The organism is Dyella sp. 2RAB6 (genome assembly GCF_052115385.1).
GTDB lineage: Bacteria > Pseudomonadota > Gammaproteobacteria > Xanthomonadales > Rhodanobacteraceae > Dyella_D.
In genome coordinates, this window is sequence record NZ_JBFRGP010000025.1 from 1 (window position 1) to 44,340 (window position 44,340).

44 protein-coding genes are annotated in these 44,340 nt (G+C 66.5%); 23 read left to right on the forward strand and 21 right to left on the reverse strand.

All coding sequences use genetic code 11. The features are described 5' to 3' along the window. Positions 1-293 precede the first annotated feature (293 nt). Positions 294-515 (forward strand): hypothetical protein, encoded by a 222-nt coding sequence (locus tag AB4083_RS20770; RefSeq protein ID WP_441610415.1) that lies wholly within the window; start codon positions 294-296, stop codon positions 513-515. A gap of 37 nt (positions 516-552) precedes the next feature. Here AB4083_RS20770 and AB4083_RS20775 read toward each other — a convergent pair whose 3' ends face one another. Continuing rightward, on the reverse strand, positions 553-1,167 hold the full coding sequence (locus AB4083_RS20775) for a TetR/AcrR family transcriptional regulator (RefSeq protein WP_441610416.1): 615 nt from the start codon (positions 1,165-1,167) through the stop codon (positions 553-555). Positions 1,168-1,312: 145 nt separating this feature from the next. Between AB4083_RS20775 and AB4083_RS20780 the strand changes: the two genes are divergently transcribed. Further along, positions 1,313-2,392 carry an MBL fold metallo-hydrolase gene (locus tag AB4083_RS20780; RefSeq protein ID WP_441610458.1) on the forward strand — a complete coding sequence of 360 codons (1,080 nt, stop codon included), beginning with the start codon at positions 1,313-1,315 and terminating at the stop codon, positions 2,390-2,392. Between the two features lie 4 nt (positions 2,393-2,396). Here the strand turns inward: AB4083_RS20780 and pgaD are convergent, their stop codons facing one another. From pgaD to pgaA, 4 genes are read right to left on the reverse strand one after another with little or no spacing between them, the layout of a single operon-like run. Then, positions 2,397-2,867, reverse strand: coding sequence for a poly-beta-1,6-N-acetyl-D-glucosamine biosynthesis protein PgaD (gene pgaD / locus AB4083_RS20785; RefSeq protein ID WP_441610417.1), 471 nt, complete (start codon positions 2,865-2,867; stop codon positions 2,397-2,399). Then, the gene (gene pgaC, locus AB4083_RS20790) at positions 2,864-4,111 is read right to left on the reverse strand and encodes a poly-beta-1,6-N-acetyl-D-glucosamine synthase (RefSeq protein ID WP_441610418.1); all 1,248 of its coding nucleotides are present in this window, start codon (positions 4,109-4,111) and stop codon (positions 2,864-2,866) included. Before pgaC ends, pgaD begins: the two co-directional genes overlap by 4 nt. A gap of 6 nt (positions 4,112-4,117) precedes the next feature. Continuing rightward, positions 4,118-6,016, reverse strand: coding sequence for a poly-beta-1,6-N-acetyl-D-glucosamine N-deacetylase PgaB (pgaB, locus tag AB4083_RS20795; RefSeq protein ID WP_441610419.1), 1,899 nt, complete (start codon positions 6,014-6,016; stop codon positions 4,118-4,120). Positions 6,017-6,018: 2 nt separating this feature from the next. Continuing rightward, on the reverse strand, positions 6,019-8,085 hold the full coding sequence (gene pgaA / locus AB4083_RS20800; RefSeq protein WP_441610420.1) for a poly-beta-1,6 N-acetyl-D-glucosamine export porin PgaA: 2,067 nt from the start codon (positions 8,083-8,085) through the stop codon (positions 6,019-6,021). Positions 8,086-8,528: 443 nt separating this feature from the next. Between pgaA and AB4083_RS20805 the strand changes: the two genes are divergently transcribed. Then, positions 8,529-9,209: a response regulator gene (locus AB4083_RS20805; RefSeq protein WP_441610421.1), complete on the forward strand. Its 681-nt coding sequence runs from the start codon at positions 8,529-8,531 to the stop codon at positions 9,207-9,209. 4 nt (positions 9,210-9,213) lie between these two features. Then, the gene (locus AB4083_RS20810; protein WP_441610422.1) at positions 9,214-10,203 is read left to right on the forward strand and encodes an Hpt domain-containing protein; all 990 of its coding nucleotides are present in this window, start codon (positions 9,214-9,216) and stop codon (positions 10,201-10,203) included. 13 nt (positions 10,204-10,216) lie between these two features. On the opposite strand, the gene AB4083_RS20815 is transcribed toward AB4083_RS20810, so the two are convergent. Both AB4083_RS20815 and AB4083_RS20820 read right to left on the reverse strand, forming a co-directional pair. After that, entirely contained in the window at positions 10,217-10,924 is a 708-nt protein-coding gene (locus AB4083_RS20815; RefSeq protein ID WP_441610423.1) for an aspartyl/asparaginyl beta-hydroxylase domain-containing protein, read from the reverse strand. Positions 10,925-11,047: 123 nt separating this feature from the next. After that, positions 11,048-12,382 (reverse strand): carbohydrate-binding protein, encoded by a 1,335-nt coding sequence (locus AB4083_RS20820; RefSeq protein WP_441610424.1) that lies wholly within the window; start codon positions 12,380-12,382, stop codon positions 11,048-11,050. Positions 12,383-12,760: 378 nt separating this feature from the next. Between AB4083_RS20820 and AB4083_RS20825 the strand changes: the two genes are divergently transcribed. Then, complete coding sequence (locus tag AB4083_RS20825) at positions 12,761-13,141, forward strand: YciI family protein (RefSeq protein ID WP_441610425.1); 381 nt, start codon at positions 12,761-12,763, stop codon at positions 13,139-13,141. A gap of 157 nt (positions 13,142-13,298) precedes the next feature. Here AB4083_RS20825 and AB4083_RS20830 read toward each other — a convergent pair whose 3' ends face one another. Then, on the reverse strand, positions 13,299-14,126 hold the full coding sequence (locus AB4083_RS20830; RefSeq protein WP_441610426.1) for a DUF4377 domain-containing protein: 828 nt from the start codon (positions 14,124-14,126) through the stop codon (positions 13,299-13,301). A 198-nt stretch (positions 14,127-14,324) separates the two neighbouring features. Between AB4083_RS20830 and AB4083_RS20835 the strand changes: the two genes are divergently transcribed. Next, positions 14,325-15,014 (forward strand): alpha/beta hydrolase, encoded by a 690-nt coding sequence (locus AB4083_RS20835; RefSeq protein ID WP_441610427.1) that lies wholly within the window; start codon positions 14,325-14,327, stop codon positions 15,012-15,014. Positions 15,015-15,019: 5 nt separating this feature from the next. Here AB4083_RS20835 and AB4083_RS20840 read toward each other — a convergent pair whose 3' ends face one another. Next, positions 15,020-15,949, reverse strand: coding sequence for a sulfotransferase family protein (locus AB4083_RS20840; RefSeq protein ID WP_441610428.1), 930 nt, complete (start codon positions 15,947-15,949; stop codon positions 15,020-15,022). Positions 15,950-16,146: 197 nt separating this feature from the next. Between AB4083_RS20840 and AB4083_RS20845 the strand changes: the two genes are divergently transcribed. Both AB4083_RS20845 and AB4083_RS20850 read left to right on the forward strand, forming a co-directional pair. Further along, the gene (locus AB4083_RS20845; RefSeq protein ID WP_441610429.1) at positions 16,147-16,623 is read left to right on the forward strand and encodes a PIN domain-containing protein; all 477 of its coding nucleotides are present in this window, start codon (positions 16,147-16,149) and stop codon (positions 16,621-16,623) included. 26 nt (positions 16,624-16,649) lie between these two features. After that, on the forward strand, positions 16,650-16,835 hold the full coding sequence (locus AB4083_RS20850; protein ID WP_441610430.1) for a CPXCG motif-containing cysteine-rich protein: 186 nt from the start codon (positions 16,650-16,652) through the stop codon (positions 16,833-16,835). Here AB4083_RS20850 and pncA read toward each other — a convergent pair. Beyond that, positions 16,832-17,482: a bifunctional nicotinamidase/pyrazinamidase gene (pncA, locus tag AB4083_RS20855; RefSeq protein WP_441610431.1), complete on the reverse strand. Its 651-nt coding sequence runs from the start codon at positions 17,480-17,482 to the stop codon at positions 16,832-16,834. The two genes, AB4083_RS20850 and pncA, sit on opposite strands and share 4 nt — an antisense overlap. Positions 17,483-17,686: 204 nt before the next feature. Here pncA and AB4083_RS20860 point away from each other — a divergent pair, with 204 nt between their 5' ends. Next, entirely contained in the window at positions 17,687-18,043 is a 357-nt protein-coding gene (locus AB4083_RS20860) for a hypothetical protein (protein ID WP_441610432.1), read from the forward strand. Here the strand turns inward: AB4083_RS20860 and AB4083_RS20865 are convergent. Continuing rightward, the gene (locus AB4083_RS20865; protein ID WP_441610433.1) at positions 18,040-18,966 is read right to left on the reverse strand and encodes a LysR family transcriptional regulator; all 927 of its coding nucleotides are present in this window, start codon (positions 18,964-18,966) and stop codon (positions 18,040-18,042) included. The genes AB4083_RS20860 and AB4083_RS20865 overlap by 4 nt on opposite strands. Positions 18,967-19,062: 96 nt before the next feature. Here AB4083_RS20865 and AB4083_RS20870 point away from each other — a divergent pair, with 96 nt between their 5' ends. Genes AB4083_RS20870 through AB4083_RS20880 form a run of 3 tightly spaced genes read left to right on the forward strand, consistent with a single transcriptional unit; the run spans position 19,063 to position 22,421 of the window. After that, positions 19,063-20,271 carry an MFS transporter gene (locus AB4083_RS20870; protein ID WP_441610434.1) on the forward strand — a complete coding sequence of 403 codons (1,209 nt, stop codon included), beginning with the start codon at positions 19,063-19,065 and terminating at the stop codon, positions 20,269-20,271. Between the two features lie 36 nt (positions 20,272-20,307). Further along, on the forward strand, positions 20,308-21,366 hold the full coding sequence (locus AB4083_RS20875; RefSeq protein ID WP_441610435.1) for an SDR family oxidoreductase: 1,059 nt from the start codon (positions 20,308-20,310) through the stop codon (positions 21,364-21,366). A 35-nt stretch (positions 21,367-21,401) separates the two neighbouring features. Then, the gene (locus AB4083_RS20880; RefSeq protein WP_441610436.1) at positions 21,402-22,421 is read left to right on the forward strand and encodes a zinc-binding alcohol dehydrogenase family protein; all 1,020 of its coding nucleotides are present in this window, start codon (positions 21,402-21,404) and stop codon (positions 22,419-22,421) included. A 183-nt stretch (positions 22,422-22,604) separates the two neighbouring features. Here AB4083_RS20880 and AB4083_RS20885 read toward each other — a convergent pair whose 3' ends face one another. Both AB4083_RS20885 and AB4083_RS20890 read right to left on the reverse strand, forming a co-directional pair. Next, entirely contained in the window at positions 22,605-23,972 is a 1,368-nt protein-coding gene (locus tag AB4083_RS20885) for an FAD/NAD(P)-binding protein (RefSeq protein WP_441610437.1), read from the reverse strand. Positions 23,973-24,018: 46 nt separating this feature from the next. Further along, positions 24,019-24,585, reverse strand: coding sequence for a cysteine dioxygenase (locus tag AB4083_RS20890; protein WP_441610438.1), 567 nt, complete (start codon positions 24,583-24,585; stop codon positions 24,019-24,021). 197 nt (positions 24,586-24,782) lie between these two features. Here AB4083_RS20890 and AB4083_RS20895 point away from each other — a divergent pair, with 197 nt between their 5' ends. Then, positions 24,783-25,085 carry a hypothetical protein gene (locus tag AB4083_RS20895; RefSeq protein ID WP_441610439.1) on the forward strand — a complete coding sequence of 101 codons (303 nt, stop codon included), beginning with the start codon at positions 24,783-24,785 and terminating at the stop codon, positions 25,083-25,085. An 80-nt stretch (positions 25,086-25,165) separates the two neighbouring features. Here the strand turns inward: AB4083_RS20895 and AB4083_RS20900 are convergent, their stop codons facing one another. Both AB4083_RS20900 and AB4083_RS20905 read right to left on the reverse strand, forming a co-directional pair. Then, complete coding sequence (locus tag AB4083_RS20900) at positions 25,166-25,837, reverse strand: energy transducer TonB (protein WP_441610440.1); 672 nt, start codon at positions 25,835-25,837, stop codon at positions 25,166-25,168. 189 nt (positions 25,838-26,026) lie between these two features. Beyond that, positions 26,027-26,857, reverse strand: a complete 831-nt coding sequence (locus AB4083_RS20905) for a universal stress protein (RefSeq protein WP_441610441.1) — start codon at positions 26,855-26,857, stop codon at positions 26,027-26,029. A 283-nt stretch (positions 26,858-27,140) separates the two neighbouring features. On the opposite strand from AB4083_RS20905, the gene AB4083_RS20910 reads away from it, so the two are divergent. The 3 genes from AB4083_RS20910 (at position 27,141) to AB4083_RS20920 (ending at position 28,717) form a co-directional block, all read left to right on the forward strand. Then, positions 27,141-27,575 (forward strand): hypothetical protein, encoded by a 435-nt coding sequence (locus AB4083_RS20910; protein WP_441610442.1) that lies wholly within the window; start codon positions 27,141-27,143, stop codon positions 27,573-27,575. 114 nt (positions 27,576-27,689) lie between these two features. Continuing rightward, entirely contained in the window at positions 27,690-28,358 is a 669-nt protein-coding gene (gene trhA / locus AB4083_RS20915; RefSeq protein ID WP_441610443.1) for a PAQR family membrane homeostasis protein TrhA, read from the forward strand. Beyond that, positions 28,355-28,717: a TfoX/Sxy family protein gene (locus AB4083_RS20920; protein ID WP_441610444.1), complete on the forward strand. Its 363-nt coding sequence runs from the start codon at positions 28,355-28,357 to the stop codon at positions 28,715-28,717. The genes trhA and AB4083_RS20920 overlap by 4 nt, the downstream gene beginning before the upstream one ends. A 33-nt stretch (positions 28,718-28,750) precedes the next feature. Here AB4083_RS20920 and AB4083_RS20925 read toward each other — a convergent pair whose 3' ends face one another. Then, positions 28,751-30,526 carry a DUF885 domain-containing protein gene (locus AB4083_RS20925; protein ID WP_441610445.1) on the reverse strand — a complete coding sequence of 592 codons (1,776 nt, stop codon included), beginning with the start codon at positions 30,524-30,526 and terminating at the stop codon, positions 28,751-28,753. An 85-nt stretch (positions 30,527-30,611) separates the two neighbouring features. Next, positions 30,612-31,094, reverse strand: a complete 483-nt coding sequence (locus tag AB4083_RS20930) for a DUF456 domain-containing protein (protein ID WP_441610446.1) — start codon at positions 31,092-31,094, stop codon at positions 30,612-30,614. Positions 31,095-31,187: 93 nt separating this feature from the next. On the opposite strand from AB4083_RS20930, the gene AB4083_RS20935 reads away from it, so the two are divergent. After that, the gene (locus tag AB4083_RS20935; protein ID WP_441610447.1) at positions 31,188-31,844 is read left to right on the forward strand and encodes an RIO1 family regulatory kinase/ATPase domain-containing protein; all 657 of its coding nucleotides are present in this window, start codon (positions 31,188-31,190) and stop codon (positions 31,842-31,844) included. A gap of 7 nt (positions 31,845-31,851) precedes the next feature. Here AB4083_RS20935 and AB4083_RS20940 read toward each other — a convergent pair whose 3' ends face one another. Then, positions 31,852-32,628 carry a ferredoxin--NADP reductase gene (locus AB4083_RS20940; protein WP_441610448.1) on the reverse strand — a complete coding sequence of 259 codons (777 nt, stop codon included), beginning with the start codon at positions 32,626-32,628 and terminating at the stop codon, positions 31,852-31,854. 313 nt (positions 32,629-32,941) lie between these two features. Further along, a complete protein-coding gene (locus AB4083_RS20945; RefSeq protein WP_441610449.1) occupies positions 32,942-33,130 on the reverse strand; it encodes a hypothetical protein in 189 nt (62 codons plus the stop codon). 30 nt (positions 33,131-33,160) lie between these two features. Between AB4083_RS20945 and AB4083_RS20950 the strand changes: the two genes are divergently transcribed. Further along, on the forward strand, positions 33,161-33,826 hold the full coding sequence (locus tag AB4083_RS20950; RefSeq protein WP_441610450.1) for a response regulator: 666 nt from the start codon (positions 33,161-33,163) through the stop codon (positions 33,824-33,826). Positions 33,827-34,022: 196 nt separating this feature from the next. Beyond that, positions 34,023-37,934: a transporter substrate-binding domain-containing protein gene (locus AB4083_RS20955; RefSeq protein WP_441610451.1), complete on the forward strand. Its 3,912-nt coding sequence runs from the start codon at positions 34,023-34,025 to the stop codon at positions 37,932-37,934. 308 nt (positions 37,935-38,242) lie between these two features. On the opposite strand, the gene AB4083_RS20960 is transcribed toward AB4083_RS20955, so the two are convergent. Next, complete coding sequence (locus AB4083_RS20960; RefSeq protein WP_441610452.1) at positions 38,243-38,497, reverse strand: hypothetical protein; 255 nt, start codon at positions 38,495-38,497, stop codon at positions 38,243-38,245. Positions 38,498-39,637: 1,140 nt separating this feature from the next. Between AB4083_RS20960 and AB4083_RS20965 the strand changes: the two genes are divergently transcribed. Further along, on the forward strand, positions 39,638-40,957 hold the full coding sequence (locus tag AB4083_RS20965; RefSeq protein WP_441610453.1) for a hypothetical protein: 1,320 nt from the start codon (positions 39,638-39,640) through the stop codon (positions 40,955-40,957). Between the two features lie 398 nt (positions 40,958-41,355). Here AB4083_RS20965 and AB4083_RS20970 read toward each other — a convergent pair whose 3' ends face one another. Beyond that, entirely contained in the window at positions 41,356-42,267 is a 912-nt protein-coding gene (locus AB4083_RS20970) for a LysR family transcriptional regulator (protein WP_441610454.1), read from the reverse strand. A gap of 117 nt (positions 42,268-42,384) precedes the next feature. On the opposite strand from AB4083_RS20970, the gene pcaD reads away from it, so the two are divergent. From pcaD to AB4083_RS20985, 3 genes are all read left to right on the forward strand, one after another. Further along, positions 42,385-43,194 (forward strand): 3-oxoadipate enol-lactonase, encoded by an 810-nt coding sequence (pcaD, locus tag AB4083_RS20975; protein ID WP_441610455.1) that lies wholly within the window; start codon positions 42,385-42,387, stop codon positions 43,192-43,194. A gap of 169 nt (positions 43,195-43,363) precedes the next feature. Further along, complete coding sequence (locus tag AB4083_RS20980) at positions 43,364-43,642, forward strand: hypothetical protein (protein WP_441610456.1); 279 nt, start codon at positions 43,364-43,366, stop codon at positions 43,640-43,642. Beyond that, positions 43,575-44,340, forward strand: a 766-nt coding sequence (locus AB4083_RS20985) for an IS3 family transposase (RefSeq protein WP_441610457.1), incomplete at its 3' end; no start/stop codon positions are given. The genes AB4083_RS20980 and AB4083_RS20985, both read left to right, overlap by 68 nt.

A 44,340-nucleotide genomic window follows, 5' to 3' on the forward strand; every position in this document is an offset into this window, starting at 1 on the left:
TCTACTTAGGGCTGCGCAACATCAGTAAAAAATGGACGCTTCCAATCCATGATTGGAAGGCGGCGCTCAACCGCTTTACCATCCAGTTCGAAGGCCGCATCCCTCAGCTTTAAAGCGATCCCGTTTACACAAAAGTCTGTACAAGCCCGAACATCGCGGAAGTGATCGCCGATATCGACGTCCGCGCTCTCGATCAAGGTCATGTGATACCGAATATGGCGGCCCCATCGAATCGAGGGGTCTGGTTCCCGCTGGTGTAGTCAAGCGCTGAGCGTGACGCGAAGGAGAGGAACATGGTCGGTGATAAACAGGTCGCCAGGCAGCTCAGCGAGCTGATGCTTGAGTACGGCGCGAAGTTGAACGACTCGATCGTTCTCGTGATGGAGAACTGCCCGGAAGCCGAGTTCGAGCGCTATCGCACGGCCGCTGCAAAGGTGCTGGCTGAGATGCTTCTTGAAATCATGAATCCGCTCTATGCGGAGCATCCGGATTTGAAGCCGGTGGGGCTTCATTAGCGGCTGAGCGCGAGGCGAGTCGCACGTCGTCAAAGCATCAAGCGTAATAAGCCAAAAACATATCCACCGCCGACTCCGCCACCCGCTTGCGCTCCTTCATCCGCAGCGCCGGCTGCCCCAAAGTGATCTGCGGCCAGAACGCGAAAGTCTTCACCAGCCCCTGCAGCTGATGCGCGGCAAACACCGGGTCGTCGATCTTCAAGCGCCCGTCCGCGGCCGCAGCACGCAACCACACAGTCAGCCCCTCCTCACGCTCATTCATCCGCGCCACCATCGCTTGCGCACGCTCCGGTGAATGAATCGCTGCGGCGATCGCCACGCGCGCCAGCGAGACAAACGCCTCGCCATGAAGCAGCCGCATCTTCTGGCCCACCAGCTCCAGCAGCTGATCGCGCAAGGGCTGGTCGGCGCGATAGGTGAGCTCTTCGCCCTCGCGGCTGGCCTCCCACAGCTGATGCATGATCTCGATAAACAGCACTTCCTTGCTGGGGAAGTGGTTGTAGACCGTGCGCTTGGAGACTTTGGCGCGGGCGGCGATGCGGTCCATGCTGGTGGCTTCGTAGCCGGCGGAGCGGAACTCGTCGATGGCCGCTTCCAGGATGGCGGCGCGCTTGCGGTCGGTGAGGCGGGAGGGGCGGGGAGCGGTGGGCATGCCCGGATTTTACACTGATGGGTTTACATTTGCCTCGCAAGATAATTACACTGCTCGGTGTAGTTTCCTTCGTCATCCCCTGAACCCGGGAAATCTTATGAAGATCGTGCTGGGCCTAGTTGCCCTCGCTGTCATCCTGGCCTTTATGGCCAGCCGCCGCGCGCGTGCCGCGCTGGGCGGCTATGCGGATTCGCCGCAGCGCGGCGGCGACCGTTTCCGTAACCCGCGGCCGCGCCCACAGGAAGGCCTGGGCAAGACGCTCGGCATTATCTGGGACATGCTGCTGCACAAACCCAAGGACGCGGTGCCCGATGCGCCGCTGCCGGTGCAGCGCGTCACTCGCGCCCAGCTTGAAGCGGCGCCGGATCGCAGCCTGTATCGCCTGGGCCATTCCACCCTGCTGTTGAAACTGCGCGGCCGCTTCTGGCTCACCGATCCGGTGTTCGCCGAACGTGCGTCGCCGTTCTCGTGGATGGGCCCCAAGCGCTTCCACGCGCCGCCGATCGCGCTGCAGGACCTGCCGCCGATCCGCGGCGTGGTGCTGTCGCACGACCACTACGATCATCTGGACCGCGCCACCGTCGAATATCTCGCCGACCGCGTCGATGTGTTCCTCACGCCGCTGGGCGTGGGCGACCGCCTCGCTGCCTGGGGCGTGGATGCGGCCAAGCTGCGCCAGCTCGACTGGTGGCAGGAAACCGAGGTGGACGGACTGCGCTTCGTCGCCACGCCCGCGCAGCATTTCTCGGGGCGCGGCATGTTCGACGGCAACAAGACCTTATGGGCATCGTGGGCGATCATCGATGACGACCTGCGCGTGTTCTTCAGCGGCGACACCGGCTACTTCGATGGCTTCAAGGCGATCGGCGAACGGCTGGGCCCGTTCGACGTGACCTTTATCGAAACCGGCGCCTACGATCCGCATTGGCCGTACGTGCACATGCAGCCGGCCGAATCGGTGCAGGCGCACGTGGATCTGCGCGGGCGCTGGATGATGCCGATCCACAACGGCACCTTCGACCTGGCCATGCATCGCTGGCAGGACCCGTTCGAGCAGGTGAGCGCACTGACCGCCGAGCGTGGCGTGGCGCTGTCGACGCCGCGCATGGGCGAGCGCCTGGATCTGGCCGCGCCGCATAGCGGCGAGCGCTGGTGGCGCCTGTTCGAGGCGCCCGCAGCCCATCGTGCGCCGCTGCTGCCGGCGGCGGGCCACGACGCGCGTTGAGTGTTCAGCCGTTGACGGCGCACGCCAGCGGAGCGTCGTCGTCGCGGTGGATCACGTCGCTGCCGTCCGGAAATTCCAGCACCATCCGCGGCGCGCGCTGCATCCATGCCGCCGTGTCCTGCTGCACACCCAGCGCAACGGCGATGGCGCGGCGCTCCACCGCGCGGCTGCGCCGGCGGCGGTCGAGATGGGCGAAGCGCAGATAGTTATAGGACGACCAGGCCAGCATCACGACGGCGCATAAGCCGGCGAGCAGCAGCAGCTTGGCCAGGTCCTGGCCGCCGTGGCCGTGCTCGCGCACCATCATCTCGACATAGCCCAGGCGTACGCCCAGCGCCCAGGCGATCAGCGTCGCCAGCGGCAGCCACAACGAGACCCACGCCATCCACGCCATCAGCGTGGCAGTGGTGAACAGGAACCGGTGCGCCGGGTGCTGGCGCTCCGGACGGTGGATCACGATCGCTTCGGCTTTCATCGTATGCCTCGGTCGGGGCTGACCCACACCGCGCGCGTGCCCTTGCGCTTGAGCAGCGCCTTCGGTAGCGCCGCCACGGTGGTGGCGGTGCTCAGCAGCCAATAGGTCAGCGGGTACCAGATCATCCAGTAATAGTTGCGGCCCACGCGCGTCTCGTAGCGGCGGTCGATCAGCGTGCTGATGCCGAACTGCAGCAGGCACACGATGCCCAGCACCACGCCATGCCACTGCGGCAGCAGGGTGGCGATATGCAGCGCGGACGGCAGCGTGACGAACTTGCCCAGCAGCCACAGCGCGACGATGCCGGTCACCACATAGGCCCAGGCCAGGCTCAGCAGGTATTCCAGCGCCACCGGCCACATGCGGCGGCGACGCCAGCGCATCAGTTCGGGCAGGTAGCGCAGGGTCACCTCCACGCCGCCCTGCGCCCAGCGCAGGCGCTGCTTCCACAGGCCGCGCAGGGTTTCCGGCATCAGGATCCAGCACAGCGCATTCGGTTCGTAGCGGATGTCCCAGTGGCGCATCTGCAGGCGCCAGCTGATGTCGATGTCCTCGGTGACCATGTCGGTATTCCAGTAGCCGACATCGTGCAGCGCGCTGCGGCGGAAGCAGGCGATCACGCCGGACACGGTGAACACCCGCCCGTATACGCGCTGCGCGCGCTTGATCAGGCCGATGATCGAGGAGAACTCGCCCACCTGCAGCTTGCCCAGCAGGGTGGAGCGGTTGCGGATGCGCGGATTGCCGGTGATCGCGCCCACCCGCGGGCTGCTCACCATATGGCTGACCAGCCAGTGCGTGGCGTAGTCGTCCAGCAGGGCGTCGCCATCCACGCAGACCAGGAAGTCGCCGCGCGCCGCCATCGCCGCCATGCGCAAGCCCATGGCCTTGCCCTGGTTGCTGGCGAAATGGATCACGCGCAGGCGCGGGAATTCCGTCAGCAACTCGTCGAGCTGCGCGCCGGTGTCGTCGGTGGAGCCGTCGTTGACGGCGATGATCTCGAAGTGCGGATAGCGCTGTGCATCGAGATGGGCGATGGTCTCGCGCACCTGCTCGCCTTCGTTGTGGCAGGGCACGATCAGGGTGACGAAGGGAGCGTGCAGCAGTGCCGGCGGTTGCACGCGCGGTGGTTCGTTACGCTCCCAGCGCAGGTAGTAGATCAGTCCGCCGCTGACCCAGATGAAGGACATCAGCAACGGGTAGTAGAAGGCGTAGTCCAGCAGGACGTCCATGATCTCGCGCATGTCGCCTCACGGTTCCCGGTAGGGATGTTCGGCGGCGGAGATGTACGGCCGGATCGCTTCGAGCGCCGGGCGGCCGGCGATGAAGTCGTCCGGGTAATAGCCGAGATGGCGCGCGCCCTGTGCCTGCAGCAGGCGCAGCCGCGCGCCCAGCACCGCGGCGGGAACGGGCTTGCCGCCGGTGCGCCAGTCGGTGCTGGCGAGTTCGAACAAGGTCCGGTCCATGCCATGCGGTTGCGCGGCAACGGCCGCGGCGAGGCGCTTGAACCAGGCGTCGGTGGCCGGCTCCTGGTCGAGCTGTGGCATCGCCATCAGCGCGGTGTAGTCGTAGGCGGCGTTGAAGGCGGCCAGGTTCTGCGCGAACCACGCTTCGGATTCCGGCTGCAGTACCGGGCGCGCATAAAGGTTGCGCGCCGTTTTCAACTGCGCACGCCATTGCCGCGCGCGGTCGGCCAGCTCGCGGGTGAAGTCGATCAGGTATTGCGTGCGCTGCGCCGGCGTGGCGGTGGCGAGCGGGCCGAGTGCGTCCGTGTCGCGCAGGTAGGCATCGTCGGAGAACAGCAGGCCGGTCATGCCGCCGTGCATGGCGAGGTCTTCGTAGACGTCGCCGATCAAGGCACGCACGCGCGGGTCCCAGGGTGCGAGGCGGAAGTGGTCGCCGCCCTTGCCGCGTCCGAGCGCGGGCAGGTCCTTCGCGTCCGCAAAGCGGAACGCGAGCACCGGCATCCACGCATACACCTCCACCTCGCAGCGCGTGCGCAATTGCCACGCCACGCGAGCGAACAGGTCGGCGCGCATCGGCAGGTGGCGGTTGGGGAAATACACGGCATCTGCCACGCCATCGCCATCCGGATCGGCGTAAGCCTGCAGCCACACCTGGCTGGGCTTCAGGCGGCGGATGCGGTCGAGCAGGGCGGAGAGGTTCTTTTCCTGCTGTACCGGATCGGGGTCGTAGACGTAGTCCAGGTCCACCTGCACCACGCGCTGCGCGTCGATGGCGCGCTGGCGGTAGATCAGTGCGGCCAGACCGTCGATGCCGATGTTGTCGGCGATCAGCAGGCGCGGGATGTTGCGCCCCGGCGCCAGTTGCACCGGCTCGTCGTCCAGGCTGAGCGAGACATCCATGCCCAGCGCGGCGGCTTCTGCCTGCGTGATGCGGTTGTAGGCGCCGTATGGCCACACGATGGCGCGCGGACGCTGGCCGGTGTGGTGGGCGATCTCGTCGGCGCTATGTGCGAGGTCGGCACGGATGCGTGCGCGGTATGCCGCGGCGCTTTCGTAGCCGGTCTTGGGGTGGTAGGCGAGGCTGATCGCCGCCGGCATCAGATTGCCCTGCGGATTGGCGAGTACGCCCTGGTGCAGGTCGTCGGTATGCGAGGCGATCTCCACCAGGCCGGAGGCGCGCATCTCCTGCACCTGCTCCCAGTTGACGAAGCATTCGCGCCCGCAGCTTTCGCCGTTGTAATCGAAGCGCTTGCCCGCGGGCAGGTCCATCCATGAATTCTCCACGGCGAACAGCGCCGGATAACCGTAGGCGCGCAGCAGCGGGAAGACGCGGGTGTAGAAGCTGACCAGGCCGTCGTCGAAGGTCAGCAGCACGGCTTTCGGCGGCAGCGCGCGCGCGCCGCGACGCGCGGCAACCACATCGTCCAGGCTCACCATGTGGAAGCCGTTGGCGCGCAGCCATTCGAAGTGGGCGATCAGATGATCGGTGCTGATGGCGGTGCTGTCGCGCCGGCCGGCGTCGCGGATGTCGTCGCGCACGTCGTGGTAGTTGAGCACGATCAGCGGCGGCAGCGGCGCACGCGCAGGCAGCGGATCGGACAGCGCGGCCAGGCGATCGGTGGCGCCGGCGATGGGCGCGGCGAGTACGAGTAGTAGCAGGAGGGCATGGCGCCAGCGTGGCATGGTCATTCGCCCCAATGCAGGGTGAGGTCGAGCATGACGCGGTTGTCGCGCTTGCCGTCGTAGGGCTGGCTGTTCCAGCCGAGGCCCCAGCCGAACGCGAGGCCGCCGCGCGGGGCCCAGCGCTGGCCGTAGTGCGCGCTGGCCATCCAGCCGCTGCCGTAGCGGCATTCGTCATAGCTGCCGAACGACAGATCGAGCTGCTGGCGCCAGCTGCGCTCGTAGCGCTCGTGCAGCAGGTTCTCCAGCCGCCCCGTGACGGCGACCCAGCGTGCGCAGGAAGGGCTGTAGTACGGCACGTCGCTGCGCGAGTTGCGGGTGGCGCCGGCTTGCAGTCCGCCGTCCACGGCAAACCAGGGCGCGGTGTAGGCGCGTTGCGTCCAGGCAGCTTCCCAGCCGTAGCGGCGGTTGCCGTCGCTGTAGCGGGCGGCGTTAGCGTTGAGCTTGATCGTGCTCAGTTCGCTGGCACGCCATTGCACCGAGGTGTCGAGTGCGTGGGCGGTGATGCCGTAGTAGTGCGCGCGCAGCGGCACGTCGGTATCGCCGGTGTTGCTCCAGTCCAGCCCATACGTCCAATGATCGTTCGGCAGCCAGCGCAGGCCGGCTTCGATCGCTGTGCGGCGGGTGGCGCTGCCCACGGCGGGCAAGGCCTGCACGTAGGCTTCCAGTCCGCGCGCATAGCCGCGCAGGCCCAGGCCCAGGCGTTCGCGCTGCGTGTGGCCTTCGGGCAGGTTGGCAGCGGCCAGGCGGGTGATGCCGTAGATGCGCCAGCGATCGTCCAGCAAGGGGCTTTGCAGGGTGGCCTGGGTCTCGTGGTCGGCGTCGCCGAAGTTGGGCGAACCGCCGCGGCCGCGGTCGTGTTCCAGCTCGAACTGCCAGCCGCGCTGGCGCTCCCAGGACTGTCGCGTCAGTTGCACCTGGTTGTCGCGCGGCACCACGGCTTCCACCTCGCGCAGGGCCGGTTCCACGCGCGGGAAGTCGCCGAGTTCGCGCCAGGTATCGATGGCGCCGAGGCGAATCGAGCTGTCGTCGGGATCGAGGCTGGCGGCGCTCATCAGAGTGTCTTCTGCCTGGCGTGGCCAGCCACGGGCGCGTTCGAGTTCGGCCAGCTGGTTCCAGACCGAGGCGTTGGTCGGGCCTTCCGCGCGCAGCGCCTGCAGGCGCTGCGCAGCCTCGCGATACAGCCAGGTCTGCTGGCGCACCTGCGCGGCAGCCAGGTCGGCTTCGAGCTTGTGCGGATTGGCGCGCGGGCGCACCGAGCCGGGCGAGGGCAGCCACGCGGGTTCGCCGGCAGCCACGCCATCGATCCACTGCTGCGCCTGGCGATGGCGGCCGGCTTCCAGGTAGGCATGGGCGAGGCCGATGCGCGGATCGGCTTCTTCCTCGGGATAAGGGCCGGGCCGCGCATGCGACGCCGCTTCGTACAGCGGCACGGCCTGTTCGGGCTGGCGCTGTTGCAGCAGCGCGTCGGCGACCGGTGCATCGGCGTAAGCGGGTAGCGTGCTGCCGCGCCGGCGCAGCGTGCGATACGCAGCCACCGCATCGGCGCTGCGCGAGGCGCGGGCCAGGGCGATCAGGCGGTCGGCGGCGGCGATCGCATCGTCCGCTGGCGCAGCGTTGGGTGCGTCCAGCGCGCGGTCGGCTTCGACGTAGGGATGGCGCGTGTCGGCCGGCATGGCCTGGGCCCAGCGCGTCTGGTGCGCGGCGGCGTCGGCTTCGAGGCGGGCCAGTTCGGCCTCGGGCAGCGGCGTGGGCAACTGCTGCGCCAGTTCGAGCGCACGCCCGGCGGCGCCCAGTTCGGCCAGCAGCGCGACACGCAGGCGCAGCGCATCCGCGTCGGCCGGCCAGCGCAGCAGCAGGTCTTCGCAGGCGGCCAGGGCTTCCAGACGATGGCCGGCTTCGTGCTGCAGCCGGGCCTGGCTGAGCAGCGCGTCGCGCGCGTTGGCCGGGCTTGCGTGCAGCGAGGCGGTGCCGAGCGCCAGCGCGAACGCGGCCAGCGCCGCGCGGCCCGTGCCGCGGCCGGTCTTGGCCGGCGCGCAGGGATCGCGTTGTAGGGGCGGTGCTGAATACATGGCTGCGCTACTGCTGTGGCGCTCATCGGGCAGCGCCGGCCGGGTGGCCTTGGGGACGCATTCGCGTCGCGTGCGCAGAGCGGCATCGAAAAGTTTCCAGACAGGCCGCGCCGGGGTAGAGCGCGACCTGTCTTCGACACGGGGTCGACGCATGACATCCGTGGCATGCGGGAAGGCATCTGGCGAGCCGTGTCAGCTGCCCATGGCCGCTGGTAGCGGTGATGGGCCGGTTGCCGGTGATGCAGAGTTTTCCCGGATCGACCTGCTGCTGGAATCAGAAAAGTCCTAGGCCGCGAAGATCGCCGCCAGGCTTGGACGTGTCGTATTGGGAGGCATTTTCAGAGAAATCTCATGGATGCCGCGATGGCGCGCGTGCTGCAATTTCCTGGCCGCCGCCGATTGCGCCGCGCCCGTTCCGAACGGTCCTCATCACGGTGCCCGCCATGAACTTTCCCAACACATATCAAGTCCCCGCGCTGACCCGCAAGAACCAGCGCAACCTCACCCGCGTCGCCCTGCTGGACGATCACGAATTCATCCTCAAGGGGCTGGTCTCGCACCTGCGCCAGGTGAGCGCGGTGACCGTGGTCGGCAGCCACCAGTGCAGCCGCACGCTGCGCGCCATGCTGGTGGAAACGCCGGTGGATGTGCTGCTGCTCGACTATGCGCTGGCCTCGGACGACCTGGACGGCATGGCCCTGGTCAAGGCGCTGCGCTCGCGCTATCCGGAGCTGCGCATCCTGGTGCTGTCGGGCCACTGCCAGCGCGTCACGGTCAACATGCTGCTGCGCGAAGGCGCCAACGGCTTCTTCGCCAAGCACCAGCAGGCCGCGGACATGGCGGACGCGATCGCCCGGGTGATGGCCGGCGAGATCTACCTGCCGCCGTTCCTGGCCAAGGCCTTGCCGACCCGCCGGCAGTCGCCGCTGTCGCCGCGCGAATGGGAGGTGGTGCGCTGCTTCCTGGACGGCATGTCGGTGAGCCAGATCGCCAACAAGTTCAACCGCAGCCTCAAGACCATCAGCACGCAGAAATCTACCGCCTACAAGAAGCTGGGCATCCTGAGCGACGCGGAGCTGTTCAAGATGCGCGAGCAGGTGCTGCAGGCGCGGAACGCGGCGTAGCGCCATGGCCCTTGCGACGTATGCAATGGGGCGCTGCGACGTCCTGGCGGTGGCGCGCGAATGCGTGCAGGCGCGGGAGCGCAGGCTGCAGGCCATGGGCGTCGATGCCGGCATCGAGCTGCCCTGCGGTGCCCTGCCCTGGGTGAGTCTCGACGAGCACCATCTGCGCCGGCTGCTCGAACAGGCGCTGGACGGCGTCGCCGCGCGAGCGGGCGGGGGCAGCATCCAGCTTGCGCTGTGGCGCGAGGCGACGCCGGGCGGTCCGTTCCGCCTGCGCCTGGAGGCTTATGCGGACGATCCCGCCGCGGGCCTGTCGTTCGAGCTGGCGCTCCTCGGTGGTGAGGTGGCCGAGCCGGCGGTGGCATCGGCGGGCCGGTCGCGCGCGCTGCTGGTCGAAGACCATCCGGCGCGCCGGCGCATCCTGGATGCGCAGTTCGCCCGGCTCGGGGTGGCGAGTGAAACGGTCGATTCCGATGCCCTGGTGTCAGGTGCGTTGATCGCCGGGCGCTATGGGCTGGTATGGCTGGGCGCTTCGGCCACGATCGACCGCGTCGCGCTGGTCGCCTCGCTGCGCCTGCTGGAACGCAAGCTGGGCCATCGGCCGGCGCGTGTCGCCGGTCTGCGCGAAGACGCGCCGTCCGCGGCGGCGCCGGCCGGCATCGATGCCTGGGTCGACTGGCCGCCGTCGCTGGACGAGCTGCGCCGGTTCTGTGCGGACACGCCAGCGCAGGAGGAGGCCGCCGATGCCTTGTTCTTCCGCGAAGGACTGCGCGATACGGCGGCGATCCGCAGCGCGCTGAACACCGCGGACTGGGCGGCGGTGGCGCGCCATGCGCATCGCATCAAGGGTGGCACCATCGTGCTCGGCGAGAACGGCGTCTGCGCGCTGGCCGGGCGCATCGAAGCGGCGGCGCGTCGGCTGGCGCCCGACCGGGGACGGCTGGTGCGCCTGCTGTCGGCGCTGGAAGAGCGCCTGCGCCGCGCGTCGCCCTGAGCGGGAGCGTGCCTCAGCCGTTCCTGCCGCCGGCGATCATCGCCGGCAGGCGCCGGCGCGCCACCGCGCCGATGCCGGCGATCAGCATGCGCGACAGCAAGGCCATGTCCAGCGGCAGCTGGCGCCGCCGCACGTCCAGCAGCAGCGCGATGCGCCATTGCTCGCTGTCGTTCCACACCTCGTGCGGGAAGGTGTCGTCCCACAGCATGGCGTCGCCGTCGCCGATGCGGTAATCGCGATCCGCCAGCCGCAGCACGGCGGCAGGCTGCCCGTCCTCATTCACCGGCACGGACAAGCCGAGCTGGAAGCGCAGCACGCCCTTGAACGGGCCACGGTGCTGCGGGATGTGCTTGTGCGGGGCCAGGAACGACAGCGTGGCGGAGAGCACGTCCGGCGAGGTGCGGATCAGTTCGCCCAGATAAGGGCAGGCGGCCATGTGCTCGTCCACGTCGTTGCCGTAGACCTTGAGCAGGTACATGCGCCAGTCGTGGCCGTCGTTGGCGGAGATGGCGTGCTGTTCGGCCATCAGTTCGTGGAAGCGCGGCACCGCGTGCAGGCGGCTGGTGAGGGCGAGGGCTTCGTCGCGCAATGCGGTCCACGCTTCGGCGAAGCGCTGGCCGTCGGGAAAGCGTTCGGCCAGGTCGAGCACGGGTGGGGTGGGGACGCGGGCGTCGTAGAGCGTGCGCAGCGCTTGCGACGAAAAGTCGTACAGGCGGCTCATGGTGGCGATCCGTTCCAGTGCCCTTGGATGGTGCAGCAATACTCGTCCAAAGATGACTGCATCGTAACGCCGTGGCGCAGCAGGAAAATGCGGGGCGGCATGGGCCGCCCCGCGGCAAAGAGCCTAGCGGCCCAGGTCGGACAGGAAGCGCTTGGTGTACTGCAGCGGCGACGTGCTCGGCACCGAATTGCAGGTCGGCGAGGCATAGCCGCCGTTGGCGCACGGGGTGTCGCGGTCCAGCGACCAGAAGTGCAGGCCGGCCAGGCCGTTGCTCACCGCGTAGCTCACTACGGTGTCGGTATTGGCCAGGGTGAAGGTCTCGGCGCTGTTGTCGTTCAAGCCGATCATCGGCGTCAGCTCGATCTTGCCCAACGGGATGCCGTAGGTGTGCTGCAGGTTCTTGGCGGCCTGGATCGCCGACTGGCCCATATCGCACACGCCGTTGCTGACCACGCAGATCGACGGGCCCGCGGCGCCGTAGTCCATCACCATCAGGTTGATGGTGTAGTTGGTCAGCGCCGGATTCGCCTTGACCGCCTTCACCACCATGTCGCCCAGGCTGTTGACGCCGCCGTAGCTGCCGTCGGAGGCAGCCAGCGTGGCCAGGGTGAAGGAGAAGCGCAGGCTCGGATGCAGCGATTGGCCATAGGCCGCCGCCGCGACCAGCGCATTGATCTGCGCCTGCGACTGTCCGCCCTCGATATCGAAATCCACGCCCAGCATCTGCGGCGTGTAATAGCGCGACAGGAAGCTCGCCATGCCGGACGTGCTGCCGCAGGTGAAGCTGCCCGCAGCGCCGCCGGTGGAAACCACATACGCCAGGCCCGCATTGGACAGCGCCGTGACGTTGACGCTGGCGAAAGTGGCGCCGGGAATGCCGCCCCAGCTTTCGCTGCCGCATTCGCCGGTGGCAAAGGCCAGGGTGATCGCGCTGAGGTTATGCACGTAGTTGGAGTACAGGCTGCCGCTGCCGACCACCGGGATCGACGAACCGGTCGCCGCCGCCGTCTGCATGGTGTTGGTATTCCAGTTCAAGTTGATGGTGACGTCCTTGTACGGGCTGTACAGCAGGTTGGCGCCGGTGCCGGGCGGCGGGGGAGGCGTGCCGCCACCGCCACCACCACCACCGCCTCCGCCACCACCGCCGCCTCCACCCGACCCGCTGCAGGCGCCCTGTGAGGTCCATGGCTGGCCGCTGCCGGCGCCGCCGCTGCTGGTGGCCGGGTCGTTGCCCTGCGTCCACCAGTTGGCTTTGTAGTTGACGCCGTTCTCGCTGGCGCTATCGCCGCCGACGTAGACGGTGCCGGCGCTCCACGCCGCCGCACAGGCGGGCAGCGATTGCGCGATGGCCGTCGAGATCGGTGCGGCGCTTAGCAGGCAGGCGTAAGCGACGGCGCTGGCGGTGCTTCCGAGCATCGCCGACAACGTGCGCGATCCCACGTGTTGCTTGGCATGCATAAGACGTTCTCCTCTCTTTGATGGTGCGGCGTAGTGATTGGCCAGGGCGCTGCCGGGCGGGTGCCTCTGAGGGAAGGACACGCGCCGTGCCTCGTCGCCGGTGGGCCGCTACACCGATGAAGGGCAAGCGGCATGCGCACTGGTACTGACAACGTTGTCTTCTGTTGTCCCGGCAAACTGTGAACCTGGGCGGGAAAAGCGCTTCTGCGGCGCAGCACGCGAAATCCTGCGCATGCTCAGCATCGCTTGCACTACGCAGCTGGCGTGAGGATCAAGTGAAAATTGACAACGTTATCAGCCGCTGCCGCGGGAGGCCGCAAGAACCGGCGAGGGGATGTACTACCATCGCGGCTCTCCCCCCGACGCGAGCGGATGACCATGAAGTTCCTGGTAATGATCTATTGCGACGACAACATGCTCGCCGAGCTGCCGGCCGGGCAGTTCGACACGATGATGCGTGGTTGCCTGGACAAGGCCGACGACTTGAAGCGCAAGGGCATCCTGCTCGACAGCCAGAAGCTGGAAGCACCCAGGCAGTCGCGCACCATGCGCATCCGCCAGGGCAGCACGACGATTGTCGATGGCCCGTTTGCCGAGACCAAGGAATACCTCGGCGGCTTCAACCTGATCGAGGCGAAGGACATGGACGAGGCGCTGGAAATCGCCAAGTCCTTCCCCTGGGCCAGCATCGGCAGCATCGAAGTGCGCCCGGTGGCCAGCCTGGAAGCGGAACGCGAGCGCGTCAGCGTCGCCGCCTGATAGCTGGTGACCAACGCCCGCCCGCCGTCATACGCCGGGCGGGCGTTTGCGTTTCAGGGGGGGCGTAGGTTGGGGTGAGCGCGAGCGAACCCCAACAGTGCGATGCGTATGCGCCGTGGCGTGTCGGGGTTCGCCTGCGGCTCACCCCAACCTGCGTCTACTTCGCGACTTCCGATTCCACCACCATGTCCAGCACGTACGCGGTCGAGGGTGCATCGGCCGGCGGATTCTTCACGGTGAAGCGCTTCACGCGCAGCACGTTGCGTATGCCCGGCTCGTGTGTGTAGCCCTCGATGTCCTGATACAGCGGCTGCCATTCGCCATTGCTTTCGACCACGCCGTTCTGGCCGTACTTGCGCTCGCGCACCTGCAGGCATTGCTTGTTGGGAATCAGCGGATGGCTGCATGGCTTGGTGCCGGCGGCCACTTCGAGGAAGACCGTGGCGCCCTCGCCGCCGTAGCGCGTTTCCGCGGTGGGCTCGCCGGTGAACACCAGGGTGTCGCCGTTGTCCGCGGCCAGGCTCAGCTTCGGCGCGTCGCCTTCGCTCTGCACGCTCAGGCGCGGCTGGTCCTGCAGGCGGTGCGAGATGGCGCTGTCGAGATCGGCCAGCGCCTTGTCCTGGCATGCCATCAAGGTCTGCGCCAGCGGGCCGGGTTTCAGCCGGCCGCCGTCTACCTTGAAGTTGCCGCCGATGCGGTTGCATGCATTGCTGACGCTGAGCCGGTCACGCACGAAATCCAGTTGCAGCGGCCGGTCGGGGCGTGGGAACAGCGCATCGATGCGCTTGCCGTCGGCTGCGCTGGCGGCGCTCAGGCGCCAGTGGTAGCGGGCCAGGATGCTGGTGTCGAAAGCCGGCGCGGCGATCGCAGCAGTGGGCGCAGGTGCGGATGCCGCAGCGGCAGGGCCGGCGTGGTTGGACGGCGTCTGCGAGCAGGCGGCCAGGGCCAGCGGAAGCAGGGCGAGCAGCAGGGGACGGTGGTTCATGGCTTCTCCTTATCAACCGTCGTTCAACGCGGGCGGCGGCGTGCCGGGGTTACCGCTGCGCAGCGGCCGGCGTCTCCGTGTCCGGCGCATATGCCATAGCCGGCGTTGTGCTTTCGTCATGACGGAGGCTTCACGCCGCCTGCGCTCCCTTGGCGCGGCTGGCCGACGCGCCATCCATCCCACCGCAAAGGAATCCGCATGAGCAAGAAACCGAGCATCGTCCTGGTGCATGGCGCCTGGGGCGACGGATCGCACTGGAGCAAGCTGATCCCGGTGCTGCATGCGAAGGGTTATCGCGTCAGCGCGGTGCAGAATCCGCTGACCTCCCTGGCCGACGATATCGAGCGCACCCGCCGCCTGGTCGAGATGCAGGACGGCCCGGTGCTGCTGGTTGGACATTCCTACGGCGGTGCGGTGATTTCAGGCGCGGGCCACGCGCCGCAGGTGGTGGGGCTGGTGTATGTCGCGGCGTTCGCGCCGGACGAAGGCGAAGCGGTCGGTGCCTTGCTCGGCCGCGATGAGCAACCCTCAGGCGCCAAGGCGATCCGCCCCGACCCCTATGGTTTCCTGTGGCTGGATCGCAAGCTCTACAAGGAAAGCTTCTGCCAGGACCTGGGCGACGATGCGGCCCTGATCATGGCTGCCGCGCAGAAGCCCACCGCGGTGCGCTGCTTCGAGGACACGGCCGGCGCGCCGGCATGGAAGCAGCTGCCGAGCTGGTACCAGGTGTCGCTGGAGGACCACATGATTCCGCCGCAGACCCAGCAATGGATGGCGCAGCGCATGCAGGCGAAGAAGACGGTGGAGCTGGCCTCCAGCCATGCCTCGCTGGCGGCGTATCCGCACGAGCTGACAGCCTTGATCGAGGAAGCGGTGACGCAGCTCTAGCCCGCTCAGGCGCTGCCGGAACTGAGCGCCACCACATTGCGCGGCACCGCATGCGGCTCGTGCGTGCCGCGCTCTTGCAGCCATTGCGCACGCAGCTCGTCATAGGAGGCGAGCTTGGCCTGCAGCCAGCGCTGCACCTTGGGACCGAACAGGCTGTCCACCTTGCTCTCCGGCGCGTGCAGGCGGCCGTTGAACGCGCGGCGCTTCCACGGTTCCTGCTCGAGGTCGGCGATCACCTGCGTGCAGTCGTCGTCCAGCGACTGCGCCGGATCGAGTTCGAGGAAGCGGCACAGGCGCTTCCATTCCTGCTGCGGCTGGGCGACCAGGTCTTCCAGGAACAACAGGTAATGCCGTGGATGGCTCATATAGCTGCGGTGGATCTGCACCGCGCGATTCCAGCGCCGCGCCCAATGCACGGTGCCGCCGCCGAAGGCATCGTCGCTGCCTTCGAACAGCAGGCTGGCGTCGATCAGCGAGGCGATCACTTCGGCGCCGGGACGGATCACGTGCACGAAGCGCGCGTCCGGCACCAGGCTTTCGATCTCCGGCAGGTAGAGCAGATGGTTGGGTGTCTTCTCCAGCCACATCTCGCGTTCGGCAGCCAGCGCGAGTTCGTCGAGCAGGCGGACAAAGCGACGCTGCAAGGTGTGCATGCGCAACGAAGGCCGCGGCAAGCTGTCGGGCGCGGCGGTGGTGATGCGTTGCAGGGAGAGGAACAGCTCGCGCTGGTGCTTGCGCGTGAAACCCAGGCGCTGGCGCAGGCGTGGCGCGCGTTGCTTGGCATGCGCATCGCCCCAGCGCCAGGCCAGGTTGCCGTGCACGTGCGCGAAGAAGCCGGTCTCCGGTAGCGAGAACACTGCAGGATGCCGGGCCAGCATGGCCTGGACGACGGTGGTGCCGGAGCGGGGGCAGCCGACCACAAAAGTTCGATTCATCGCGATGGGCTTCCCCGGGGGACGCGTGGCCACGGACGTCATGGCCATGAGTAGCGACCAACGCAGGATTCCACGATGCGTTGACAGAAACCAGCAGCAACGTGCGCCTGCGATCGCCTCGCGCGCGCCGCATCCGGGTTCGACAGCATGCGCAATCCCGGCTACCGTGCCGGCGTTTCTCCGGCTGGCCACGCTCGATGTCCGTTTCTGCGCCCGGTACGCGCGGCGCCGCATGCCGCGTGGTGCTGGACACCAATGTCTGTCTCGACCTGTTCGTGTTCCGCGATCCCGCGGTGGCACGCCTGGCGCGCGCGCTGGCCGACGGTGGCGCGGAAGCGGTGACCGACAGCGCATGCCGGGAAGAGTGGTGCCGCGTGCTGACCTACTCGCAACTGGCGCTGGATGAGGCCGCGCAACAGGCGGCCATGGCCGAGCACGACCGCTGGGTTCGCTGCCCGCAGCAGGCCTGGGCCGCGCCAGCGGGCATCCGCCTGCCGCGCTGTGCCGATCCGGACGATCAGAAATTCCTGGAGCTGGCGCTCGCCGCGGGCGCGGGCTGGCTGCTCAGCAAGGACAAGGAAGTGCTGCGGCTGGGCCGGCGTACCGTGCGCGACGGGCTGTTCGCGATCATGACGCCGGCGGACTGGCTGCGTGCGCAGGCCGGCGACGCCTGAGCCCCGGCTGCGCTAAGGTCGCCGCCATGGAACCGGTACTGATCTATTGCCCCTACTGCGGCGAACCGATCGAGATCTATGTGGACGATTCGGTCGAAGGGCAGTCCTACGTGGAGGACTGCCAGGTCTGCTGCCGTCCGATCGTGCTCAACGTGGCGGTGGACGAAGACGGCCTGCCCAGCGTGCGCGCATCGCGCGAGGACGATGCTTAAGCGGCGATCGGCAGGGTCTCGACCACGTCCACGCCCATCTGGTCGAATTTCGTGCGCGTGGCGAGATCGCTTTGCGGCGTGACCGGGCGGGTCAGTTCCCACAGCACGCGGGACTTGAAGCCGAGCGAGGCGGCGTCCTGCGCCGTCCACAGCACGCACACGTCGCGGGCCAGGCCGCAGACGTAGACCTCGTCGATGCTGTGCGAGCGCAGCCAGTCGGCCAGTTCGGTGCTGGGGCGCGTGCCGTTGGGGCCGAAGTTCTCGCGGAAGCCGCTGTAGGAATCGACCTTGGGGTCGCAGCCCTTGCGTATCACCTTGTCCAGCCTGGACCAGTCGATCGCCGGATGCAGCGCGGCGCCGGGCGTGTCCTGCACGCAGTGCTCGGGCCACAGCGTCTGCGCGTGGCCGTAGAGCGGAATGCGCTCGAACGGTGCGCGGCCGGGATGGCTGCTGGCGAAGGACACATGCCCGCGCGGATGCCAGTCCTGCGTGGCGACCACGTGGCGGAAAGCGCGGCTTTCCAGCAGGCGGCGGATGCCCGGCACGATGGCGTCGCCTTCGTGGCAGGCAAGACTGCCACCGGGCATGAAATCCGGCTGCACGTCCACAACGATGAGGGCGGCGCGTTGGCTGATGGGGTATCGCATGGAGGTGTCGCGGCAGGGTGTCTCGGTGACTGAGTCTAGCCCCACCGCCGCGGCTGGAGGTGTGACGCGGTGGGCGTCGGGCCGACGGTTGCGGGCCGCCGAGCGGCACTGCGTCACATCCGGAGGAAATTCCCGGGTTGCAGGCATAATGCGCAAACGGGTACGTGGAACAGCGGGCTACCGATGCATTACGACAAATCTTGGATGGGCTACGGAATCATCGGTGGCCTGGAGGCCGGCGCCATCTCGGCGGTGGCCGGTTTCCTGCTGTACGCGCTGTTCAACTGGATCGGCAACCGCAATCAGTGGGCGCATGGCCTGCGCACCGGCTGGTCCAGCCTGTTGGCCTTTCTGCTGACCGCCAGCGGCGACCTGTGGGACATGGTCTATTTCAATTACGGCCGCGTGGAATCGATCCAATTCCTCAAGGTGAAGCTGGCCGAAGTGCACGACTTCGACGGCCTGGGCACGCGCGTGCTGTTCGAATTCCTCGGGGTAGGGGCCGGCGTGTTTCTGTCGCGCCTGCTGCTGCGGCGCAAGCACGAGGACGGCGACGCTTAAGTCCGCCGCTGGATCAAGCCCAGCACCTCGTTTTCCTGCGCCTGCATGGCCGCCTGCAGGTGGTCGACGAATAGCCGGATGCGTGCGGGCAGATAGTCGCGGCTGGGATAGATCGCATAGATATGCGCTTCCTGGATCGCGCAATCGGTCAGCACCGGCAGCAGCCGTCCGGCGCGCACGTCAGTGGCGATATCCCAGATCGATTTGAAGGCCAGGCCGTGGCCGGCGATGGCCAGCTCGCGCATCAGGTCGCCGCTGTCGGTGGTGAGCGAGGCATCCAGCCGCAGCGGGCGCGGCCCTTCGGGGGTCTGCAGCATCCACGGCAGGATGCCGCGGCCGGGGCGGTGCAGCATCAGGCAGGCGTGCCGGGCCAGGTCGGCGGTGTCCTTGGGGCGGCCGTGCTTCTCCAGGTAGGACGGCGCCGCGCACACCACGCGGTAGTTGAGCGCGACGCGGCGCAGGATCAGCCGCGAATCGGTCATGGCGCCGCTGCGCACGGCCACGTCGACGCCGTGCTCGAACAGGTCCAGCGTGGCGTCCGATGCGCTGATGCGCATGCGCAGTTCCGGATGCAGCGCGGCGAACCCGGCCGCCAGCGGGCCGACATATTGCCGGCCCAGGTCCAGCGCGGTGGACACATGCAGCGCGCCGCGCACTTCCAGCTGGCCCAGCCGCACCGAGGCGTTGGCGTCGTCGATGTCGGCCAGGATGCCGACGCAGCGCTCGTAATAGCAGTTGCCCTCGCCGGTCAGGGCCAGGCGGCGCGAGCTGCGCTGCAGCAGGCGCACGCCCAGCGCCTGTTCCAGCCGGGACAGGCGCTTGCTGGCCACGGCGGGCGACAGGTTCAGCTCGCGCCCGGCAGCGGACAGGCTGCCGGAGCCGACCGCGCGCACGAACAGGCGCATGTCCTCGAGTTCGACCATCTTCAATATTCCGGAAAAGATGATTGCGCAGTTTCGGCAATTCCCATCCATTCCGGCAAGTAGCACAGTGCCGCCTCCCTTCCCCGAGGCCCGCCCATGACTTCGCACGCCCCTTCCGCAGGCGACCCTTCCCGGGCCGCCCTGCTGGCCCTGTCCGTGGCCGCCTTCGCCATCGGCACCACCGAGTTCGTGATCATGGGCCTGCTGCCGGAGGTGGCGGCGGACCTCAAGGTGAGCATTCCTTCCGCCGGCATGCTGGTGTCCGGCTATGCGCTGGGCGTGGCCGCCGGTGCGCCGCTGCTGGCCGCGCTCACCGCGCGGATGGAGCGCCGCAATGCCTTGCTGGCGCTGCTCGGCCTGTTCATTGCCGGCAACGCGCTGTGCGCCATTGCGCCGAATTACGCGGTGCTGATGCTGGCGCGCGTGGTGGCGGCGTTCTGCCATGGCTCGTTCTTCGGCATCGGCGCAGTGGTGGCCGCGCACGTGGTGCCGCGCGGGCAGGGCGCCCGCGCGATTGCGCTGATGTTCACCGGGCTGACCCTGGCCAATGTGCTGGGTGTGCCGTTCGGCACCTTCCTGGGGCAGTGGGCGGGCTGGCGTTCCACCTTCGGCGCGGTGACCGTGCTGGGCGTGATCGCGGCACTCGGCGTATGGCGCCTGGTGCCGCCGCTGCCGGACCTGCACGCGCCGGACATGCGCCGCGAGATGGCCGTGCTTCGCCAGCCGCAGGTGCTGCTGGCGCTGAGCATGACCGTGCTCGGCTTCGGCGGCGTGTTCACCGTGTTCACCTATATCGCGCCGATCCTGCAGAGCCAGGCGCATGTCAGCGTGGGCGCCACCGGCTGGGTGCTGGTGCTGTTCGGTGCCGGCACCACGCTGGGCAACCTGCTCGGCGGGCGCCTGGCCGACTGGCGGCTGATGCCGTCGCTGGTGGCGATCCTGGTGCTGCTGACGCTGATCCTGGTCGCCTTTAGCTGGACCATGCACAGCACCGTCGCCGCCATCGCCACCGTGTTCGTGTGGGGCGTGGCCGCCTTCGCCACGGTGCCGCCGCTGCAGATGCGCGTGGTGCAGCAGGCGGTGGATGGGCCGCATCTGGCGTCCACGCTGAATATCGCGGCGTTCAATCTGGGCAATGCGATCGGTGCGTTTATCGGCGGCGCGGTGATCGATCGCGGCCCGGGCCTGCCGGCGCTGGGCCTGGCCGGCGCGGCGGTCACCGTGCTGGGCCTGCTGGTGACGCTGTGGAGCATGGCGCTTGAACGGCGCCGCGCCGTGTCGACCGCGTGCGCGGTCAACGCCTGATTCTCTAGTGCCTGATTCTCTTTCGAAGGAATGCTCGTGAATACCAAGCTCAAGACCGCGCTGGTCGTCGGCGCGCGGGGCGTCATCGGCCGCAATCTGCTCGATCACCTGCGTACGCTGGACGATTGGCGGGCGATCGGACTCTCGCGCCGCGGCGGTGTCTCGGACCAGCGCGTGCGGCATATCGCGGTGGACCTGCTCGATGCCGCCGACACGCGCGCCAAGCTCGCACCGCTGAGCGAGGTGACACACATGTTCTACGCCGCCTACCAGGACCGCCCGAGCTGGGCCGAGCTGGTGCCGCCGAACGTGGCCATGCTGCGCCACGTGCTCGATGCGATCGAGCCGGCCGCAAAGGACTTGCAGCACGTGAGCCTGATGCAGGGCTATAAGGTCTACGGCGGCCACCTCGGTCCGTTCAAGACACCGGCACGCGAGACCGACGCGCACTTCATGCCGCCGGAATTCATGCACGACCAGCAGCATCTGCTCGAAGCGCGCCAGCAAGGCAAGGCGTGGAGCTGGACGGCGATCCGCCCGTCGGTGGTCGGCGGCTTCGCGTTGGGCAATCCGATGAACCTGGCGCTGGCGATCGCAGTGTATGCGTCGATGTCGAAGGCGCTGGGTATTCCGCTGCGCTTTCCCGGCAAGCCCGGCGCCTACGATCGCCTGCTGGAAATGACCGACGCTGGCCTGCTCGCCCGCGCCACGGTGTGGGCGGCGACCGATGCGCGCTGCGCCAACCAGGCGTTCAACATCAACAACGGCGACCTGTTCCGCTGGAACGAGATGTGGCCGTGGATCGCCGATTATTTCGAACTCGAAACCGCGCCGCCGCTGCCGCTGTCATTGGACAGCGTAATGGCCGACAAGGAGCCGCTGTGGCGCGAGATGCAGGCCAGCCATGCACTGGAGCCGCATCCGTATGCCGACGTATCGTCGTGGCGCTTTGCCGATTTCGTGTTCTCCTGGGATTACGACATGTTCGGCGACGGTTCCAAGGCGCGCCGCTTCGGTTTCCACGACTACGTCGATACGCGCGCAATGTTCAGGGCATTGTTTGACGATTTCCGCCGGCGCAGGATCATCCCTTGAACCGGCCATCCCTTCCCATCGTTTCCGGAGTCGCCATGAAAGCTGTCGCCTATCGCCGCTCGTTGCCTATCACCGATGCCGAAAGCCTGCTCGACGTGAACCTGCCGGAACCCACGCCCGGCGGCCGCGACCTGCTGGTGCGGGTGGAAGCGGTGTCGGTGAATCCGGTGGATACCAAGATCCGCCAGCGCGTCGATCCGCAGGGCGCCGACAAGGTGCTGGGCTGGGACGCCGCCGGCACGGTGGTGGCGGTGGGCGGCGAAGTGACGCTGTTCAAGCCGGGCGACCAGGTGTATTACGCCGGCGCGCTGGATCGCCCGGGCAGCAATGCCGAACTGCACTTGGTGGATGAGCGCATCGTCGGCCGCAAGCCGTCCACGCTGGACATGTTCCAGGCCGCGGCGCTGCCGTTGACCACCATCACCGCGTGGGAACTGCTGTTCGATCGCTTCGCCATTCCACGCGGCAATGCCGCGCGCACCGGTACGGTGCTGATCGTCGGCGCAGCCGGCGGCGTGGGTTCGATGGCGCTGCAGCTGGCGCGGCGGTTGACCAATCTCACGGTGATCGGCACGGCCTCAAGGCCACAGACGCAGGAGTGGGTGCGCGAGCTCGGTGCGCATCACGTGGTCGACCATCGCGGCGACCTCAAGGCGCAGGTGCTGGCGGTGGCGCCGCAGGGCGTGGATTACGTGCTCAGCCTGACGCATACCGAGCAGCACTATCCGGTGCTGGTCGAACTGTTGAAACCGCAGGGCAAGTTCGGCCTGATCGACGATCCGGACGGCGCGCTGGATATCGGCCTGCTCAAGCGCCGCAGTCTGTCGCTGCATTGGGAATTCATGTTCACCCGCTCGCTGTTTCACACCGAGGACATGAAGGCGCAGCACCAGTTGCTCAACGAAGTGGCGGACCTGGTGGATGCGGGGGTGTTGCGCACGACTTTACGCGAGCACGGCGGTCCGATCGATGCGGCGAACCTGCGCCGTGCGCATGAGCGGCTGGAGAGCGGCAGTGCGATCGGCAAGCTGGTATTGGGTGGGTGGGGTTCGTAACCCCACATTCTCGTCATTCCGGCGCAGGCCGGAATCCAGTGGCGATATCGCGCGATTGTCGCGTATTGCCTGGCTGGCGCTCCTTGCATGGGAAAACCAAGGCGAGGTAGCGCGACAATCAAACTACATCGCTACTGGATTCCGGCCTACGCCGGAATGACGATGTTTCTTTGGCGGTCGCAGCTACTTCGCCAGCAGCCGATCCGCCATCTGCCGCGCCTGCTGCCGGATCTCCGGCATCGCGGTGGATTCCCAGAACGTGCCGCGCAGCAGGCTGCCCATCGCGTAGAGATGCGGCCAGGTTTCGCCGTCGTGCTGGAGGCGGCCTTCCGGGGTGGCGTTGCAGCCCAGGCCCAGCGGATCGGGCGTGATATGGCCGTTGGTGGCCAGCTGGCGTACCAGGCTGTGGCCGGTGCGGCGCACGTCGGTGTTGAGGCCGATGGTCTGGATCACCAGGTCGGTGTCCAATGCCTGCGGCGTGCTGCTGCCGGTCGGCGTGATGCTCAGATGCAGATGATCGCCTTCCACGTCCGCGGCATGCAGGCGCGCGCGTTCGCGGCGGAAGCGGCCGGCCTGTTCCAGTACCTGCATCTGCGCCATCACCTGTGGAGCCATGCGATGGCGCGCGCGCTCCCAGGCCCAGCGCGCGTGGCGCAGAAAACGCCCGCGTTCTTCGCGCGGCAGGTTCTGCCACAGCGCCGGCGTATGCGGGCGCATGCTGTCGATCACCACGCGCCAGTCGTCGCTGTGTGCGATCGCATCGCGCAGCAGGCGCAGCCAGCTGCGCAGGTCGGGCGCGGCCTGCATCGCTTCGATCAGGTCGGCGCCGTCGTCGCTGGGCGCGCTGGCCGAGGCCAGGTGCGCTTCCGGCAGCAGGCCGTGGCGCGAGATCGCGGTGAAGGTCGCGTTGGGCCACAGTGCGGCCAGTTCCAGCACCACGTCGACGGCGGTGAGGCCCAGGCCGATCAGCACCACTTTGCGCGGCGCCGGATCGGGCTGCGCCTGTGCGAGGAAGGCCCACGGGTTGACCACGTAGCGTTCGCTGTCGATGGCTGCGTCGCTGACGCCGCTCAGCGGCTGCGGCGGCAGGCCGCCGAGCGCGAGTACGGCGGCGTCCACGCGCGTGGTTTCCTCGCCATGCAGGATGGTGACGCCGTCGTGCTCCGGCACCACGCCGTCGACCTTGAACGGAATCACGTGCACGTCGTGGCCAAGCGCTTTCGCGCGTTCCAGTGCGTGCTCGACTTCCGCTTCGAGGTAATCGCCGTAGAGGCGGCGCGGCAGGAAGTCGGTGCCGGCGATGCTGCGGTCGCCGCGCTGGGCGAAATCGAGGAAGCCGCGCGGCTTGCTGGCGAACATGCTCATCGACGCCGCGCGCACATTCAGCAGATGCCGCTCCGAACGGGTGCCGTAGGCGACGCCGCGACCGGGCGCGCCGCCGCCGGTGAACCAATCCAGGTGCAGGGACTGCGCCGGCTGGCGGTCCAGCAGCTCGCTCAGCAGCGTCGCCGCTGCCGCGCCGCCGCCGATGATGGCGACCCGTCGATACATGCCACTCCTTTGTTGGTGGATACCGGCTGCGGAAAGGCCGAAGCGCTCAGGCGCTCAGCCGGCCGGTGATCGCGGCGTGCTGCGGCCGGGCGAGCCACTGGTCGCCCTCGGCGCTGCGCTCATACGCGAGATACTTTGCCAGATCGCCGCCATAGACGTGAAGCGTGAGCGCGGTGTCGTGCCGCGAAAGATTGCGGCAGCGATGCGCATAGCCGGCATCGGCGTCGAACCAGGTGGCGTCGCCGGGGCCCAGCCAGTCCTGGCCCTTGAGGCTCAGCTCGCCGCTGGCCGCGTCGCGCGACCAGGCCTGTACTTCCAGCGCGCCGTGCAGGGCCAGTTCGAGCCCCCACAGGCCGCCGTGGTCGTGCACCGGCGTGGCGTGATTGGCGGGCCACGCCATCACCAGGATGCTGACGCCCGGCTTGCCGCGCGTGGCCAGCAGCCAGCGCTCGAAACCACGCTCGCGGGTGCGCAGTTCCTGCAGTCCTTGATTCAGTGCCGCACCGTCGCGATGGACCACGCGGCCCAGTTCGCGCGCCATGGCGGCGAGGTCGGGATGCTTGCCGACGCCGAGGTCGAAAGCGATATCACGCAACGCCTTGAGGGTGTGCATGGAATGCTTCATGCGATGGAGCTCGGTTGGAACCGGGCGGCAGTGGACCATGGGCACCGTTAAGGACCTGTAACCCGTCAGCCCCGCTGCAGGCGTGACTTCCGGGGCACATGACTTTCGCGCCATGCATCGCAGGAAGCCGCGGGCGCATGCTGCAAACGTGGCCGGAAGGATGAGCGCCACCAGGAGGAAACGTCATGTTCGTGCTAAGCGTGATCGTGATGGCGGTGCTGGCGCTGTGGCTGGCCGGCGCGCTGATCGGCGTGGTGTTCAAGTTCACCTTCGCCATCGTGGGCGGCGTGTTCAGCGTGCTGGGCACCTTGCTGGGCTTGCTGATCGCCGGCGTGGTGCTGGTGGCGATGGCGCCGATCGTGCTGCTGGCGATGTTGCCGGCGCTGCTGCCGGTGTTGCTGATCGCCGGGCTGGTGTGGCTGGTAGTGCGTGCGGCGCGCCCCGCGCCTTCTTCGACGCCTTCGATAGCCAAACCGGTGCAGCCATAAAGTTGCCGTGAGGGGCCGGCCGGTCGCTGTGCGAACGGAACGGCCGGCCCCTTGTTTCACGCATCTCGCGCTTGAAGCGACTACAGCTCGCGCAGTTCGAAGCTCACCGGCACGCGCGCCCAGGCCGGTACTGCATGTCCTTGCGAGGTCGCCGGCTGGAAACGCCAGTTGGCCAGCACCTGTTCGCGCGCACTCTTGTCGAGCAATTCGGAGCCGCTCGATTTATCGATCACCACCTGGGTGGGCTTGCCTTCCGCGTCGACCAGCACGCGCAGTGTTACCGTGCCGTGCAACTTCCGGCGGATCGCTGCCGACGGGAAGCTGAGCGGCGCGGTGCGATAGGCGAGCGTCGCCTCGATCGGTGCGGGATCGGCGACCAGTGCGGCTTCGACCGCCGGCTGGATGGTCGGCACCACCGGCGGCGCGGCGATGTTGCCTTGGTCGGTGGGCACGGCCACGGGCGGTTGCGGCGCCTTGGGCAGCGCGTGCGGCACGGTGGCCGGCGGTGTCTTCGGCCTGACTTGCAAATCCAGCGGCGGCGGGTCGGGCGGGATCGGCTTGGGTGTGATCCAGGTGAGCACTAGATCCGGCGTAGTACGGATCACAGCGGCGAACTGCGGCGCCATCGGCCGCATGACGACCAGCAATGCGGCGAGATTCAGAGCAATCGCCGCGCTGAGTGCGGCGATACAGACCTTGTCCGGTTGAGCGTGCGACGGACGATAAGCGACAGCCAGGCTTGCGGACGGCATGAGCGACCTCCTGACGAATGCGATGTGTTGGACGCGCCAGTCGCACGCTGCGTGGGGACGCAGAGGGATCGTGCCTGAACGCGTGCTCAGACTATGCCCGTCGCAAACGCTCGCGCAAGTAGGTGTGTGCAGCGCCGCGAGGGGGTACGCTCCCGACGATCCCCTCCGCTGTGCCCCTTCCCGGATTTTTCAGTGCGCCACCAGCATGGGCAGGTCGCCATGCATGAACAGGTGGCGGGTGGTGCCGCCCAGCACCATCTGGGCCAGTCGCGAACGGCTCCAGGCGCCCATCACCAGCAGGTCGGCGCGGAACGCATGGGCCGCATCGAGGATCAGCGTGCCGGCGGCATGGGTGGGGCCGCTGTCCAGGGTCTGGATGCGCGCGCGGATGCCGTGGCGTTCGAGCCAGTCGGCCAGCCCCGGCGGCGGCAGCACCGCGATGGAATCGGCATACATCTCGCTGCCGTCGAGCAGCAGCACTTCGTCGGCTTGCTGCAGCAAGGGCGCCGCCGCGGCCAGGGCCAGGGCGGATTCGCGGCTGCCGTTCCAGCCCACCAGCGCGCGCGCGCCGATGGTGTCGCCCACCTGTGCGATATCCGGCACCACCAGCACCGGGCGGTCGCTGCCGAACACGCAGCGCGAGACGGTGCCGAAGCCCACCGGCGCATCGCTGCGCTGCTGGCTGCGTTCCATCACCAGGAAGTCGTAGCCGGCGGCGGCCTGGCACACGGTCTGCACCGTATCGCCCTGGGCCACCCGCCACTGGCCGCTCAAGCCATGTGTGGCGAGCAGTTGCTGCCACTGGGCGCCGTGCTCCTCCGCCTCGACGCAGCGCCGGCGGGTTTCTTCCAACTGCACCGGCACGGCCTCCGGCAAGCTGAAGGCGGCGGCGGGCAGGTCGGCCACGTAGAGCCCATCCAGCCTGGCGCCCAATCTGGCCGCCAGGGCCGCGGCCGCGCGCGGGCCGGGGCTGTGCAGATCGGTTTCCTGGAGGTACAGCAACAGATCGGTGCTAGGCATGGAGCCACTCCTTCGCCAGTCCAGTCCCAGCTTACCCCGCGTACGTCAACACGGTTTGACGCCGGACAAAAAAAGGCCCCGCATAGGAGCGGGGCTTAATGAGCCGGGCATCGGGGGAGAGAGGGGGAGATGCCCGGACGACGGACATTGCGCCCGGGCGGCTTTGCACAGCGTTCAATAGGCGTGAATATGCCATTCACGGCCGTTCATGCGAGGGGCCACACAATCGCGTGTCCCGGCTCGCGCCGGGTGGGGCAAGCAGAAAAGGTTCGAGGAGAAGGTCATGGGGAAAACCTGGCTAGGCTGCGCCGTGCTGGCGGCGGCGACCTGTGCGGCACTGCCGGCGCCGGCCCGGGCGGCCGACGTGTCCTGCCGGATGGAGTTCCAGGTGTCCGGCTGGTCGGTGTTCTACCAGACCGCCTCCGGCAGCGGTACGGTCCGTTGCGATAACGGGCAGAGCATGCCCGTGCGCATCCGCGTCAAGGGCGGCGGCCTCACCTTCGGCAAGACCAGGATCACCCACGGCGTGGGCAAGTTCACCGGCGTGGACGGCATCGGCGAGATCAAGGGGCATTACGCCAACGCCCAGGTGCACGCCGGCGCGGAGAAAGCCGCCGCGGCACAGGTGCTGACCAAGGGCAATGTCTCGCTGGCGCTCAGCGGTACCGGCGAGGGTTGGAACATCGGCATCGCCTTCGGCGCCTTCATCATCGAATAGCGCGCCGTCCGAATCGCCGTCGCGGCACCGTGCGCGGCAGTATGCAAGGTCCGGCCGCGAGGGTAAGGTGGGTGGGAGCGCCAACCGGCGTCCCCCCGCTTCGAGGAATACCCCATGTCGGCTTCGTCCAGCGCCGCGACTCCGCGCTACGCCTTCGGCGACGAACTCGCCAGCAGCGTCCTGCATGGCATCGGCATCCTGCTCAGCATCGCCGGGCTGGTGACCCTGGTTACCTATGCCGCGATGCTGGGCAATCCGCGCGCGGTGGTGGCGAGCGCGGTGTTCGGCACCTCGCTGATCCTGTGCTACACGGCGTCCACCCTGTACCACGCGATTCCCGGCGAATTGCCCAAGCGGGTGCTGCGCACGCTGGATCACATCGCGATCTTCGTGCTGATCGCCGGCACCTACACACCGTTCACCCTGATCGCCTTGCCGGGTACGTGGGGCTGGAGCCTGTTCGGCGCGATCTGGGCGCTGGCGCTCGTCGGCAGCGCGCTGGAGCTGGGCCTGCTGAAGCACTCGCGCAAGCTCGCCGTGCTGCTGTACGTGGCGATGGGCTGGGTCGGCATGATCGCGTTCAAGCCGCTCAGCGCACACCTGGAAACCGGCGGCATGGTGCTGCTGATCGCCGGCGGCGTGGCGTACACCGCCGGCGTGCCGTTCTATCTGGCGCGGCGGATGCCGTACCACCACACGGTGTGGCATTTCTTCGTGCTCGCCGGCAGCGTGCTGCATTACCTGGCGGTGCTGCTGTACGTCATTCCCGACCAGGCTGCGTGAACGCTACCCGCAAGAGCGGCGCCCGCCAGGATCTGGAAGATGCGGCCACGCATCTGGGCCTGGCGCACGAGCTGCGTTTCCAGTCGATGTTCGGCGGCGTGCTGGCTTATTTCTCGGAGCGGCCCTGCGCGTGGATCGGTGCCCCCGGGCTGGCGCTCAAGGTCGCGGCTGAGGACCAGCCAGCGCTGCTGGAAATCGACGGCGTCACCCGTTTCGTCCATGCCGAAGGCGCCAAGCCGAGCCGGCAATACCTGGTGCTTCCGCCTGCACTCACGCACGACACGCCGACCTTCGCCGCCTGGCTGGAACGCAGCCTGCAGGCGGTACAAAAAAAGCCGGCGCGCAAGCGCCGGCCCTGATGCGAAGCGGGCCGCCCGGACGGGCGGTTCGCTTCAATGCTTCTTGTTGTACTGCGGGACGAACTGCGTATGCACCGCGTCCGCCAGCTGTTCCGGCGGCAGCAGGCCCTGGCCGATCACGAAATCGTTGAAGGCCTTGCGGTCGAAGCGCGAACCCAGCGCCAGCTCGGTCTCCAGGCGCAGCTGCTGCAGGCGCATATAGCCGTAGAAATACGCCGTGGCCTGGCCGGGGCTGTTGAAGGTGTAGCGATCCAGTTCCTGCCGCGCCATCGCCTCGGACAGGCCCACTTCGTGGGTGAGCACGTCGTGCGCACGCTCGCGCGTGATCAGCCCCAGGTTGAGCATCGGATCGAGATACGCCCGCGCCGCGCGCAGCATGCGCGCCTGCAGTGCGCCGAACTGGCCGGCCGGCGGCTCGTACGGCAGCGTTTCGGCCTCCGCATACAGCGCCCAGCCTTCGACGTTGACGCTGTTGAAGGCGAACAGGCTGCGCGCCAGCGACACGCCGCGCTCCACCATCGCCGCGAACTGCAGCTCGTGTCCGGGGCGTCCCTCGTGCGCGGTCAGCGTCCAGGCCGCGGCCTTGAAGGTGAAGTCGTCGTAGGAGTCGGCGCCGCCCGCCTTCGACGACGGATTGCCCATGGTCAGCACGAAGGTGCCCTGCTCGCCCTTGTTGTTGATGAAGGGCGGCGGGTCCATATGCGGCGCCGGCACCGCGGCGGCTTCGGCTTCCGACGCCATGCGGATCGCCATCTTGCGCTCGGGCAGGGTGACGATGCGCTCGCGCCGGATGATCTCCTCGATCTTGCCGATCACCTCGTGGTACCAGGGCATCACCTGGTCCTTGCCCAGCTGCTGCTTCTTCAGCGCCTTGAGCACGTCGCGGTAATCGGTGGCCTGGATGTTCTCGGCCTTGGCCACCACCGGCGCCATCATCTGCATGGCCTGGCGCAGTTCGACGAATTCCAGCTCGGCCTGCTTGATCAGCTCCTGTGGCGGGATATCGATGCCGACCTGCTTGAGGTTGTACGCGTACAGCGGTTCCGGCAGGCGGAAGTCGGCGCGTGCGCGCGGCAGCACGGTGCTGCGCACCCAGGCGTCGTAGTCCTTCAGCTGGCTGTCCAGCGCATCCAGCGCGGCCTTGCCGTCGGGCGTGTCCAGCTTGTACTTGGCGAACAACTGGCGGATGCCGTCGACGTAGCGCTGCGTATTGGCCAGCTTCTGCTCGATGTCGCCCTTGTACGGGCCCAGCAGCGACTTGTTGTCCAGGCGCTCGGTGGTGCGCGCCTTGGCCAGCGCGGCAATCGACTCGCAGCCTGGCGCCTTGCCCACGTAGCACTGCAGGCGATTGAGGGCCAGCGCGCGGCGCTTGGGATCCACGTCGTCCTTCAGCAGCACGAACTCGCCGCCAAAGATCAGCTGGGGCACGTCCTGCACCGGCAGCATGTATTGGCGATTGAGGTCGATGCCTTCGATCTGCTCGTCGACGTTCTTGAGCATGATCTGCAGGTCCTGGCGCACGTTGGCGTCCTTCTCGGCGACCAGCAGCTTCTGCAGCTTGTTCTTGACCTCGACCATCGCGGCGCGGCTGCGCTCGTCGATGTTGGGTTTCAGGTCGACGACCTTGTCGTCGTAGCCGGCGATGCCGACCTGCGAGGCGAACTCCGGCGAGAAGCGCGCCGTCGCGTCGAGCAGCACCTTGGCGTCGGCGTTGCTGCGCTCGATCCATTCCGGCGGCTTGGCTTGCGCATGGGCGGAACCGGCCGCCGCCAGCGCGGCGGCGATCACGAAGGCGAGAGGTCTGGACATGGAGGGATTCCCTAAGATTGGTCCTACCAGCCTAGAGCGGCCGGCGGGTTATATGCCTGTGCCGAAGGACGGGGCGTCCGAGGGGTCAGCCGATCAGCATGGCGAAGCCGAACAGCCCGATCATCAGCAACGAAATCACCAGCTTCACCAGCGTGCCGAACAGCAGCCCCAGCCAGGTGCCGACGCCGACGTGGGCCGAACGCAACACGCTCTTGCCCGACGCCAGCTCACCCGCCAGCGCGCCGACGAAGGGCCCCAGCAGCAGCCCGGGGATGCCGAAGAACATGCCGATCACGGTGCCCAGCGAGGCGCCCCACAGCGCCGCCTTGCTCGCCCCGACCCGCTTGGCGCCCAGCACGCCGGCCATGAAATCGACCAGCACGCCGAACGCGCCCAGCGCACCGAGCACCAGCAGCCAGCCGGTGCCCACGCGCTGATATTCGTTGACCGCGGCGGCCAGCCAGATCCCGCCGAAGATCATCGGGATGCCTGGCAGCGCCGGCAGGATGTTGCCGACGAAGCCGCCGATCATCAGCAGGGCGGCCAGCACGTAGAGGGCGATATCCATACAACTCCCGGCGTGTCGGAGACGGATCGGCCACAATAGGCCGCATTGCGCATGGCGGGCGAGTGTACCCCGCCGCCGCTCGCGGGAAGCCAGGTGAATACCATCGACGACAGCACGCTGCTCAAGGCCGACGAACTGGGCCGGATCGAACTCACGCGCCGCGACGGCGTCGCGGTGATCCGCCGCGATATCGGCGCGGCCCGCTGGTGGGCGCGCACCTTCGCGCGCCGCGCGGCAGCCCGGGAAGCGCGCGCGCTGGCCAAGCTCGCCGGCGTGGACGGCGTGCCCGCCCTGCTGGGCTGGAACGGCAAGGAATTACTGCGCAGCTATATCGCCGGCGCGCCGATGCAGCAGGCACAGCCGCGCGACCGTGCGTATTACCGCGATGCACTGCGCCTGCTGGCGCTGCTGCATCGCCGCGGCATCGTGCACAACGACCTGGCCAAGGAACCGAACTGGCTGGTGCGCGAAGACGGCAGCCCCGCGCTGGTCGACTTCCAGATCGCCTGGACCCGCGGCCGCCGCGGCGCACTGTTCCGCCTGCTGGCGCGCGAGGACCTGCGCCACCTGCTCAAGCACAAGCGCACCTATTGTGCGGACGCCTTGAGCGCTCGCCAGCGCGCGATCCTGGCCACCCCGGCGCCGCATGCGCGGCTGTGGCGCGCCACCTTCAAGCGGCTGTACAAGCTGGTGGCGCGGCGGATCTTCGGCTACTGGGACAACGAAGGGCAGGGACGCATCCGCCAGTGACGGCGGCTTACTTCTCGACGAAGGCGCGCTCGACCACGTAGTCGCCCGGTTCGCGCGTGCGCGGCGAGGCATGGAAGCCGCGGCCGTCGAGCAGCGCGCAGGCGTCTTCCAGCATGGACGGGCTGCCGCACAGCATGATGCGGTCGGTTGCGGGATTGAGCGGCGGCAGGCCGATGGTCTGGCTCATCAGGCCGTCGGCGATCGCGTCGGTGATGCGTCCGCGGTTGCGGAACGGCTCGCGCGTGACGCTGGGGTAGTAGATCAGCTTCTCGCGCACCAGCTCACCGAGATAGTCGTGCGCGGGCAGTTCCCGTTCCAGGTAGTCCGAATAGGCCAGGTCGTTGACGTGGCGCACGCCGTGGGCGAGCACGATCTTGTCGAAGCGCTCGTAGGTGTCCGGATCGCGGACGACGCTCAGGAACGGCGCCAGGCCCGTGCCGGTGCCCAGCAGGTACAGGTGCCGGCCCGGCTTCAGGTCGTTCAGCACCAGCGTACCGGTGGGCTTGCGGCTCACCGTCACCGGGTCGCCGGGCTTGAGGTGCTGCAGGCGCGAGGTCAGCGGTCCGTTCGGCACCTTGATGCTGAAGAACTCCAGGTGTTCTTCCCAGTGCGCGCTGGCGATCGAATAGGCGCGCATCAGCGGACGGCCCTCCGTTTCCAGGCCGATCATCACGAACTGTCCGCTGTCGAAGCGGAAGCCAGGATCGCGCGTCGTGCGGAAGCTGAAGAGGGTGTCGTTCCAGTGGTGCACGTCGATCACGTGCTCCGTTGCCAATGCGACCATGCGGTTACCGTTGACTTAAGAAGTTTCGTATAGGGACTGCGCGGCAGGCGCACCAGGCGCTGCCGAAGCTTCGACTCGTTGGGGTGGCGTGGGCTGCCTGACGAGCACTGCCGGACGGCAGTCGATGCCGATCATTATGCCATCTGGAGCTTAAAAGCGCCGAACCGAGGCGAATGGCGGGGATTCAGTGCCCCGAAGCCCGGCGGCTCCAGACCAGGAAAATTCTGGTTCCTAGGCGTGATCGGAGAAATCCGAAGTCATTTCGCTACATTTTCAGACAAATGGGCCCCAGTTGCGGATGCCCAAGTACTGCTCATTGGGGTTGAATGACGACTTCGCACAACCGATCGCGACGGTTCGCGAAATGCGGGGTACGCCGCGTTTTTTTCACCTTGGCAGCGACATCCATCAGCACCACCCGTTTTCCGTTGCGGAAAACACCGCGCGCCACGCGACGCGATGCTGCGATGAACGCTCTTCCAAGGCCACCGGAGCGCGGCATGCGGATCGGCGTACACACGAGGGTAGCGTGATGATTCGAGTCATCGTGGCCGACGACCATCCGGTCGTGCTGGTCGGTGTCAGGACCGTGCTGGAGCGGCAAGGCGACATCAAGGTGGTCGGCGAGGCCTGCAACGGCCGCGAGCTGATCGACCTGCTCAAGCGCCAGCCCTGCGATGTGATCATCACCGACTACTCCATGCCCGAAGAGACGCCCGACGACCACGCCAGCACCAGCCAGCGCCATAGCGACGGCCTGCCGCTGATGGCGCTGCTCGGCTCGCGCTACGCGCAGATCCCGGTGATCGTGCTGACCATGCTCAACAACGTCGCCGTGCTGCGCGCGCTGCGCGAGAAGGGCATGCGCGGCCTGGCCTACAAGAAATCCTTCGCCACCGACCTGCCCAATGCGGTGCGCGCGGTGAAGCGAGGCGACTTGTACGTCAGCCCCAGCCTGCGCGACCGCTTCGAGCGGCGCGAACGTTCTCCAGCAGTAATCGCCAAGGAACTTTCACCATGCGAACTGGAAGTGCTGCGCCTGTACGGCCTGGGCCAGCTCACCGTGACGCAGATCGCCGAGCGCCTGCACCGCAGCATCAAGACGGTAAGCACGCAGAAGCGCAGCGGCATGAAGAAGCTGGGCATCCTGCACGACAGCGCGATCGGCGAGTACATGGAAAAGCTCGGCTTCCGTTGACGCGGTGAGCACGCTCGGATTTTTCCATGCTCATTTTCAGAACGCGCTGATTTATTAGCTGCGAATAGCCTGATTACTGTGACTGCTCCAGCCGTGCATGCTGGCCGGCCCATCCAAGCGGAGCGTTGCACTGGGCGATTCAGTGGCAGGTGTCGGGGCGAGCGCCTCGCCATCGTTATTCATGGGGATGTCTTGCATGGCTTGGCTGCGCTTGTGCCTGTTCGCGATGATGCTGTGCGCCGTCCGTTGCGTCGCGGCCCAAGGCGTCGTGCTGACGCCGGAGGAGGAACACTGGCTGACGGAACACCCGGTGCTCGTGGTCGGCAGCTACCAGGAAGGTTTCGCGCCGTTCGAGAGCGTGGTCGAAAGCCGCGTGCAGGGCATGGCGCCGGACTACCTGGCGAGGTTGGCCGAGCTGCTCGGCATCCGGGTGAGCTACCGCGTCTATCCGGACTGGCCGGCCCTGCTGAAGGCGGCGCAGGCCGGTGCGGTCGACCTGCTGATGAATGTCTCGCCGACCGCGGAACGCGAGGCGCACCTGCATTTCAGCCGCTCGTACTTCGAGGATTTCCCGGCCCTGGTCACGCGCTCCGACAACGACCGCGTGAAGGACATGCCGGGCCTGCGCGACGCCACCCTGGTCAGCCTCGCACAGGATGCCACCGCCGAGACCGCGCGCGCCTACATCCCCGGCGTGAAGCTGGTCCACGCCGACAGCACGCACGAGGCGCTGCGCATGGTCGCGGACGGGCGCGCCGAGGGCTATATCGAGAATCCCTACGCCGAGCGGCTGTCGATCGAAGCGGCCGGCCTGCAGAACCAGCTGCGCGTGGGCCCGCTGGTGGCGCTGCCGATCTCCGCGCTGTGCTTCGCGGCGCCGCTCGATCGCGCACCGCTGATCGGCGCCATCGACAAGGCGCTGGCCCTGCTCACCAACGAGGATCACGCGCGCCTGCGTGCGCCCTGGCTCAATGGCGACATGCGCCACCCGCACAGCGACGATGCCGCGGTGCCGCTCAGCGAGGCCGAGCGCGCGTGGCTGCGAAAGCTGCCCCCGCTGCGCATCACGCTGGACCCCACCTCGCCGCCGTACACCTTGCTGGACCGCCACGGCCAGCCCGCCGGCATTTCCAGCGACTACCTGCGCGAGATCGCCAGGGCGCTGGACCTGCGGCTCACCTATGTGCCGGCGCGCAACTGGAGCGACGTGGTCCGCGGCATGGCCGAGAGCAAGGTGGACCTGATCCCCGCGGTCTCGCCGGTCAGCCCGGAGCAGGCCGAGCTGATGGATTTCTCGGTGGCCTACCTGGACTACCCGGTGATGATCGTCACGCGCACCGAGGCCAACGCCATCACCGGTCCTTACGACATGGCCGGATGGACCGTCACCGCCAACCTGTCGCGGCAGGACATCAAGGCCATGACCGGGCGCATGCGCGGGGTGAACGTGATCGGCGTGGCCAGTACCGAGGAGGGCCTGGCCAAGGTCGTCGACGGTTCCGCCAATGCCTTCGTCGGCGATATCGCCAATGCCGACTTCGTGATCCGCGAGCGCTTTCCCGGACGGCTGAAGATCAATGCCCCCACCGAGGACCACGTAGTGCTCGCGATGGGCGTGGCCAAGCGCTACGCCCCGCTGGTGCCGCTGATCAACCGCGTGCTGGTGAACATGCCGGAGCGCAGGCAGCAATCCATCCGCAACACCTGGCTGGCCGCGCACTACACCTTCGGCGGCAGCTGGAAGGAGATCGCGCACAAGACCTTGCCGGTGATCGCGATCGTGCTGCTGTTCCTGCTGACCGTGTCCTACGCCTACGTCCGGCTGCGCCGCGAAACCAGCAAGCGGCGGCGCACCGAGGAGCAGCTCACCGACGTCACCCGCCACCTGCCGGCGGTGGTCTACAAGTTCCGCTACACCCGCGAGGAAGGCGTGCGCTTCCTGTTCGTGGGCGGCAATCCGGAGCCGATGTTCGGCATCGGCGCGCAGGTGTTCATCGATGGCAAGCGCGGCGCGCTCGCCGCCATCCTCGAGGATGACCGCGCGCCCCTGCTGGCCGAAGTAGACCGCGCCGCCAGCAGCATGATGCCGTTCCAGGCGGTGGTGCGCGTGCGCGCCTGGGGCGGCGTGCGCTGGGTGTCCACCAGTGCGACGCCGCGCCTGGTCGATGGCGCCGTGCATTTCAGCGGCTGCTGGGTCGACACCACCGAGCAGTACCTGCAGGCCGAGCAACTGGCCCGCGCGAAGGAACTGGCCGAGAGCGCCACCCACGCCAAGACCGAATTCCTCGCCACCATGAGCCACGAGATCCGTACGCCGATGAGCGGGGTGATCGGCATGCTGGAACTGCTCGGCCACACGCCCTTGAACGAGGAGCAGCGGCGCATGCTCGGCACGGTGGAGGCCTCGGCGGTGGCGCTGCTGCAGATCCTCGACGACGTGCTCGATTTCTCCAAGATGGAAGCCGGCCGCCTGAGCATCGAATACGTGCCGGTGGACGTGCGCGACCTGATCGACAGCACGGTGAGCGTGCTGTCCGCGCAGGCCCACCGCAAGGGACTGGCGCTGGCGGTGGACATCGACGAGCGGCTGGCGGGGGAGGTCAGCGCCGAGAACGTGCGGCTGCGCCAGGTCCTGCTCAATCTGATCAGCAATGCCATCAAGTTCACCATGCTCGGCGCGGTGCGCGTCTACGTGAAGGTGCTGGAGGACAACGGTGCCAGCCAGCAGGTGCGGTTGAGCGTGGTCGACACCGGCATCGGCATCTCGCCGGACCAGCTATACCGCTTGTTCCAGCCGTTCACCCAGGCGGAATCTTCGACCACGCGCCGCTACGGAGGCACCGGGCTGGGCCTGTACATCTGCCGGCGCCTGGTGGAGCTGATGGGCGGCACCATTGCGGTGGAGAGCGAAGTGAACCTGGGCACCGGCATGCATGTGGAACTCAACATGCCGATCCATCGGCGCGAGCTTTCGCATCACGCGCTGCGCGGACGCACGGTCCGCATCGAGGTGGCCGATCCCGCCGTGTCGCTGGCCCTGCGCCGCTATGTGCTGGCGCTGGGCATGACGCTCGAGCAGGACGGTGAGCATGGCTGGCCCGAACACAGCCGGCATGGCGCTGAGCGCCCCGATCTGCTGTTCGTCGACGAGCAGTTCGTCGACGAGCAGTTCGGCGCCGCCTGGCCCGCCGCGGCCTGGGGCTGCATCGCGGTCACCGCGATTCCCGACCCGCACGGCTATACCAGCGGCGCCGCCGGTCTCTTCGTCACCAGCAATCCCTTGAAGTGGTCCACCTTCGCCATCGCCTGCCAGCGCGCGCTGGGTCTGGCCGTGGGCGAGAGCGAGCGCGAGGCGCTGCGCGGCGCCGCGACCGGCACCGAAGACCGCGTGCTGGTGGCCGAGGACAACCCGATCAACCAGGCCCTGATCGCCGCCCAGCTCGACAAGCTCGGCTACGCCTGCGACGTGGTGACCAACGGCAAGCAGGCGCTCGATGCGCTGGAGCGGCGCGACTATGGCCTGCTCATCACCGACTGCCACATGCCCCTGATGGACGGCTACGAACTGGCACGCGCCGTGCGCCGCCGCGAAAACCATAGCGGCCGCCACCTGCTGATCCTGGCCATGACCGCCAACGCGATGCCCGGCGAACTGGAACGCTGCACCAGCGCAGGCATGGACGACTTCCTGCCCAAGCCGGTCCGCATCCCCGAACTGCGCGCCAAGCTGGAGCGCATGTTCGGCGCGGGCGCGACGGGGGTCCGCCCCGCTTTCGAGGTGAATCTTGGCACGCTGCGCGAGAGCTTCGGCGACGATCAGGTGATCCAGACCCTGGTCACCGGTTTCGTGCGCACCACGCGCGTGGATCTGCTGACGCTGGACATTCTGGTGGACGAGCGCCGCCCGCTGGATGTGGCGCATTGGGTGCATCGCTTGTTGGGCGGCCTGCAGTTGTTCGGCAGCAATCCGCTGACGGAGGAGGGGCAGGCGCTGGAGCAGGCGCTGAAGTCGGAGGACCGTTATGAGGTGATGGCGGATGCGTTGGCGTTTCGCCGCCGGGTGGAGGTTTATCTGGATCGCCTGGAGGCGGTGGCGCGGGCGCTTTGATGGTCGTGGGCGCTGCGCGGGGGTGTTGGTGGTGGCTCACCGCTCCCTACTCGTCATTCCGGCGTAGGCCGGACGAGCGCGTAGCGCGAAGAACGCCCGCAGGGCGGCCCCGAAGGGGTGAGCGAAGCGAATCATCCAGTAGCGGTGTCGCTTGATTGTCGTGTTGACGCCAGGTTGTCTCGCCTTCGGCGAGTGTTTCGCCCCGCTGCCGCGGGGCGACTTACTTTCTCTTGCTTGCCCGAAGTCAAGTCTATATAAACTTTTCTCCAGCGCGAAAAAAAGCGACCATCAGGTCGCTTTGTAGTGTCTCATTTTACAGCGCTTGGCGGACCGGAGAACACGCGAAGGTGTCCTTGTCCTACCAGGAAATTCTTGTAGCAGGCGAGCGTGACATTCCAGGCCTCCCGGGCAACGGCGGGACCTCTTTCGATGACCTTTCCGTTTTCGTCGATGATGGCGAACGTTGCTTTCCGTCCCTCCCGGGTTTCAGCAGAAAGACCTTCGAAGCAGACCGCGGTAAGGATGGCCTGAGTCAGACCGCCGGTTGGGGGAATGCCGATCATGCATGCTCCAGCAAGGTGAAGGGATAAGACACGAGCGTTTCGGCGGACGTCGCCACGAAGGTGCAGTGGCATCCACGAACGTGGTCGTAGTGACGACAAGCAGCATTGCGTTCGTCTTGAGGTCGGGCAAGGAAAGGCCGTTCTGAAGGAGGTCTCGCAGAACAATGTATGCGCTGCCATAGGGGGGCGTGGCGTGGCGAATAAGGCAGCTATCGTCGGTATGGCGAGTCACCTGAGCAATCTCGCTGTGGTGTATGAGTGAGCGAGTACACAAGCGAAGGCACGGCGATAGAGGCACCGGCAAGCCTCTGTCCGTGCGGCGGGCTCTGGGTGCCAACAGCCATCCAGGAAGCGTCTATCCAGCTGACCGGGTTGGTGCGACGTGCGGCGGCGTTTTGACGTGTACCACCCGATGCACCACCACCGGTATGCAGCTGCGCGATCGTGGAGATGGTTGTCGATCACGATAGAAAGGGACGTGTCGCTCTTTCATGGGCTGGAAAATGTTTGACCCCGTCGGAAAAAGGTAATCACAGTCATCATGCTTTTCCGTAGATATGTTTTTTGTGTCAGATCAATGCGATAGAAGCTTATCTTCACAGTAATCTTTGAGGTAATTAGTAGGTAATGGATTACTTCCTTAAAAGGTAATCATGCCGCTGGGCCGGCCATGAAAAATCAATCACTTAGAAAGTGATTACCTTTGGGGTTACCTCTAATCACTTTTTTAGGTAACCATTGATTTACGCAAAATCAATGGCTTGGTCGCCAAAAAGCGGCGGATTATCTCAATTACCTGTTTCCGGTATGGCCCGACTTTCCGGCGGAAAGGGGCGCTGGCTGATATGGAAAGCACACCGCAGCAGGGCTAGTGGTGGCCGGAGCTGGGATTCCGGCTTGTCGATACGTTCCCTCGACGCGGCCGCCTTCATTGACGCGTGCGGCTTCAGGTTCTTGAGGGGTCAGGCAGCTACAGCCGTGTCTCCGGTGGTGACTTGCTGGCTCGAAGGGCGAAAGTTGATATGGCCGACGATCGTGTTGCGGTCGGCAAGGTTTGTAAGCAAGCTGGGATTGTCCGCGTCTGATCCAAAGCGGTACTGAGTTGATCGACTTCTACGAACTACGCCGTGGAGTACCCGAATGCGTTATCGCGTCGCTGGCGCCCTTCTCTTCAGCGCCTCCCTCATGATGGTCATCGGCACTAAAGTGCTGGCGCAATCGCCCTCGACTACCGAACAAGCCCAGCAGGCAAATAACGAAAGGCTGTTGGCGGCCTACAAGCAATCCATCGAAGACGCTCGCCATGGCCGGTACATCGATGCTTCATTTGGATTATTGAAGAGGCTTGGGCTCTCAAACCAAAATGAGATCAGCGATCCGGATGTCTTCGACCAATGGGCGCAAGTCATGTCCTGCATGGCAGGAGCACCGACATTCAATCCTGCTAAACAGGCCGACTTCCACGTGCCGACGGAGCAGATCGACGAGTTGCGTTCCGCGACCGGGGTGTCAGCCATCCGCGCCATTGTTGAGCGCGCCCGCAGGACTCGTATTGTAATTCTCGACGAGAATCACCTCGATCCGCGCAACCGAGCTTTCGGTCTGGAGGTTGCCCGCGCATTGCGGCCGCTCGGCTATACGGTATTGGCCGCCGAAGCATTGAAAGGTGATGCGGACGATGGTGTTGCACGGGAGAAGATGGCGAAACTTTCTGCTGACGGCTATGCCCGACAGTCGACCGGCTATTACTTCGACGACCCGGCCTTTGCCGATTTTCTGCGGCAATCATTAGCCTTGGGGTATCGCCCCGTTTCCTACGAGACGACTCGAACGGAGTACTCCAAGGATGCGAAGGTCGCACAGCAGCAGCGTGAACAGGATCAGGCCGATAACCTCATGCGCCGTGCTGTGCAGGCGTTTCCCGACGCAAAAATTCTTATCTATGCCGGCGAACATCATGCGGCCGAACGCCCCATCAAGGCAGAGGATGCAACCGTGCACATGATGGCGGATCTACTTAAGCGAGCGTCGGGGATCGACCCACTCACTATCGATCAGGCAGGTTTGTCCCCGATCCCCATGAACCGCCCCGATGCGGACCTCTACGCCATCGCGAGTCAAAAAGCGAAGGGGCAGTCCGTCGTTCTGATATCGCACGGCAAGCCGCTCACGACGGGCTTGCTCGCCGGTTCCGTGGATCTGCAGGTCGCTCACCCTCCGGTCCACATGAAACTGGGAAGGGTGGATTGGCTGGCCGCTCTGGGTCGAAGCCCGGTCGCGGTTCCAGCTTCTCTTATGCCATCGTCCGGCACGCGCCTGGTGCAGGCCTTCATCGCCACTGAAGCGAAGGACGCAATTCCTGTCGATCAGGTGCTGGTTGTTGCTGGAAAATCGGCGCCGTCCTTGATGCTGCCGCATGTCGCTGTCCGCTACGTTGTCCAGGATTGGCAGGGGCCGTGAATGATGGGGCTCTGGATGGAGTTCGTCATACGTTGTCTTTCGATCTGAAGTCGACATGGTCTCCTGCCGAAGCGAGGTGGGTGGTGGCCGGTGTGGGGTGGGACCTGTTGGCATGCGTCAAAGCGCGTCGCCACGGTCTCGCACTTCATGCCCGACAAGCCGCGCCAGATCGGTTCTGGAGGGCTGTGGATAGCTTCGTCGAAATCGACCTCTAAAGGGTGCGCAGGTGCGGCGGGGGTAGCCGCGCGGCCCAGGGGCTGTCGCTGCGTCGGATCGAAGAGCATCGCCAACCACATCGTGCGCCTACAGCTAGCTCCAAGATGCCCCGGACGAGGGCATGTCAGCATTGGCCCTGAAGGTGGCGAGATCGCCTGCACTGAGGGGCGTGCCTTGACGTGCTAGGGTGCCAGCGATATCCGCCATCGCGCCGTTTGTTCCTGGATGAGCTGCCATAGCTGGTTCGCCACTGGCCCGTGCGGCCGATCATGACGACGGGCGGCCACTAGGTCTTCCACGCTGCCCGTCAGATACTTGCCCGTGAGCGATATCAAACGTCCATCGCGCAGTTCCTGTTCGATCAGGAAGCGAGGCAGGTGCCCCCAGGCCATGCCGCACAGGATGACTTCTTTCTTCATAAGTTGGTCCGCAACAGTGCATTGCGGCGCCCCATCCACCACAAAGTAGTCGCGTGATTCCGAGCTTTGTGCCGTGTCGCGCATGATGCATTGCGTGAGCTCGCGCAATTGCGTGCGCCGTATCGAGCGAGTGGCGCGAAACGGCAAGAACCCCGGCGCCGCCACCGGGATGAACTGCACCGGGCACAGATCCAGCCATTCGATGCGTGCATCGTGCTTGTCGATATGATGGAAGATCAGGTCGGCGTCATCGTTGAACAGGCGTTCCCACGGGCCCGTGACGGCTTCAAAGTGAAGATGTAATCGAGTGCTGCGGTGCTGTGCAAAAAAGCCGCTCAGCAAGCGCAGCGTCTGCGGCACCGGGCACATATCGCCAATCACCACTCGCAGCTCACTTTCTGTACCCATGGCCAGTTGCGAAGTGTGGGCATGCAGGCTTTCCAGTTCGCGCAAAAGCGCTTGCGCACGGCGATGAAACGACCGGCCCGCAGGCGTGAGTTGCACGCGGTAGCCACCGCGCTCCAACAGCATGAAACCCAGCTGCCGCTCGAGCTTGGCGACAGCGGCGAACACGGCCGGGTGCGTGCGGTTCATGACCTGGGCGGCGGCTTGAAAGCCACCGGCCTTGACCACGGCATCGAAGCATTGAAGGTCGTGAAGGGTGAAAGGGGTCATGTTAGAAATACTTACATAGTTATTAGAAATTTTGTAATTTTTATATGAGCCGGCGGCGCCTAGCATCTCTCCTCGAACCGGGCTTCGGCCCACACCCAACCCAGGAGCAAAAGCGCCATGAACGACACCACTTTCATCACCACCGGCGACGGATGCCGCCTGGCCTACCGCCTGGATGGCGACGTCAACAAGAGCGTGCTCGTCCTGTCTAATTCCATTGGCACGACGATGCACATGTGGGATGACCAGATCGCTGCGCTGACCCTGCATTTCCGCGTGCTGCGCTATGACGGTCGCGGCCACGGCAAGTCGGATGCTCCTGCAGGTGCCTATTCGTTAGATCGGCTGGGTCGCGACGTCGTCGAGTTGCTCGATGCGCTCGGCATTGAGCGCGCACATTTCCTCGGCTTGTCGCTTGGTGGCTTCGTAGGCCAGTGGCTCGGCATCTATGCGCCGGAGCGTATCGATCAACTTATTCTGAGCAATACGTCCGCCCGACTGGGCCCCGCCAGCGAGTTTGATGCACGCATTGCCGCCCTGCAGACATCGCCCGACATGGCCGCCGTGGCGGAGGCGTTCCTTGCCAACTGGTTCCCAGCCTCCATGCTCGAAGCAAAGCAATCAGTGGTCCAACCGTTCCGCGACATGCTGCTTTCCACCCCTCCCCAGGGCCTGGCAGGCAACTACGCAGCGGTGCGCGACAGCGATATGCGGCGAACGATCGCACTTATCAACCGCCCCACGCTGGTGATCGCAGGCACGAACGATACCGTCACCCTGGCAAGCCACGGCGAATACATCGCATCGACAGTGCCGGGCGCGCGCCTAGTGATGATGCCGGCCGTCCACCTGCCTAACGTAGAACACCCGGACCTCTACGTGCGCACTGTGCTGGACGTCCTGCTCGAAGGCGAGGCTACGGCCTGACCAGCAAGAACAAGGTCAGATTTGGAGCATTGGATGAAAAGTGGGTACCCCTGATCCCTCGGTGACGGGGTAAAAATGTCCGCTTCCGAGCCAAAGCAGACCTCGTGGATCTTCATCTATGCTTAGCGGACATCTAGGGTCGAGAGATTCGACGCCTGCGGAGAGATTCATGACGAAGGAAGAGGCCGAGCGACTAAGCGTGGTGTTCTTGCAGATTGCAGGGCGTTTGAACGAAACCGCAGCGTTCGTGCGAGACAAGGACGACGAGGCGGGTTGGCGCGAGTATCGCCGGGCGGTTGGCAAGACAATAGCTGAAGTGGAGATACCAGCATTTCGTGGACAAGGCCTAGCATCTGAGCTTGCGATGGGAGGCAAGCGCCATGTCTTCGAAGAGGGTTCCAAGCAAGACCCGACGGGCTTACCAGTTCATCGAGTCGCACCGGAATGAGTTCAGCATTCAGGTGATGTGCCGCCTGCTTGGGGTTGCCCGCGCCGGCTACTATGCTTGGCTGGCTCATCCGGTGTCCGATCGGGCCCAAGAAGATGCGCGATTGCTCCGGCTCATCCGTACCTCCTTCACCGCCAGCCATGGAATCTATGGCGCGCCAAGAGTATTTCAGGATCTACGCGAACGCGGGGAGACGTGCAGCAAGCACCGGGTTGCGCGTTTAATGCGCGAGAACGGCTTGCAGGCGTTGCATGGTTATCGCATACGCCACGTCCCCGTCACCAAGCCACAAGCCCTGATCCCCAACTTGCTGCAGCGCCAATTTACGGTGTCGCGGCCAAACAAGGCCTGGGTGACGGATATCACCTACATCCGAACCTGGCAGGGCTGGCTCTATCTTGCCGTCGTTATGGATCTCTTCTCTCGCAAAGTCGTTGGCTGGTCAGTCAAGCCAACGATCCATCGAGAGCTGGTTCTGGATGCCGTCATGAAGGCCGTTCGCTCCCGGCGGCCCCGCAAGACACTGATCCACTCGGATCAAGGAGCACAGGGTGAATTCAACCGATCGTCGCAACACCTCCGGATAAGAGGTTGCGATGCGCACGAAAAAGGTACGAATTGGTCGTGTGAAGATGAGGTCGCCAGGGCGGCCTCCCGTTTTACACAGAGCGCAGAGGCGTCCATTCTGGCAGGAGATC

What these genes read in the sequence shown, in the direction of transcription:
- AB4083_RS20770 (WP_441610415.1), top strand. Translation starts at nt 294, where the DNA reads ATGGTCGGTGATAAACAGGTCGCCAGGCAGCTCAGCGAGCTGATGCTT.
- AB4083_RS20775 (WP_441610416.1), bottom strand. Translation starts at nt 1,167, where the DNA reads ATGCCCACCGCTCCCCGCCCCTCCCGCCTCACCGACCGCAAGCGCGCC.
- AB4083_RS20780 (WP_441610458.1), top strand. Translation starts at nt 1,313, where the DNA reads ATGGCCAGCCGCCGCGCGCGTGCCGCGCTGGGCGGCTATGCGGATTCG.
- pgaD (WP_441610417.1), bottom strand. Translation starts at nt 2,867, where the DNA reads ATGAAAGCCGAAGCGATCGTGATCCACCGTCCGGAGCGCCAGCACCCG.
- pgaC (WP_441610418.1), bottom strand. Translation starts at nt 4,111, where the DNA reads ATGCGCGAGATCATGGACGTCCTGCTGGACTACGCCTTCTACTACCCG.
- pgaB (WP_441610419.1), bottom strand. Translation starts at nt 6,016, where the DNA reads ATGCCACGCTGGCGCCATGCCCTCCTGCTACTACTCGTACTCGCCGCG.
- pgaA (WP_441610420.1), bottom strand. Translation starts at nt 8,085, where the DNA reads ATGTATTCAGCACCGCCCCTACAACGCGATCCCTGCGCGCCGGCCAAG.
- AB4083_RS20805 (WP_441610421.1), top strand. Translation starts at nt 8,529, where the DNA reads ATGAACTTTCCCAACACATATCAAGTCCCCGCGCTGACCCGCAAGAAC.
- AB4083_RS20810 (WP_441610422.1), top strand. Translation starts at nt 9,214, where the DNA reads ATGGCCCTTGCGACGTATGCAATGGGGCGCTGCGACGTCCTGGCGGTG.
- AB4083_RS20815 (WP_441610423.1), bottom strand. Translation starts at nt 10,924, where the DNA reads ATGAGCCGCCTGTACGACTTTTCGTCGCAAGCGCTGCGCACGCTCTAC.
- AB4083_RS20820 (WP_441610424.1), bottom strand. Translation starts at nt 12,382, where the DNA reads ATGCATGCCAAGCAACACGTGGGATCGCGCACGTTGTCGGCGATGCTC.
- AB4083_RS20825 (WP_441610425.1), top strand. Translation starts at nt 12,761, where the DNA reads ATGAAGTTCCTGGTAATGATCTATTGCGACGACAACATGCTCGCCGAG.
- AB4083_RS20830 (WP_441610426.1), bottom strand. Translation starts at nt 14,126, where the DNA reads ATGAACCACCGTCCCCTGCTGCTCGCCCTGCTTCCGCTGGCCCTGGCC.
- AB4083_RS20835 (WP_441610427.1), top strand. Translation starts at nt 14,325, where the DNA reads ATGAGCAAGAAACCGAGCATCGTCCTGGTGCATGGCGCCTGGGGCGAC.
- AB4083_RS20840 (WP_441610428.1), bottom strand. Translation starts at nt 15,949, where the DNA reads ATGAATCGAACTTTTGTGGTCGGCTGCCCCCGCTCCGGCACCACCGTC.
- AB4083_RS20845 (WP_441610429.1), top strand. Translation starts at nt 16,147, where the DNA reads ATGTCCGTTTCTGCGCCCGGTACGCGCGGCGCCGCATGCCGCGTGGTG.
- AB4083_RS20850 (WP_441610430.1), top strand. Translation starts at nt 16,650, where the DNA reads ATGGAACCGGTACTGATCTATTGCCCCTACTGCGGCGAACCGATCGAG.
- pncA (WP_441610431.1), bottom strand. Translation starts at nt 17,482, where the DNA reads ATGCGATACCCCATCAGCCAACGCGCCGCCCTCATCGTTGTGGACGTG.
- AB4083_RS20860 (WP_441610432.1), top strand. Translation starts at nt 17,687, where the DNA reads ATGGGCTACGGAATCATCGGTGGCCTGGAGGCCGGCGCCATCTCGGCG.
- AB4083_RS20865 (WP_441610433.1), bottom strand. Translation starts at nt 18,966, where the DNA reads ATGGTCGAACTCGAGGACATGCGCCTGTTCGTGCGCGCGGTCGGCTCC.
- AB4083_RS20870 (WP_441610434.1), top strand. Translation starts at nt 19,063, where the DNA reads ATGACTTCGCACGCCCCTTCCGCAGGCGACCCTTCCCGGGCCGCCCTG.
- AB4083_RS20880 (WP_441610436.1), top strand. Translation starts at nt 21,402, where the DNA reads ATGAAAGCTGTCGCCTATCGCCGCTCGTTGCCTATCACCGATGCCGAA.
- AB4083_RS20885 (WP_441610437.1), bottom strand. Translation starts at nt 23,972, where the DNA reads ATGTATCGACGGGTCGCCATCATCGGCGGCGGCGCGGCAGCGGCGACG.
- AB4083_RS20890 (WP_441610438.1), bottom strand. Translation starts at nt 24,585, where the DNA reads ATGCACACCCTCAAGGCGTTGCGTGATATCGCTTTCGACCTCGGCGTC.
- AB4083_RS20895 (WP_441610439.1), top strand. Translation starts at nt 24,783, where the DNA reads ATGTTCGTGCTAAGCGTGATCGTGATGGCGGTGCTGGCGCTGTGGCTG.
- AB4083_RS20900 (WP_441610440.1), bottom strand. Translation starts at nt 25,837, where the DNA reads ATGCCGTCCGCAAGCCTGGCTGTCGCTTATCGTCCGTCGCACGCTCAA.
- AB4083_RS20905 (WP_441610441.1), bottom strand. Translation starts at nt 26,857, where the DNA reads ATGCCTAGCACCGATCTGTTGCTGTACCTCCAGGAAACCGATCTGCAC.
- AB4083_RS20910 (WP_441610442.1), top strand. Translation starts at nt 27,141, where the DNA reads ATGGGGAAAACCTGGCTAGGCTGCGCCGTGCTGGCGGCGGCGACCTGT.
- trhA (WP_441610443.1), top strand. Translation starts at nt 27,690, where the DNA reads ATGTCGGCTTCGTCCAGCGCCGCGACTCCGCGCTACGCCTTCGGCGAC.
- AB4083_RS20925 (WP_441610445.1), bottom strand. Translation starts at nt 30,526, where the DNA reads ATGTCCAGACCTCTCGCCTTCGTGATCGCCGCCGCGCTGGCGGCGGCC.
- AB4083_RS20930 (WP_441610446.1), bottom strand. Translation starts at nt 31,094, where the DNA reads ATGGATATCGCCCTCTACGTGCTGGCCGCCCTGCTGATGATCGGCGGC.
- AB4083_RS20940 (WP_441610448.1), bottom strand. Translation starts at nt 32,628, where the DNA reads ATGGTCGCATTGGCAACGGAGCACGTGATCGACGTGCACCACTGGAAC.
- AB4083_RS20945 (WP_441610449.1), bottom strand. Translation starts at nt 33,130, where the DNA reads ATGCCGCGCTCCGGTGGCCTTGGAAGAGCGTTCATCGCAGCATCGCGT.
- AB4083_RS20950 (WP_441610450.1), top strand. Translation starts at nt 33,161, where the DNA reads ATGATTCGAGTCATCGTGGCCGACGACCATCCGGTCGTGCTGGTCGGT.
- AB4083_RS20955 (WP_441610451.1), top strand. Translation starts at nt 34,023, where the DNA reads ATGGCTTGGCTGCGCTTGTGCCTGTTCGCGATGATGCTGTGCGCCGTC.
- AB4083_RS20960 (WP_441610452.1), bottom strand. Translation starts at nt 38,497, where the DNA reads ATGATCGGCATTCCCCCAACCGGCGGTCTGACTCAGGCCATCCTTACC.
- AB4083_RS20965 (WP_441610453.1), top strand. Translation starts at nt 39,638, where the DNA reads ATGCGTTATCGCGTCGCTGGCGCCCTTCTCTTCAGCGCCTCCCTCATG.
- AB4083_RS20970 (WP_441610454.1), bottom strand. Translation starts at nt 42,267, where the DNA reads ATGACCCCTTTCACCCTTCACGACCTTCAATGCTTCGATGCCGTGGTC.
- pcaD (WP_441610455.1), top strand. Translation starts at nt 42,385, where the DNA reads ATGAACGACACCACTTTCATCACCACCGGCGACGGATGCCGCCTGGCC.
- AB4083_RS20980 (WP_441610456.1), top strand. Translation starts at nt 43,364, where the DNA reads ATGACGAAGGAAGAGGCCGAGCGACTAAGCGTGGTGTTCTTGCAGATT.